The sequence below is a fragment of the Nocardiopsis sp. iso_237 genome (assembly GCF_056173345.1).
This window is the reverse complement of record NZ_CM149669.1, coordinates 5,945,387-6,001,457: the sequence shown is the minus strand read 5'-3', so window position 1 is coordinate 6,001,457 and position 56,071 is coordinate 5,945,387. Positions and strand designations below refer to the sequence as shown.

The window sequence follows — 56,071 nt, the reverse complement described above, 5'->3', positions numbered from 1 at the left end:
CCATCGACGACGTCGAACAGGTCCTGCGGCACGCCCGTGAACTGCGCGCGAGGGTCGTCGCGAAGATCTCCGAGCCCGTGGCCGCCGACGTCCCCGACCCGGTCCCGGGGCTGCGCGCCGCCCTCATGGAGATGGACGTCCTGCGCTCCCGGAGCGACTGGCGGGAACTCGGCGCCCGCCTGGGCCGGGTCCAGCACGCCGTGCACGAGGCCAGCGACGCCGCCCACGGGTGCGAGGCGAACCTGTCGGAGCTCTTCGCGCGCCGGGCCGAGCTCCGGGGCCGCCTGGACTCCTACCGGGCCCGCGCGGTCCGCCTCGGCCTGGCCGAGCACGAACGGCTCACCGGACTCCACGGACGCGCGCACGGGGAACTGTGGAAGGCCCCCTGTGACCTGAGGGAGGCCACCAGGGCACTCAACGCCTACCAGAGGTCGCTCGGCGAACTCTCGGGAGACGAGACCCCGGAGGACAGAACCACACCCGGCGTCGGAGCGTCTGACGCCGAGACTGATGGTGGTGTGACCTAGATGACCATGTGCACTTCCCCCGACTGCGAGGGCCGGATCGAGGACGGCTTCTGCGTGGTGTGCGGCCTGGCTCCCGTGGACGTACGTGCGTCCTCCTCGCCCGACCCGTCGGCGCCCCGCCAGCCGGTGGGCGTCGCGCGGGGCCCCGCCGTCCGGACCCCGGACCCCCGGGACGAGCGGACCCAACCTTCCTTCGGGGCGCCCCACCGCGCGCCCGGCCCGCGGCGGCGCTCGGGTGGCTCCCGCGCGTCGTCCGGTCCCACCTCCGGACCCACGTCCGGGGCCTCCTCCTCGGGAGGTTCCTCACGGGGCTCCGGCAGCGACACCGTGCACTCCCACCCGATCGGCTCGGGTGACATCCGCCTGTCCGGCCGGTCCGGCCCGTCCGGCTCGGGAACCCTCGGAACGTCCGCCGCCGAGGGCGACGGCTCCGGCCGTGGTGCCCGGCGCGGCATGCTCGGCGCCGGTCTGATCCGGGTCCCCCTGGTCCCGGCGCACGACCCCTCCGAAGCGATCATGACCAACCCGGTCGTGTCGGAGAAGAACCGGTTCTGCGGCAACTGCTCCGAGAGGGTCGGCCGGTCGCGCGGCGAGCAGCCGGGCCGCACCGAGGGGTTCTGCCGCCAGTGCGGCACCCACTTCTCCTTCACTCCCAAGCTGGTCGCGGGTGACGTGGTGGGCGGCCAGTACCGGGTGGTCGGCTGTCTGGCCCACGGCGGCCTCGGCTGGATCTACCTGGCCCGGGACCTCAACGTCAACAACCGCTGGGTGGTCCTCAAGGGCCTGCTCAACGCCGGTGACGCCGAGGCACACAAGGCGGCCGCGGCGGAGCGCGCGTTCCTCTCCGAGGTCGAGCACCCCAACATCGTCAAGATCATCAACTTCTCGCAGCATCCGGACCCGCGCACCGGCATCCCCGGCGGCCACATCGTCATGGAGTACGTGGGCGGCAAGTCCCTGCGGCAGCTGCTCGTCGAACGCCGGGAGAACGGATCCGCCGACGAGGTCCTCCCCCTGGGGCAGGTGATCGCCTACGGCCTGGAGTGTCTGCGGGCCCTCGGCTACCTGCACTCCAGGGGCCTGCTCTACTGCGACTTCAAGCCGGACAACGTCATCCAGAGCGAGGAGCTGATCAAGCTCATCGACCTCGGCGGCGTCCGGCGCATGGACGACACGCTCAGCCCCGTCTACACGACCCCCGGCTACCGGGTGCCCGAGGACGAGCTGCGCGGACCGGGCCCCACGGTGAGCGCCGACCTCTACTCGGTCGGCCGGGCCCTGGCGGTGCTCAGCTTCCACTTCAGCTTCATGCGCCAGTACCCGCACAGCATCCCGGCCCGGCACGAGGTGCCCCTGCTCCAGCGGTACGAGTCCTACGACCGCTTCCTGCGCCGGGCCACCGGCATCGACCCGGAGGCACGCTTCCACGACGCCGGGGACATGGCCGAACAGCTCACCGGTGTGCTCCGCGAGGTCCTGTCCGACGTCGAGGGCGCCCCGCACCCGGCGGCCTCGGTGCTCTTCGGCGGCGAGAGCTTCACCCTCGTCTCGGGCGTGGGGAGGCACGACGCCGACCGCATGCTGAGCCCGCCGCCGCCCGGCGAGTCCGCCAGGCTGCTGCCCGCCCCGCTCATCGACCAGGCCGACCCGGCCGCCCAGCTCCTGGGCAGCCTCGAGGGCATGTCCCCGGCCGAACTCATCCCGACCCTGCGGGCCGCCCGAGCCCCGAGCCCCGAGACACTGCTGAGGCTGGTCCGGGCCCTGATCACGGTCGGCTGGCACAACGAGGCCCTGGACACGCTCCAGCAGTTCAGCACGGCGGCCCCCGGCGACTGGCGGACCATGTGGTACCTCGCCGTCACCGAGCTGAGCATGGGCGGTTTCGAGGGAGCCAGGGGCCACTTCGACGAGCTCTACGACCACCTCCCCGGGGAGGTGGCGCCCAAGCTCGGCCTGGCGCTGGCATGCGAGCGGACCGGGGACCTGGAGACCGCCGCCCGCCAGTACTCCACGGTGTGGTCCACCGACCACTCGTACGTGAGCGCCGCCTTCGGCCTGGCCAGGGTCAGGCTGGCCCAGGGCGACCGGGCCGCCGCCATCCGGGTCCTGGACGCCGTGCCCGAACTGTCCAGCCTGTACGTGCACGCGCAGACCGCGCTCATCGCCACGCTCGCCACGGGGGCCACCGACGGCACCGACCACGTGCGCGCGGGGGAACGGCTCGACCGGATCGGGTTGGACAGCGAGTCCGCCGACCGGCTCGCCGCCCGCGTCCTGGAGGCGGCCCTGGGCTGGATCCGCGCGGGCGGCGCGGGCCCGGGGGACCAACCGCTCCTCGGCGGTGACTTCACCGAGGAGGGCGTCCGCGCCAACCTGGAGCGGCGGTACCGGGCCCTGGCCCAACGCTCCAGCCACCAGGCGGAACGCCACGAGCTGATCGACAGGGCGAACTCCCTCCGCCCCGTGACACTGCTGTGAGAAGTGAAGGAACGGCGATGACCAAGGTACGGACCTGCCCTGCCTGCGCCGACACGGTCTCGGAGGGCGACCTCTACTGTGAGGGCTGCGGGCGTACCCTCCCGGCCGACGTGCGCTCCGGAGCGGGGGAGGGGCGTACGCCCGACCGCGTCCCCACCGCGCCCCAGGCCAGCATGTCCGGGACGTTCCGCAGGGAGGTCTCCCCGGAGGACGAGACGGTGACGATCGAACGACCCGGCCTGGTCCCGTCGGAGGGAGCGCCGACCGCGCCGCAGGTGAGCCTGCACGGCGCGGTCCCCGAGAGGCCCGACTCCCTGACCACCCAGCCGGTGGTCCGGGCCTCCGTGTCCGCCGTACCGCCGCCCCCGCCGGGTACCGCCCGTGCCCGGCCGACGCCCGCGAAGGGCGGCGACCCGGTCGCCGCGGACGGCCCCGACCCGTGCGTGTGGTGCCCCGGTCGGGTGGTGGACGGGTACTGCGAGAAGTGCGGCTTCCTCCAGCCCACCGGTCGGGACCACGTCGAGGTGCGCACCCGGCGCGCCTTCGGGGTCAGTGACAGGGGACTGCGGCACAGACGCAACGAGGACGCGATGGCGATCCGGGTCGTCGAGGACGACGCCCCGCACGCCGCCGGGACCGTCGTGGCCGTGGTCTGCGACGGGGTCTCCAGCTCCCCCCGCTCCGACGAGGCGTCCCGGGTCACCGCGGAGACGGGCGCGACCGTGCTCGTCGAACGCGTGCGCCAGGGTGCCGACCCGCGTGAGGCCACCGCCACGGCGATGACCCGCGCGGCCGAGGCGGTGGCCGGGATCGCCGACTCTCCCAGCTCCGCACCGGCCTGCACCTTCGTGTCCGCCGTGGTCGACCCGCGCACCGGAGCGGTCACGGTCGGCTGGGTCGGTGACAGCCGCGCCTACTGGATCTCCGGCGGGCCCGCCTCCAGCGCCTCCGCCCTGCTCACCCGGGACGACTCCTGGAGCGAGGCGATGGTGCAGATGGGTGCCCTCTCCCGCGAGGAGGCCATGCGCTCGGCCAACGCCCACGCCCTCATCGCCTGGATGGGAGCGGACTCGGGGGAGATCGACGCGCACATCTCGACGGTCACCCCGACCGGCCCCGGCGCGATCCTGCTGTGCAGCGACGGCCTCTGGAACTACTACCCGGAGGCCCGGGACCTGGCCGAGGCGGTGCCGGGGGCGTCGGGCGCGCCGTGGGAGGCCTCCCGCTCCTACGTCAGCCTCGCGCTGAAGGCCGGAGGCAAGGACAACATCACCGTCGTCGTCATCCCCGTGCCCACCGACCAAGGGGGTCCCCGTGCCGAACGGGTCTGAACGCACCGCCGGGCCCGGGTTCCGCGTCGAGGTCGACCAGAACCCGTACCTCCCCCTGGGCGGCACCGAGGTGCACGCCGTGGTGAGCGTGGCCTCGAACAGCCCGGTGCGCGTGGGGGCGTCCGTGCGGGCCTCGGAGGTGATCATCGTCGACACCTCCGGCTCGATGTACGGCGAGAAGATCAACGCCGCCAAGCGGGCGGCGCGCGCGGCCGTCGAGACCCTGCGCGACGGGGTCCGCTTCGCCGTGGTCGCCGGGCACCGCGAGGCGGAGATGATCTACCCCGAGAGCGCCCGCCTGGCGGAGGCGGACGCCACGACCAGGGCGGAGGCCCTGGCGGCCGTGGGACGCCTGCGCGCGGACGGCGGAACGCGGATCGGCGCGTGGCTGCTCAGGGCGGCCGAGCTCTTCGACACCGCGGGCGACGGCATCAGGCACGCCATCCTGCTCACCGACGGCCAGAACAACGAGGTGCCCGACGTCTTCGAGCGGGTCCTCCGGCGGGTCGCGGGCAGCTTCGTGTGCGACTGCCGGGGCGTCGGCACCGACTGGAAGGTGGAGGAACTGCGCCGCGTCGACGCCGCGCTCCTCGGCGGCGGCCCCGGCATCGTGGCCGACCCCGCCGACCTGGAAGCCGACTTCCGGGCGATGGCCCAGGCCTCCATGGGCAAGGCGGTGGCCGACGTGGCGCTGCGCCTGTGGACCCCGCCGAACGCCGTGGTGCGCTACGTCAAGCAGGTCGCGCCCACCGTCCAGGACCTCACCCACCGCTCCGTGGAGCGGGTCGCGCGGTCCGGGGACTACCCCACCGGCTCCTGGGGGACGGAGAGCCGCGACTACCACGTGTGCGTGGAGGTGCCGCCGGGCGACCCCGGCCGCCAGCTGCGCGCGGGCTGGGTCCGGGTGGTGCTGCCCGGCGAGGGCGGCGCGCAGGACCAGGTCCTCGCCTCCGGGAACATCCTCGCCGAATGGACGTCGGACGAGGACCGGGCCACCGAGATCAACCCCCGGGTGGCCCACTACACGGGCCAGGTCGAACTGGCCCAGGCGATCCAGGACGGGCTCGACGCCCGTCGCGAGGGGGACGACGCGACCGCCACCACCAGGCTGGGCCGCGCCGTCGCACTCGCACACGAGTCGGGCAACGAGGAGACCGCGAGGCTCCTCGGCCGCGTGGTCGACGTCGTCGACGCGGCCACCGGAACGGTCCGGCTCAGGCCCAGTGTCGACAAGGTCGACGAGATGACCCTCGACACCAACTCGACCCGGACCGTACGGACCCGACCCCACCCGGGCGAACCGGGACCCGGCGGCGACCCCGGACCCGGGTAGGAGGGACCATGCCGCGTTGCCCATCAGGGCACCACTCCACGGCCGACGACTTCTGTGACACCTGCGGACTGCGCCTCCAGGCACCGTTCGCGCCGCCCCCCGCCAACCCCCCGACCGCGACCCCGCCCGTACCCCTCCGAACGCCCCCCAGGCCCCGGCCGACGACCCGGGGAGGCCCCTGCCCCGAGTGCGGCACCTCCCGGGCGGGCCGCTTCTGCGAGGAGTGCGGCTACGACTTCGCATCCCAGTCCGGGAGCCACCACCGGCCGGGCTCCGCGCCCGACGGCGCGGCCCCGGGCGCGCGCTGGCGTGCCGTCGTCGCGGCCGATCCCGCCTACTACCAGTACATGGTCAACCAGGGCGTGCTCGACCCGAGCCGGATCACCTTCCCCGCAGGGGGAAGGCCGCGCAGGGTGAGCCTCCAGGGCGACCGCGTGCACGTCGGACGGCGCAGTCAGTCCAGGGGGTTCACCCCCGAGATCGACCTGGGCGGGCCCGCGGGCGACCCCGCGATCTCCCACATCCACGCGATCCTGCTGGCTCGCCCCGGTGGCACCTGGTCGCTCCTCGACCCCGGGTCGACCAACGGGACCACCATCAACGGGACGGCCAACCCCATCCCCCACCACGTGGAGGTTCCCCTGAATGACAGCGACCGGATCTACGTCGGCGCATGGACCGTCATCATCATCCAGAAGGGGTGAACCCCGTTGATGCCCCCCGACCCCGAGCACGACCCCACGCCCGCACCGGCCCCCGGACGGCGGACCCGCGCCTGGTGGCCGCGCGTGCGCGCGTCGGCGCGGACCACCCCCGCCCGGGTGTGGGCCCTGACGCTGCTGTGCGTGGTCACCGTCGCGGGACTCTTCGGCTCCGCGACGGTGACCCTCAACCAGGCCCGTGACGGCCTGGCCGTCCTGGGCGAGGGCGCCGGACAACAGGCCCTGAACACCACGGGCCTCTACCTGAACCTGGCCGCCATGGACGCCAGCGTGGCGGACATGCTGCTCATGGGCACCGACCGCGACCTCGGTTCCGGGCGCGACGCCGCACAGCTTCGTTACGACCTCAACCGGGAGAGGGCCGACGAGGTCCTCCTGGAGGTGGTCTCCCTGACGAGGGGCGAGGACCCGCGTGAGGGGGCCGTCGAGGGGGAGGCGGGCGACGACGCGGGTGAGGGGGCCGCTGACAACGGCCAGAGGAACGTCCACGCGCTCCTCAGCAACCTCGGCGCCTACCACCAGGAGGTCGAGCGGGCGCTCCAGGCCAACGATGCTGCGGGGGCCCCGCCGGGCGAGGTGGATCCCGAAGCGCTCGCGGCGTACCGGGACGCCACCCGACTGATGCACACCGAACTGTTGCCCAAGGCCTTCAACCTGGGGCTGGAGTCGTCGGCGATCGTGCGCGAGAGCCACGAGGAGGGTCGGTTGGCGGTGACGTCCGGGCGCGCGTGGGTCGGCGCGGCCGGTGCGGTGACGGTGGGGTCGCTCCTGGCCCTCCAGCTCTACCTGCGGGTGCGCTTCCGTCGCCGGTTCAACGTCGCCCTGCTGGTGGCGACGGCCGGTGCGGTGATGCTGACCACCGGGGTCGTCCTGGCACTGGGTGGCAGCGAGAGGTATGAGGTGGCCGCCAAGGAGGACGGGTTGGACCCGGCCATGGCACTCTCCCGGGCCGGGGCGATCGCCACCGACATGCAGGCCGACCAGAGCCGGTACCTGATCGACGACGAGAGGGCCGACACCTACCAACAGGTGTACCTGGAACGGGCCCAGCAGGTGCTGTTCCGCAACGTCCGCACGTTGCCGAACTACTACGAGGCGGTCGGGGAGATCCCGGGCGCCTATCCGGCGTTGCCCGGGCCTCGCGGGCCGGACAAGGACGACCCGGAGGGAGACCCCGGCACCCTCGGCTACCTGGGGAGGAACGCCCAGGAGGCGCTGCTGGAGGGCGAGGAGGACTCCCTCGGGAGAGTGCTCACCACCTTCGTCGCGGTCCAGGAGGCGGACGAGCGCATGCGTGCGGCCGCCGCCGATGGTGACTCGGCGGGGGCCATCGGTATCCGCATGGAGGTGGCGGACACCGAGGACGGGCTGTTCCGCCAGCACGAGGACGCGTTGGACACCCTGGCCGAGACGCACAGGAACGAGTACGAGGAGGGCATCCGCAAGGGCCAGGCGCTCCTGTCCCCGTGGGTCTGGGGGCTGCCCCTCGGCGCCCTGGCGCTGTTCGCCCTGGTCGTGGCGGGGGTCCGACCCCGGTTGGCGGAGTACCGGTGAGCCCGGCGGGCGCGGAACCGTCCGTGCGCGAGGAAGCCCCCCGAGAGAGGAACGGGACCATGTGGTTGCGAGGAGGCCGGGGCAGGGCCGTGGCGGCTCTGTCCGGCGTGGCGATCCTGGCGCTGACCGCCTGCTCGGCGGCGGGGGGAGGGGAGACGACCGTGGACACCCTGCTCGACAAGGAGTCGATCACGATCGGGGTCAAGGCCGACCAGCCCGGGGTGGGGTTGGAGGACGGCGGTGAGTTCCGGGGGTTCGACGTGGACGTGGCGAACCACATCGCCGAGGAGCTGGAGATCAGCGACGTCGACTTCGTGCCCATCACCTCCGACGTGCGTGAGGAGAAACTGAGGAATGGGGAGGTGGACATGGTCGTGGCGACCTACTCCATCACCCCCGCGCGCAGTACCCAGGTGACCTTCGCGGGCCCCTACTACGTGGCCAAACAGGACATCCTGGTGCGCAAGGGGGACCGGCGTGTGCGGGGGGTGGCGGATCTGGAGGGGAAGGTGATCTGTCAGGGAGACGGCTCCAACTCCGCGATCCGGGTCCAGGAGGAGTTCGACGTCGCTGTCGAGGAGGTCAAGAAACCGAGGACCTACAGCGACTGCGTCGACCAGCTCAGGGACGGGGACATCGACGCGGTGTCCACGGACGACCTCATCCTCGCCGGGTTCCTGGACGAGGACCCCGACGCGTTCCAGTTCGTGAACAGCCCGTTCACCGAGGAGAGGTACGGGGTGGGCCTGCCCAAGGGCGACGTGGCGGGCTGCGAGGCCGTGAACAGGGCGATCGACGGGATGTTCCAGAGCGGCAAGGCCGAGGACAGCCTGGAGGCGTGGTTCGGTGACACCGACCTGGATCTGGTCATGTCCGTGCCCCAGTTCGAGGGCTGTGACAAGGAGGGCCCACGCCCGGAGGAGTGACGGGTGGGAGGGTTGCGCCGAGTGGCCCGAAGGGGGAGGTTTGCCGGATACTGAACCCCGTACGGGACTTTGGGGGCAGAGAAGAGGAGTTGTCCGTTGACCATCGTCGAGTTCCTGAACGCGCGCCTGGACGAGGACGAACGCGCGTCCAGGGCCGTTCCCGTGGGCTCACGCGGGCGGGAGCGGGCTCTGGCCGAGGTCGCGGCCAAACGCGGGATCGTCCGCGGCTACACCGAGGCGCACGACGCGAGCATGCGCATCGTCGACCCCTCCGCCCCGGCTCCGGTCGTCGGCGGCGACCCCTGGTCCGAGCTGCTGGCCTGGCGGCTCGCGGTGAAGTACCTGGCCTCCGTGTACCGGGGCCACCCCGCGTACGACCGGAGCTGGGAGGAGTAACCGCCTAGGCCGGACCGGGGAGGTCGAGGAGGCGTTCCACGGTCTGGACCAGGTCCCGGCCCTCGACGTCGGGGCGGGGGAAGACCGACGGGAAGCGCCCCTCCAGGTGCGCCGACCACCCCGTCACCAGTCCGGCCCGGCGGCCCCCGGCCGCGTCCCAGCCGTGCGCCGTGACCAGGCCCAGCCGGTCCGGGGGCACCCCGAGTTCACGGGCGGCCGCGAGGTAGGGCTCGCGGGCCGGTTTCCACGCCGACGGGCCCCCGACCCCGATGAGGGGTTCCAGCGGAAGCCCGGAGCGTTCCAGCAGCAGGCGGAGCCGTCCGCCGTCGCCGTGGCCGAGCACCGCCGTCCGGACACCCGCCCGGTGGGCGGCCTCCAGCGCCGACGCGGCCTCCGGGCGGGGTTCGAGGCGGGTGAGCCCGTCGATGATCACGTCCTCGGCGGCCGGGGCGATCTGGTGTCCGGTGATATCCCTCAGGGAGCCCCGGGCCACGTCCTCGAAGGTGCGTTCACCTCCCAGCAGGGACAGCGCGAACGCGTCCCGCAGCAGGTGGTCGCACCAGCGGGTCATGAGCACCCGGGGGATGCCCGCCTCACGGAAGCGCCACTCCAGCGGTCCGAGGGGGAAGAGGGTGTCGAGGGCGTCGAGGACCAGGGCGGCGGGACGGACGGGGACGTGCGCGTGAGGGGGCATACGGTGCGCTCCATCTCGGAGGGGGCGGGCGATCCGTATCTACCCCGTCGCCCGGTCCCAGAAGACGGCGTAGCCCGGGAACGCGTCCCGCAGCGGCCCCGCCGAGGACTCAGGGGGCCGCGTCGAGCCGCGGGATCTGCTCCGCCGCCCACGGGCTGATCGCCCAGGGCGTGCGTGCGGCCAGCGTGACCACGTCCGGCCAGGAGGCCCAGGTGAACTCCGCGACCTCGGCCGGGTCCGGCGACGGGGTGTCCTCGGTCCGGGCCCAGAAGACCGGGCAGAACTCGTTCTCCACGATCCCCTCGGCCGACACCGCGCGGTACCGGAAGTCCGGGAGTGCCTCGGTGACCTCGGTCAGCTCGATCCCCAGTTCCTGGCGGACCCTGCGGCGCACCGCCTCCTCCAGGGACTCCCCGGGGGCGGGGTGGCCGCAGCAGGCGTTGGTCCACACACCGGGCCAGGTGGTCTTGCCGAGGGCGCGGCGGGTGAGCAGCACCCGACCCTCCGGGTCCAGCACATAGCAGGAGAAGGCCAGGTGGAGCGGGGTGTCCTCAGTGTGGACGAGGGCCTTGTCGGCCACCCCCACCGGCTCGTGCGCCTCGTCCAGCAGGACCACGAACTCGCGCCCCGCGTCGTCCCCGGCGGACGTCTGCTGGCTCACGGATCTCCCCCTGCCCGCAGCGCCACCGGCGCCACGCGTCGATTCCCAGTGCTGGCTCACCTCCCATGGTCGCCGGTCCGGGGACCGGTTCGCACCGACCGTCCGGTCCCGGAGTGCGCATAGGGTTCCTGATGGCCCGGCAGGAGGCCACCAGGAACAGCGGCGGGATGCAGTGGTGACGGAAACGGTGACGCGGACCACGGTCGACGGGATCGACCCGGACAGGCTTCGGGTGTGCCTGGAGGTGTTGGCCGAGGCGGAGGGGCTGCCCGCCGACCACGACGACTCCATGGCCCTCCAACGGGGCACCGCCCGACTGTTCAAGGCGCTCAAGGAGCGGCGGCGCAAGGAGCGCAACGCCGCCCGCAGGGCCCACGACGAGGCCGTGTTCGCCGCCACCGCCACGGCCGCCCCGGACCGGATCGACGACGAGACCAACGGGCGCGCGCTCACCAGCCGCGCCCTGGCCTCCGGCGAGGACGGCGAGGCGGACGAGGGTCCGGCGGAGGTCGGCGGTGACGACGGGGGCCGACCCCTCGCCGGTGTGCTGCGCAAGGCCCGTCCCTGCTACGTCTGCAAGCAGAAGTACCAGGAGGTCGACGCCTTCTACCACCAGCTCTGCCCGGAGTGCGCCGTCTTCAACAGGCAGCGCCGCGAGGCCCGCACCGACCTGACCGGGCGGCGGGCCCTGCTCACCGGGGGCCGCGCCAAGATCGGCATGTACATCGCGCTGCGGCTGCTGCGCGACGGCGCCCACACCACCGTCACCACGCGCTTCCCCAACGACGCCGTGCGCCGCTTCGCCGCGATGCCCGACAGCGACCAGTGGCTGCACCGGCTGCGGGTGGTCGGCATCGACCTGCGCGACCCCGGCCAGGTGGTGCGGCTGGCCGACTCGGTGGCCGCACAGGGGCCGCTGGACATCCTGATCAACAACGCCGCGCAGACCGTGCGCCGCTCACCGGGCTCCTACGCCCCGCTGATCGCCGCCGAGGCCCAGCCGCTGACCGGGGAGGGCCTGCCCGAACCCCTGGTGCTCGGCGGGGTCCGCCCCCGTGAGCTGGAGGGCGCCACCGAGTCCGAGGTGGCCGAGGTCGCGCCGCACACGCTGACCCCCGAGATGCTCACGTCCCTGGCGCTGACCACCGGGGCGGCGCACCCGGACCGGGCGCACCAGGCCGGGGCGATCGACGCGGGCGGTCTCGTGCCGGACCTGGCTCCGGTCAACAGCTGGACCCAGCGGATCGGCGGGGTCGACCCCGTGGAGATGCTGGAGGTGCAGCTGTGCAACGTGAGCGCGCCCTTCCTGCTGGTGGACCGGCTGCGCCCGGCGATGGCCGCCTCCTCCGCGCGGCGCACGTACATCGTCAACGTGTCCGCGATGGAGGGCGTGTTCGGCCGCGGGTACAAGGGCCCCGGCCACCCGCACACCAACATGGCCAAGGCCTCGCTGAACATGCTCACCCGGACCAGTGCCCAGGAGATGCTGGAGACCGACGGCATCCTCATGACCAGCGTGGACACCGGGTGGATCACCGACGAGCGGCCGCACCCGGACCGGGTGCGGATCGCCGCCGAAGGGTTCCACGCGCCCCTCGACCTGGAGGACGGCGCGGCCCGCGTGTACGACCCCATCGTGCGGGGTGAGCTCGGGGAGGACCTGCACGGCTGCTTCCTCAAGGACTACCGGCCCTCGAACTGGTAGCCGCCCGCCGGGTCCGGCGCCTCAGGGCGTCAGGACCAGGCGGACCGGCGCGCCGATCCGCCTCTCCAGCCGGTCCACCGCCTGGGGCGCCTCCTCCAGGGTGAACGTCCCGCTGACGGAGCGGCTGAACTCCAGGCGGCCCGCCCGGACCAGGTCCACCAGCTGCACCACGTGCTCCGGTTCCGACCCGTAGTGGCCGAGGACCTGCTGGCGCAGGTAGCTGAACCGGGTGCCGTCCCGGACCTCCAGCGGCTTGTCGGTCAGCCCGACCAGGACCAGGCGCCCGTGCTCACCGAGGACCTGGACGGCCTGTTCGCGCACGATCGGGACCCCCGCGAAGTCGAAGGCGACGTCCAGTCCGCGCCCGTGGGTGAGCTGACCGATCCGGGTGAGGAAGTCCGGCGCCGTGGAGTCCAGCGCCACGTCCGCCCCGTAGTCCAGGGCACGGGCACGCGCGTGTTCGTCCGGGTCGGCGGCGATGATCGGCGCCGCGCCCACCATGCGCAGGAGCTGGACGGCGTGCGCGCCCAGCCCGCCCACGCCCCACACGGCCACGGCCTCGGCCGGACGCACGTCACCGGTGGCGGTGACGGCGGCCCAGGGCGTGGAGACGGCGTCTGGGATGATCGCGGCCTGCTCGAAGGGCAGCCCGTCCGGTAGGGGCACCAGGGTGGACTCGCCGGCCACCGCGTACTCGGCCCACCCGCCGTCGTAGTCCACGCCCCGGGTGAGCAGTCGGCCGTGCCGGTCGTACTCCCCGGCCTGGAGCGCCACCCGGTCCCCGACACCGACGTCGAACACCTCCGGGCCCAGTTCCTCGACCACCCCGGCCACCTCGTGGCCCAGGGTGACGGTGTCGCCCTTGAGGTGGAGGGGGGTCAGGGAGCCCTCGATGAGGTGGACGTCGGACAGGCACACGCCCGCCGCGCGGACCCGGACGAGGACCTGGCCGGGGCCCGGCGCGGGGCGGGGGACGTCGGTGACCGTGAGGGTCCGGTCGGTGATGTTTAGCCGGGCCGCGCGCATGGTGGCCATAGGTCGTTCCTCGCAGTCGTGTCGCAGGTGCCCATTTCCTCACCGATCATCACGGTTGGTGTGGGTGTGCCCTCGGGGGCGACACGGACCTCACGGGTCAGAACCCGCTCACTTTTTCGTCAAGCGGGCGGGGATCAGTCCATGAGCCCGCTCCGGTACGCCCAGGCGGCGACCTCCACCCGGTTGCGGGCACCGAGCTTCTCCTGGACGCGGGCCAGGTGCGTCTTGACCGTGCTCACCGTGACGTGCAGCTCCGCCGCCACCTCGGTGTTGGTGAGACCCCGCGCGACGGTCCGCACGATGTCCAGCTCACGCGCGGTCAGCCCGCCCCCGGTGTGGTCCCGCCGGGGTGCCCGGGCCGTCGCGAAGTGCTGGAGCAGGCGCACCGTGATCTGCGGAGAGACCATCGCGTCGCCCCGCGCGGCGGCCCGTACGGCCTCGATCAGCAGCACCGGGCCCGCGTCCTTGAGCAGGAACCCGACCGCGCCGCCGGTCAACGCGGCGTGTACGTACTCGTCGAGGTCGAAGGTGGTCACCACGACCACCCGGAGCGGGTCGGCCACCCCCGGCCCCGCCAGTCGACGGGTGGCCTCCAGCCCGTCGATCCCCGGCATCCGGATGTCCATGAGCACCACGTCCGGGCGCAGCTCCTCGGCGAGCCGGACCGCCGTGAGGCCGTCACCGGCCTCCCCGACCACCGTGATCCCGTCCTCGGCGTCGAGCATGTAGCGGAAACCCGTCCGGACCATCTGCTGGTCGTCGGCGAGCAGCACCCGAATCGTCGACCCCGTCGTCGCCCCTGTCGTCAACCCCGACCTTCCCCTCCGCGCTGGGCGGGGATGGTTCCCCGCACGGTCCAACCCTGCCCCACGCCGTCGGGTCCTGCGGACAATTCGCCACCGAGGAGGCGGGCGCGCTCGGCCATGCCCACCAGCCCGTGGCCGCCGCCCACCGGGATCCCGGCGCCCCGGCCGTCGTCCTGGACGCGCAGCTCCACCTCGCGGTCCTGGGCCGTCACCACCACGCTCACCCGGGTGGCGCCCCGGGCGTACCGCAGCGCGTTGGTCACCGACTCCTGGGCGATCCGCAGCACCGCCGTGCCGACCTCCGGAGGCAGGTCCGCGACCGGTCCGGACACGTGCACGGCCACCTCGGGCCGTCCGGGCGCGGCCGGGGCGGCGAGCGCGTCCAGCCCCTCGGCCGGTCCGGGGGCCAGCGGGGCCTCGCCCGGGTCCCGCAGGCGGGTGACCATTCCCCGCATGGACTCCAGGGCACGGGTGCCCGCCGCCTCGATCTCCGGCAGGGCCGCCCGCACCGCTCCCGGGTCGCGCTCCGCGATGTGCCGCAGGGCCTGTGTCTGCACCACGATCCCGGTGACCTCGTGGGCCACCACGTCGTGCAGGTCGCGGGCGATGGCCAGCCGCTCCGCCGCCCGGACCCGCTCCACGTCGGCCGTGCGCTCGGCCCGGCGCCAGCGCAGGTACAGGCCGGGGGCCAGCCCGGCCACCATCGCGAGCAGCGCGGTGGACGGGTCGAGGTTGAAGGGGTCCCTCAGGTAGTCGGAGTAGACGGCGACGAAGGTCAGGATCATGACCACGACGACCTGCCAGCCGCGACAGCGGTACGCGGCCAGGGCCAGGAGCACGAGCATGCCCACGGCCTCGGACATGATGATCGGGTAGCCGAACATCCCCTTGGGCAGCGGCCACAGCAGCACCGACACGACCGTCACGGCCACCGGCGCGACGACCCCGGCGGCCAGGGTGGCGCGCGGACCGGCCGAGGGGCGCGCGACCAGGGCGACGAGCAGCACGCAGAGTGCACCGGAGACGCAGCCCGCGAGGTCCATCGCGGAGGTCGGCGGCCCCATCCAGTCCGGGAGCGTCGGGATGCGCAGCGCCGACCGCAGGTCCATGAGCCACAGCACGAGCACCCCCGCCGGCAGGGCGAGCGCCACCAGGGAGCGAAGTGCCCGCGCACGACCGTCAGCGGTGGCCAAGGGCCTGGTCAGAGCGGAGAAGTGGTGCATGCTGACCAGGCTAGGGCGCGGCCCGGCGGCCGTACATCAGTCAAAGGGACGAAGCGGGGGCGGGGCCGGGGCGGGGATGGGCCAAAAGGCTGACCCCGGGCCCGTGGGGGTTCGGCCGTTCGGTCGATGCGCGGTGAGGGGCCGCCGGGGGACGCTGGTTCCGTGACCATGAGGGAGGAACCAGTGACCATCGCATCGACCCCGGCCGGGTCCCCGGCCACCGCACCGTCAGGGGGTGTGCCCGACGGCGGCCCCGCACGACGGGTCGCCTTCCTGGACGTCGCCCGCGCACTCGCGATGATCGGCGTGGTGGCCATGAACGTCACCGTCGTCGTCTTCCCCGCCGAGCGCTCCGGGGACGTCCAGCAGAGCACGCTCGCCTCGGTCGTCGACGGGGCGATGGGCCTGTTGATGTCCGGCAAGGCCCGCGCGCTGCTCATGGTGCTGCTGGGCGTCGGCGCCGTCCTGGCCTGGCGGGCCGCCACCCGTCGCGGGGGACGCCCGATGGCCCTCATGGCGCGGCGCTACGTGTTCCTGGGGCTGCTCTTCGGGGTGCCGCACGTGCTGGTGTTCTCCGGCGACATCCTCGTCCACTACTCGCTCGCCGCGCTGCTGCTCGCTCCGTTGATGCCGTTCCTGCTGGCCGGTTCGGGGAACCGGCCGCTGTGGTTCGCGGGGGCGCTGTTCGTCACGGCCCCGGTCATCGAGTACGGGCTGCGCTCGGTGTTGCCAGGCCACGAACTGGACATCCTGGTGACTCTCGTACCGCAGACCCTCGGGTTCTTCTGCGTGGGCGTCTGGCTGGCCCGCAGACCCGAACTCGACCCGGCGCACGCCGACGACCCCACCCGTCTCCCCACACGCATGATCTGGACGGGGCTGCTGGGACAGGCGCTCGGCCTGCTGGCCCTGTTCGGCTCCGACCTGTTCTTCCCCATGGAGTTCGACGCCGAGGGCATCCCCGTGATGAACGCGGACGGCATGCCGGTGATCCACCCCGGCTCCGACATGATGACCTCGTTCGGGGCGGCCCTCGGCGGACTGGGCGGGGCCCTGTTCTACCTGGGCCTGGTGTGGTGGTTGGTGCGGCGCGGCCGCACCGGCGCGCGCGCCCTGGGCGCCCTGGCCCCGCTGGGACGGATGACGCTCACCGTCTACCTGGGCAGCACCGCCGTGTTCCTGCTGACCATGAAGCCGTTCGAGGGCGGGATCCCGATCCTGGCGCAGTACGGGATCGCCGCCGCCTACTTCGCGGTGATGGTCCTGTTCGCCCGCTGGTGGCTGGGCCGCTTCAGGCTGGGGCCGCTGGAGTGGATCTGGCGCAGCCTGACCTACCTGCGCCCCATGCCGATGCGCCGCGCCCCGGAGACGGTCGCGTCCGCGCCCTCGCCGGTGACCGGCCCGCGGTACGCGCACCAGGGCGGAACCGCGCCCGTGCCGACCGGTCCCGTGGAGACGGTTCCGCGCACCACAGGGGCCACGTCCTCCGGTGGTTCCGGCACCCACGACGACACCGCCGACCCGGCCGGGGGCTCCACCCCCTGACCGGGAGCCGGGAGGCGACCCGCGGCGGACGTCCGTCCGCGGGGCCTCTCTCCGTCGGCCCGTGCCGGAGCACGTCCTCCGGTGCGGGCCCCCGGTCGTTCAGCCCCCGGTCGTTCAGCCCCCGGCCACCGAGGGCAGCAGGCGGACGTCCGATCCGTCGAGGACCACGGCGTCCAGGCCGCCCACGGAGCGGCACTCGTCCTGGTCCACGAACACGTTCACGTACCGGCGCAGGGCGCCCTGCTCGTCCCTGATCCGGCGATCCAGACCGGGGTGGATCGCGGCCAGCGCGTCCAGCACGCCGCGCAGCGCGGTTCCGTCCTCGACCTCCACGGGAACGTGGGTGGCGCCCTCGGCGTCGGCCCGCAGCACGCTGGTCAGGTGCACGGTCACCCGCATCTCACACCTCCGTGGCCCGCACGCACAGGACGTCGGGCAGGTGGGCGGTGACGAGGTGCCAGCGGTCGTCGTCATCGGTGGTCGCGTAGACGTCCCCGGAGCGGGTGCCGAAGTAGAAACCGGGCACCCGGGCCCCGTCCGTGCAGGCGGCGTCGCGCAGGACGATGCCGAAGTACGGCTCCTGGGGGAGGCCCTCGTTGATCGCCCGCCACGTCCGGCCGCCGTCGTCGGTGCGGTAGACGCCCAGCCGGTGCTCCGCCGGGAGGTGGACCTCCTGGCTGATCACCGGGAAGTTCAGCGCGGTGTCCGGGGTGTGCGGGTGGGCGACGATCGCGAAGCCGAAGTCGGTGGGCAGACCCTCCTCGATCCGGCTCCACCCGTCTGCCGCGGGGTCGGCGCTGCGGTAGACGCCGTGGTGGTTCTGCGCGTAGAACGAGCCGTCCGGGGCGGCGGCGACCTTGTGCACGCACTGGCCGTACTCGGGCTCCTCGTCCGGGAGGAACCCGGCGGAGATACCCCGGTTGGTCGGCGTCCAACTCGCCCCGTCGTCCTCGGTCTGGTAGACACCCCCCGTGGACATGGCCACGGTGATCGCCTCGGGCGACTGTCGGCCCACACCGAGAGTGCCGGGCAGGACCGTGTGGATGGCGGCCCCGCCGGCGCCGGGCATCCAGTTGACCCGGTGCGGGTGGTCCCACAGCGCGCGGACCAGCTCGAAGCTGTCACCTCCGTCCGAGGACCTGAACAGGGCGTGCGGCTCGACCCCGGCGAACACGGTGTCGGGGTCGGCGCCGAAGGCGAACTGCCAGGCACGGGTCAGTGAACCGTCCGTGTCCTCGGGGAACGCGATGGGCGGGGCCGGGGGCTCGGTCCAGGTGGCGCCGAGGTCGTCGCTGTGCCAGACGCTCGGACCGAAGTGCCAGCTCTCCGTACCGGCGAGCAGGCGTCCGGTGTGCGGGTTGATCCCGACCGTGTAGACGGGACTCATCCCGGCGTCGTTGGCCTCGTCGAGCCGGTGCGGTCCGGTCACGTCCCATGCGCGCCGATCCTCGCTCCGGGCCGTGAACAGTCCTTTGCGCGTGCCGATGACCAGGAGATATGCCATGACGAACTCCAAGATGTGAGCCAGGTCTCCACTCTGGCACAGGGGTGCGGCGAACGCCGGGAGCCACGGGGGCGAGGGTGCGGGGAGTGTCAAGGAGGCGTCAGGAGAGGGTTCCGGACGTCTCGGGAAGTGAATAGTTAGGAACCCGAACGATTTACCGTGGGTGGAGAATTCGACCCTCGGGGAAATGGTGGCCCTGTTGGAGGGATAACTTCCGTGAGGAGGGAACCCTTTCCGGGCAAGGGTTCTGCGGCGAGTGGAAGGCGGTTGTCGGTACCAGATCACTTTGCAATAAACTCCCGGGCTACCGGTGTTCGCTCCGAGGCTTCCCCCCCAGGCCCCGGAACGCCGGTCACATCCCGTCATCCAGCCCGGAAGACATCCCGCTCCTTCGGTCTCTCGGTCCGTTTCGGGACCACCGTCCCAATGGCCGGTCCCGCGTACCATCGAGAACCGGGTTCCCACTCGATAGGGTCGCCTCATGCACCACCCCCCGGACACGCTCCACGCTCGCAAACGCCGTAAGGCGAGGGCCACGATCGTGTCAGCAGCCTTCCAACTCTTCGCCGAACACGGATTCGACAACGTGACGGTCGCGGCCATCGCGGAACGCGCCGAGGTCGGCCGCACGACCTTCTTCCGGTACTTCGGCGACAAACAGCAGGTGCTGTTCGCGGATGACGGAGCCGAGGTGGACCGCATGTGCTCCTACGTGCGGGAACGCGCGGACCTGAAGCCGGGGACCGGCCTCGCGGACGCGCTCGCCCTGCTCCGTGAGGCCGCGGACGCCAGTGGACCCACCTCCTTGTCTCCCGCGCACTCCGCCGTGCTCGTGCGGCTCCTCAGGGAGAGCATCGATCTCAGATCCCGCTACCTGCTCACTCGGCAGCAGCGGGCGCTCCGCCTGGCCGCCGCACTGACCGAGGCGGGCGCGGCGGAGAACGTGGCCGTTCTGGCCGCCCACACCGCCATGGCCTGCGACCTCACGGCGATGCGGCTCGCGGAGAGTCCCGAGGCCTACCCCGCCCACGTGGACGAGGCCCACGGGATGCTCCGCACCCTCGGGGTGTCCGGGGACTGACCGGATCGGGGCGCGACCCTCCTGCCCCGATCCCGCGCTCACCGGTCGTGCTCGCGCACCAGACCGACGAGCCCGCGGCCGAAGAGCACCACCACCGTCAGACTGACCGCGCCCACCAGTGCGTAGGGGACACGGAGCGCGTCAGCCTGGCCCAGGGTGGGTGCCAGGGCGGCCACCAGGACACCGCCCGCCGCCATGCCCACGGCGCTCATGCCCCAGCTGACCGTGCGCATGGCGGCGTTCACGCGTCCGAGCAGGTGGTCCGGGGTGAGGCGCTGGCGGAGGGAGGTCATCGCGACCCCGTAACCCAGGACCAGGCCCCCACTGAGGAAGTACACCCCGGCGACCACGGGGGTGAGCGGGAACAGGGCCACCACGAGGTACAGGAGCCCGCTCCCGGCCAGGCAGAGCGTCGGCAGGGTTCCGTGCGGCAGGACCGGGCGCAGTCGGGAGACCACCTGTCCGCCGACCACCCCGCCGGTCGCGGCGAAGGCCATGAGCAGGCCGAACCCGGCCGCGCCCAGTTCCAGGACGTCCCGGACGAACAGCACCTGGGTGGAGAGCAGCGTGGCGTAGGCGGTGTTCACGAACACCGCGATGATCGCCACCGCGCGCAGCAGCGGCTGGTTCCACAGCGCCTTGACACCCTCGACCACGTCGCCCCACACGCCGCGCTGCGCCCGCCTGACGGGGGTCGCGGGGGTGGTCGCGCGGACCCGGAGGAGCGCCGCCACCGACACCAGCAGCGCGGCGGCGTTGAACAGGAACGGGGCGAACAGGCCGAGGGACAGCACGAACCCGCCCAGCGGGCGCCCCGCGAACTCCTGCGCCACGATCGCCCCGGACCTGACGTGCCCGTTGGCGCGCTCCAGGCTCTCCTTGGGGACCAGCGCGGTCACCGTGGTCTCGGCGGCGGTGTCGTGACAGACCTCCAGGGCGCCGAAGCAGAACGCGAAGGCCGCGAGCAGGGGGATCGAGGCCCACCCGGAGGACACCACCAGGGCCAGCAGCGCCCAGAGCAGCAGCCGCAGCGCGTTGGCGGAGACCATCAGCGTGAACCGGGGCAGGCGGTCCACGAGCACCCCGGCGGGCAGCGCGAGGAGGAGCCAGGGGAGTCGGCCCGCGGTGGCGACGGCGGCCACCAGCGCGGCGTTGTCGGGGGCCAGGGAGGAGGCCAGCCACGGTACGGCGATCATCGCCACGCCGTCGCTCAGGTTCGAGGCCAGGGACGCGGACCAGAAGGCCCGGAAGCGTCCGCCGAGCGGCGCGTTCGACGCCCGGGCCGTGGAGTCGGACACGGGGGGACCACCGACTTTCCCGAGCCGGTGTCTCGGGCGATTCCCGAGCGGGGCACCGGCACACGGCTTCACGCTAACGGCCGCCGGGCCCCGAGACGTGTCGCGTGGGGGGCTGGATTTAGTAGGACGTCCAACTATATGGTGAGGGTGCCGAGAGCGGGGAAGCTGGTGCGAATCCAGCGCGGTCCCGCCACTGTGACCGGGGCGAACACCCGGAAGTCAGGCCACCGCTCGCGGCCCGAGATTCGTGTGGTCCACGAGGATGGAGCGAACACGCATGGTCAGCGAGCTGACGCATTTCGTGCATGGCAGGAACGTCCCGGGCCGGAGCGGCCGCTTCGGTGACGTCCACGACCCCAGCAGCGGCCGGATCCAGGCGAGGGTCCCCCTGGCGGACCGGGCGGAGACCGAGGCGGTCATCGCGGACGCCGAGGAGGCACAGGTCGCATGGGGCTCCTGGAGCCCCCAGCGCAGGGCACGGGTCCTGCTCAGGTTCCTCCAGCTGGTCGAGCCCGAGCGCGAGTCGATCGCCCGCGCCCTGTCCGCCGAACACGGCAAGACCGTGGCCGACGCCCACGGCGACCTCCAGCGCGGCCTGGAGGTGGTGGAGTTCGCGGCGGGGATCCCGCACCTGCTCAAGGGCGAGTTCTCCGACAACGCCGGGGCCGGGATCGACGTCCACTCCCTGCGCCAGCCGCTGGGCGTGGTCGCGGGGATCACCCCGTTCAACTTCCCCGCGATGATCCCGCTCTGGAAGGCCGCGCCCGCGCTGGCCTGCGGGAACGCCTTCATTCTCAAGCCCTCGGAACGCGACCCCTCGGTCCCGCTCCGGCTGGCCGAGCTCTTCCTGGAGGCCGGGCTGCCCCCGGGCGTGCTCAACGTGGTCAACGGCGGCAAGGAGACGGTGGACACCCTGCTCACCGACCCCCGCGTGGCCGCCGTGGGCTTCGTCGGCTCCACCCCGATCGCGGAGTACGTCTACTCGACCGCCACCGCGCACGGCAAGCGCGCCCAGTGCTTCGGCGGGGCCAAGAACCACATGGTCGTCATGCCCGACGCCGACCTGGACCAGGTGGCCGACGCCCTGATCGGCGCCGGGTACGGATCCGCGGGCGAGCGCTGCATGGCCATCTCCGTCGCGGTCCCCGTGGGCGAGGAGACCGCCGACGCCCTCGTCGCCAAGCTGACCGAACGCATCGCCGGGCTGACCGTGGGCGCCTCGGACGACCCCGACGCCGACTTCGGACCGCTGGTGTCCAGGGACGCCCTGGACCGCGTCGACGCCTACGTGGCCCTGGGCGTGGAGGAGGGCGCCGAACTGGTGGTCGACGGCCGTGGTCTCAAGGTCAGGGGCCACGAGGACGGCTTCTTCACCGGGGCCTCCCTGTTCGACCGCGTCACCCCGGACATGCGCGTCTACCAGGAGGAGATCTTCGGCCCCGTGCTGTGCGTGGTGCGCGCGGCCGACTACGAGGAGGCCCTGCGCCTGCCCAGCGAGCACGAGTACGGCAACGGCGTCTCCGTCTTCACCCGGGACGGCGACACCGCCCGCGACTTCTCGCAGCGCGTCAACACCGGCATGGTCGGCGTCAACGTGCCCATCCCGGTGCCCGTCGCCTACCACACGTTCGGCGGCTGGAAGAGGTCCGGCTTCGGTGACCTCAACCAGCACGGACCCGACTCGATCCGCTTCTACACCCGCACCAAGACCGTCACCTCGCGCTGGCCCTCCGGGGTCAAGGAGGGCGCGGAGTTCACGATCCCGGTCGTCCGGTGACCGCCGCGATCACCGACGAACAGCGCGCGCTGGCCGAGACCGCGCGCGGGTTCGCGGACGAACACCTCGCACCGTTCGCCGTCGGCTGGGACCAGACCAAGCACTTCCCGGTCGACGTGCTCCGCAAGGCCGCCGAACTCGGCATGGGCGGCCTCTACGTCTCCGAGGACACCGGCGGCACCGGCCTGACCAGGCTCGACGGCGCCCTGGTCTTCGAGGCCCTGGCCACCGGCTGCCCGTCCGTGGCCGGGTACCTGTCCATCCACAACATGGTCGCCTGGATGGTCGACCGCTACGGCGACACCGACCAGCGCGCCCGCTGGCTGCCCGGCCTGTGCTCCATGGAGTCCCTGGGCAGCTACTGCCTCACCGAACCCGGCGCCGGTTCGGACGCCGCCGCGCTCAGCACCCGGGCGGTCCGCGACGGGGACTCCTACGTCCTCACCGGGTCCAAGCAGTTCATCTCCGGCGCGGGCGTCTCCGAGGTGTACGTGGTGATGGCGCGGACCGGAGGCGACGGCGCGGCCGGGATCTCCGCGTTCGTCGTGCACCGCGACGACCCGGGGGTGTCGTTCGGCGCCGACGAGGCCAAGATGGGCTGGAACGCCCAGCCCACCCGCCAGGTGCTCATGGACGGGGTCCGGCTGCCCGCCGACCGCCTCCTGGGAGCCGAGGGCGACGGCTTCCGCATCGCGATGAACGGGCTCAACGGCGGCCGCCTCGGTATCGCCGCCTGCTCGCTCGGCGGCGCCCTGGCCGCACTGGAGCGCAGCACCGCCTACCTGGGGAGCCGTGAGGCCTTCGGCGCCCCGCTGATCAACGCGCAGGCGCTCCGGTTCCGGCTCGCGGAGATGGCCACCGACCTGGAGGCCGCCCGCTCCCTGCTGTGGCGGGCTGCGGGCGCCCTGGACGAGGGGGACCCCGAGGCCGCGCACCTGTGCGCGATGGCCAAGCGGTTCGCCACCGAGGCCGGGTACACCGTCGCGGACCAGGCCCTCCAGCTCCACGGGGGGTACGGCTACCTCACGGAGTACGGCATTGAGAAGATCGTGCGCGACCTGCGGGTGCACCGAATCCTGGAAGGGACCAACGAGATCATGAGCCTCATCATCGCTCGACGACTCACCGGGGCCGCCTGATGACCGGCGAAGACGACGCCACGGTGCTGCTGCGGGTGGAGGGCGCGCTCGCCCGCGCCACGCTCAACCGGCCGCGCGCCATCAACGCCCTGGACCACGCGATGGTCCGCACGTTCGCGGACGCCCTCACCTCCTGGGAGAAGGACGAGGGCGTGGCGGTGGTGCTGCTCGACGGCGCCGGGGAGCGCGGTCTGTGCGCGGGCGGCGACATCCGCGCCATCCGGGCCAGCGCGGTGAACGGCGACAGCCAGGCCGCCGACTTCTGGCGGGACGAGTACCACCTCAACGCGCAGATCGCCCGCTACCCCAAGCCCTACGTGGCCCTCATGGACGGCGTGGTCATGGGCGGCGGCGTGGGGGTCTCCGCGCACGGCGGGGTCCGCGTGGTCACCGAACGCTCCAAGGTGGGCATGCCGGAGACCACCATCGGGTTCGTGCCCGACGTCGGCGGCACCTTCCTGCTGTCGCGGGCGCCCGGCGAGACCGGCACCCACCTCGCGCTCACCGGGACGCCGATCGGCGCGGCGGACGCGGTGTACACCGGGATGGCCGACCACTACGTGCCCTCCGAGCGCCTGCCCGACCTCGTGGCCGCGCTCTCGGAGGCGGGAACGGAGGCCGACGTCACCGAGGCCGTGGGCCGCTTCGCGGAGATCGTCCCGGCCGCGCCCCTGGAGGCCCTGCGCGGGTGGATCGACGCCTGCTACTCCGCCGACACCGCCGAGGAGATCGTGGCGCGGTTGCGCGCGCACGGCGACCCGGAGGCGGCGAGGGCGGCCGACACCATCGGGGCCAAGTCCCCGACCGCCGTGAAGACCACCCTGGCCGCGCTGCGCCGGGCCCGCGGCCTCGCCACCCTGGAGGAGGTCCTGGAACAGGAGTACCGGGTGTCCACGGCCGCGCTGACCTGGCCCGACCTCGCGGAGGGCATCCGCGCCCAGGTGATCGACAAGGACCGTGACCCGCGCTGGTCCCCGGCCACGCTGGCGGAGGTCACCGACGCCGACGTCGACCGCGCCTTCGCGCCCGCCCCGGACGGACCGGTCGGCCTCGCCGAACCGGCCGCCACGACCGACGGGGGTGCGCGGTGACCGCGATCGCCTTCGTCGGACTCGGCAACATGGGCGGGCCGATGGCCGCCAACCTCGTCGCCGCCGGGCACGACGTCACCGGGTACGACCTGGTGCCCGAAGCACTGGAGCGGGCCGCCGGGGCCGGGGTCCGGGTGGCCGCGTCCGCCGCCGAGGCCGTGGCCGGGGCCGACGTCGTCATCACCATGCTGCCGAGCGGCCGCCACCTGCTCGCCGCCTACCGGGGCGGCGATCCGGAGGACGGCCTGCTGGCCGCCGCCCGCCCCGGAACGCTCTTCCTGGACTGCTCCACGGTGGACGTGGCCGACGCGCGCACGGCCAACGCCGCGGCCGTCGAGGCCGGGCACCGGGCCATGGACGCCCCCGTCTCCGGGGGCGTGGCGGGGGCCGAGGGCGGGACGCTCACCTTCATGGTCGGCGCGGAGGAGGCCGACCTCGCCACGGCGCGGCCGCTGCTGGACGTGATGGGCGGCCGTGCCGTGCACTGCGGCGGCCCGGGCGGCGGCCAGGCGGCGAAGATCTGCAACAACATGGTGCTGGGCGCGTCGATGCTCGCCGTGAGCGAGGCGTTCGTGCTGGGCGAGCGGCTGGGCCTGACCCACCAGGCGCTGTACGACGTGATGTCCACGGCCTCCGGGCAGTGCTGGTCGCTCACCTCGTACTGCCCGGTCCCGGGTCCGGTGCCGACCAGTCCGGCCAACAACGACTACCGGCCGGGGTTCGCGGCCGCGCTGATGGCGAAGGATCTCGGGCTGGCGGCCAACGCGCTGGAGGAGACCGGGGTGGAGGCGCTGATCGGCGGCCGGGCCGCCGAGGTCTACCGGGCCTTCGTGGACGGCCTGGACGGGGAGCCCCGGGACTTCTCCGCGATCGTGGAGTCGGTGCGCGAGCGCTCCGGCCGGGCGGAGCCCGTCACCGAGTGAGTCCGACGCGGCCCGGGTGACCCGAAGGGGGCGCCCGGGCCGCCCGCGTCCGCCCGCCGCCCGAGTGCGCCCGCGTCCGCCCGCGCACCGGTCTAAGGGAGGAACCACCGCGCTCCGGGAGGCGTCTGACGGAGAGTCGGACTTCCGGGACGCAAGGGTTCCGGAAGGTCACCACAGCACGGAGCCGAATCCCCCATGAACCCCAAACCCGGCGCGCTCACGGCCGTCCAGGTCATCCTCTTCATCATGTCCGCCATCGCGGGCCTCGCCCTCCTGCTGGCCATGGTGGGGGTGAGCGCCGTGAGCTCGGGGGAACTGGAGCGGGCCACCGGGGTGAGCCCCGGGGCCTTCTGGCTCCTGATGCTCGTCGCCCTCGCGACGACCGTCTTCTACGTCTACGTGGCCTCCACCATCGGCCGGGGCGGGTACCGCACCCGGACCCTGGTGCGCGTGGTGGTGGGGGTCGGCGTCACCTCCGCACTGGTCAACATGCTGACCGGGGAGAGCGGGCTCGTCGGCCTCGTGCTCATGGTCGTCGTCCTCATCCTCAACGAGGGCGAGTCCGCCAAGCGCTGGTACGAGGAGACCGAGAACCCGCAGCCGTACCGGAGCAGCTGAGCGGGACGCCCCTCCCGGCGGCGTCCCCTGGCGGTCGATCCCGTGTGAGTGACGTCCGAGCCGGTCGTTAGGCTCCTGAGCTGGCGAGGACGGGCCCGCTCCGGGGCCCGCCGCCCTCTCACCAGGAAGTCCCCCATGAGTACGAGCCGTATGCCCCTGGCACTCAGAGCCCTGCGCAACATCCTGTGGATCATGGTCGTCCTCGGAGGACTGGGGATCGTCCTCGGTCTGGTCGGGTTCTCGGTCATGACGGAGGAGGAGATCCACCGGGAGGCGGGGGTGGGCCGGTCCGCCGCGATCGCGCTCATGCTGCCGAGTGCCGTCATCCTCCTCATCGAGGCGTACGTGGCGGCGTCCCTGAGCCGGGGAGGCCGGGCCCAGCGGTGGTGTGTGCGCGTGCTGGCGGTGCTGACCCTGCTCCCCGGGCTCCTGGGCCTGCTCTTCCTCGATGTCACCGGACTGTTCGAGATCGCGGTCGGCCTCCTGTACCTGGCGCTCAACGAGAGCCGGTCGGCCCGGAGCTGGTACCGGTCCAGGGCGACGGCCGCGGCACCGGAGGCGGTTCCTCCGGGGACGGCCGCGGACGCGGCCTCCCCCGCGGGAGGCCCTCCGGTCCCCGACGCCTCCGGCCCGACCCCCTGACAGGAGTGCGCGCCCCGGCCACCCGGCCTCCCATCAGACCGGGTGTCCGGGGCGCGCGCCTGTGGGGCCGCCTCGGCGGCTTCCTAGAACGGCGTCAGGGTGATCTCCAGCCCCGAGGGGCCGTGGTCCTGGATGTAGGACGCGAAGTCCTCGACGTCGTCGAAGGCGAACCCGTACGCCTTGCCGTCCTCCGTGTGCTCGTGGAAGGTCCCGGCGTAGCGGTTGGCGATGTCGGCCAGGTAGAACTCGGCCGGGTCGTTGGTGGGCTGGGCGGCGTGGTCGAGCAGGGTGGCGCGGTTGAGCGCCGCCCCCACGATCGCCGCCACGGGGCCGGTGATCCCGTCGTTGGGCGCGGCCAGGGCGCCGTCGCAGAAGAACACGTCCCGGGTACTGGGCCGGGCGATGGGGGAGACCCCGCCGTCGAACAGCAGCTCGTCGCCCTGCACCCGACCGGTGAAGGTCCCGGCGTTGGTGGTGACGCTCAGGTCGGTGCCCGCGTAGTGCGACCACACCTGGTCCACGTACGGGTCGAAGTAGTCGCCGGGGAAGATCCCCGCGTCGAGCCCGTGCCCGGGGGCGATGATCCGGTGGCCGTCGTAGACCAGCGGCGAGAAGTCCGGATCGGCGGCGAGGGTCTCGAAGATCGCGTCGCGTCCGCCGGGCAGCAGGAAGCCGGTGCTCTGGTCCTCGTTCCCGGTGAGGCGGATACCGATCGGCACGCTGAACTGGTCCACCATCGAGGTGTTGCAGAACATGCCGTCCTCGTTGTGGGTGAACTCCACCGAGTCGTGCAGGACGTCGAAGCCGTGGTCGTCCTCGACCCAGCCGGCGGGGAGCTGGAGGGCCGGGTTGCCGTTCCCGTCCTCGACGATCCGGATGCCGAGCTTGCCGCCCATGGCGAAGTAGATCCGGCCGGACATGTACGGGAGCGTCATGTCCGAGAGGGCGCCCAGGGGGATCGAGTAGTCCGTGTAGCCGTCGTCGGTGTTGTCGTCCACGCTGACGGGGTGGGGCGTGCCGTTGGCGTCCACCCGGCAGTGGACGTCGTCGACGAGGTCGGTGCCGACGACGTACACGAGGACCTCGTCGTCCCCGAAGCGGCCGCTGTTGTTGGTCACGCTCACCGGGAGCGCTCCCAGGTTGGCCGTGTTCGAGACGGGGGTGATGCTCTGGGGCCTGGTGGCGCAACCGGTAGCGCCGAGCAGGGGAGCCCCGGCGGCGATCGAGGCGCCGCCCAGGAAGAGCCTGCGGTTGATCATGTGCGAACTCCTCAGTAGCGGGTGTGAAGAGGTGCGCACCATGGAGCCAGCCCGGGGGTACCCGCGTCAACGGGGTCAGCGACGGGGATTCGCGTGGCGACCGCGTTACCCGTGGTGACGAAGGTGCGTGTGGCATAGATCACATGGGTCGGCCCGGGGTCAGCTCCATCAGGGCGACCCCCCTGTGCCGGTGGCTCCCCGCCACGCACAGCCCCGCCCTCTCGGCCAGGGCCGCCAGTTCGTCGGTGCCCCGTTCCCGGCCCTGGAAGAAGGCCAGCATCCGCAGGTCCAGCTCGCTCACCACGTCCTCGGCGGCGTGCTCGGCCACCAGCACCGTTCCCGTCGGACCGGCCGCCTCCGCGCACCGCCGCAGGATGGTCTCGGCCGACGCGTCGTCCCAGTCGTGCAGGATCCAGCCCAGTACGAAGGCGTCGCCGGTCACCGGCAGCGGATCGAAGAAACTGCCCGCGACGGCGTCGGCGCGGTCGGCCAGACCGGCCTCCCGGAAGTTCGCGCGCGCCGCCGCCACCGGACCGGGCAGGTCCACCACGGTCCCGCGCGGCCGGGGAAAGCGCTCCAACAGGGTGAGCAGCAGTGAGCCGTTGCCGCCGCCCACGTCCACGACGTGGTCCAGCGCCTGCCACTCGTACATCTCCGCGATGGTCTCGGAGTGGTTGACCATCCGGCCGCTCATGAGCTCGTCGAAGGAGCGGGAGAGCTCCGGGTCGGCGGACAGGTCCTCCCAGAAACCGGCGCCGCCGAAGCGCAGGGAGTAGGCGCTCCGGCCGGTGCGCAGCGCCTCGGCCAGTTCGGACAGACAGAGGTCGGCGCGCCCGTGCGCCCCGTCCCCGGCGAACCAGGGGAGCCGGGAGTACGGGTGGTCCGTCCGCAGGCACGCACCCACGGCGGTGAGCGCGAACCGGTCGCCCTCCAGGGTGAACAGGCCCTCCCCGGCCAGGTACCGGAGCACCCTCGCCAGGCCGTCCGGGTCCGCCCCGACCGCCGTGCCGAGCTCGGCCGCCGTGCGCGGCCCCTCGGCCAGGTGGTCCGCGACCCTCAGGGTGGCCACGGCCCGGATCGCCATCGGTGTGACCGGGCTGGCCAGCGACCAGAGCCGCGCGGACGCCTCCCTGGCCCCGTCGGTGTGTTCCCCACGCTCTGCGCTCATCCGGCACGCTCCAGTCCTCGGGCCGCGGTCTCCCTCGGACACTACCCAGGAAGGGGCTCCCCCATGGGCGGAATCCTCCCCATAACGGTGATCCTGAGGCGCTGGCTGAGGTTTGCCGCAGGCGGACCGGAGGGCTGGCCGCATACCGGTCGGCGGCGCGGATTCCTAGCGTCGGAGCATGAACTCCCCACGCGCGCACACCGAGCGGCCCCTTCGGGAGGCCGTGGTCTTCGTCCTGCTCGCCCTCGGGCTGGCCTGGCTCGTCTTCACCCCGCTCCTCCTGGACGGCACCCCGCCGAGCGACCCCGCCTTCGGTGTCGCCTCGCAGATCCTCATGTTCACCCCGGCGGTCGCGGCGCTGCTGCTGACCTTCCTCCTCCGGCGTCCGGAGCGCCCCTGGCGGTCGCTGGGCCTGACCCCCCTGCGCCCGGTCCGCCGGGTCGGCGGGTACACGCTGCTGGCCTTCGCCGTGTTCGCGTTCCTGCCCGCGGTGAGCCTGCTGACGGCCGCGGCGTTCGGGGTGGTCCGGCTCGACCTGGAGAACTTCTCCGGGCTCCGCGAGGAGCTGGCCGTGCTGGTGCCCGGGACCGTCCTCCCCGACACCGGCTTCCCCCTGGACGCCTACCTGGTGGCCCTGGGCTCCGTCGTGATCGCGTCCCCGCTGGTCCTGCTGATGTGCTTCGGTGAGGAACTCGGCTGGAGGGGGTACCTCCTGCCGCGCCTGACGCCGCTGGGGGTGTGGCCCGCGCTCCTGGTCAGCGGGCTGGTCCACGCCCTCTGGCACGGCCCGCAGCTGTTCCTCCACGGTGTGACGGGCGGCTTCGGGCTCGCGGAGATCCTGTCGTTCCTCGCCGCCGTCGTCCTGCTTGGGATCATCCTCGGCTGGCTCCGGCTGGCGTCCGCGTCGGTGTGGCCCGCCGTGGTCGGGCACTGGGCCAACAACGCCTTCCTGATGGTCGTCCCCCTCACCCTGACGCACGCCGACGGCTCCGCCGACCCCGCCCTCTACCCCGGGGGCAACGGCGGTCTGATCGGTCTGGCCGTCACGGCGGCGGCCGCCCTCGGCGTCACCCTGCTGTTGCGCGGACGCGTCACGGGGCGGTGACACCACCGGCCCGGCCCCGAGGGAGACCGGGCCGGGCCGACGGTGTCGCGGCGGGTGGTCAGCCCGCCAGGCGCTGGGCGGGCAGCGGCACCGGGCGGCGCTCACGACCCGTGTAGCTGCTCAACGGACGGATGAGCGCGTTGGCCTCCTGCTGCTCCAGGATGTGCGCGGTCCACCCGGTGATCCGGGCCATCACGAACAGCGGCGTGAACGTCGGGACCTCGAACCCCATCAGGTGGTAGGCGGGGCCCGCCGGGTAGTCCAGGTTCGGGTGGATGCCCTTGCGGTCCGCCATCGCCGCCTCCAGGGACGCGTACAGCTCCATGAGTCCGTCGGCGCCCTTGAGCGCGGCCATCCGGTCCAGCGCCGCGCGCATGGTCGGCACCCGGGAGTCCCCGTGCTTGTACACGCGGTGCCCGAAGCCCATGATCTTCCGCTTCTCGGCCAGGGCGGTGTCCAGCCAGTCGGAGGCGCGGTCGGCCGAACCGATCTCCTGGAGCATGTGCATGACGGCCTCGTTCGCGCCCCCGTGCAGGGAACCCTTCAGGGCGCCGATCGCGGCCGTCACGGAGCTGTAGATGTCCGACAGCGTCGAGGTCACCACCCGGGCGGTGAACGTGGAGGCGTTGAAGCTGTGCTCGGCGTAGAGGATCATCGACACCTCGAAGCAGCGCACCACCTCGGTCTCCGGCACCTCCCCGAAGCACATGTGGAAGAAGTTCTCGGCGTAGTCCAGGCCCGGGTCCGGCTGGATCGGGTCCAGGCCCTGACGGCGCCGGTGGTCGGCGGCGACCACCGTGGGCAGTCTGGCCAGCATGGCCTCGGCCTTGACCCGGTTGGCCTCGACCGAGTTGTCGTCCTCGGTGGGGTCGTCGGCGCCCAGGTAGCTGATGGCGGTGCGCAGCACGTCCATGGGGTGCGCGGTCTCGGGGAGGCGGCGCAGCAGGTCCAGGGTGTGCCGGTCCAGGGCGCGGTTGGCCCGCTCCCGGGCGGTGAACTCGCGCAGCTGGCCCGACGTGGGCAGCTCCCCGTGCCAGAGCAGGTACGCGACCTCCTCGAACGTGCACGAGGCGGCCAGGTCCTGCACCGGGTAGCCCCGGTAGGTCAGCGAGTTGGAGGCCTCGTCGACCATGGAGATCTCGGTGGTGTCGACCACCACCCCGGCCAGTCCCTTGCGGATCGCCGTGTCGGTCATGCTCACCACATCCGTTCAGATCGTGAAGTTGTAGACGTCTTCGTCGAAGGCGTTGTACGAGGCGTAGTCGATGAGTTCGTAGAGTCGGCGGCGGGTCTGCATGCGGTCCACGACCCCTGCCTGCGTGCCCTCGTCACGGAGGACGCGCAGCCCGTCCTCCACGGCGCCCATGGCCAGGCGCAGGCTGGTGACCGGGTAGATCACCATGTCCATGCCGAGGGACTCCAGCTGCTCCACGGTGAGCAGCTCGCTCTTGCCGAACTCGGTCATGTTGGCCAGCAGCGGCACGTCCACCGCCCTGCGGAAGGCCTCGAAGTCCGCCGGGCCCCGCATCGCCTCGGGGAAGACCATGTCGGCCCCGGCGTCCACGTACGCCTTCGCCCGCTCGATCGCGGCGTCCAGACCCTCCACGGCGGCCGCGTCGGTGCGCGCGCAGATCACGAAGTCCTCGTCGCGGCGGGCGCTCACCGCGGCGCGCACCCGGCGCACCATCGTGCCGGTGTCGGTCACCGACTTGCCGTCCAGGTGCCCGCAGCGCTTGGGGTTGACCTGGTCCTCCAGGTGGCACCCGGCCAGCCCGGCGTCCTCCAGGGACCGCACGGTGCGGGCGGCGTTCATCGGTTCCCCGAAGCCCGTGTCGGCGTCGATGATCGTCGGCAGGTCCGTCACCCGCGCGATCTGGCCTCCGCGTCCGGCCACCTCCGTCAGGGTGGTCAGGCCGATGTCCGGCAGGGCGAGGTCGGCGGCGATCACCGCCCCGGAGACGTACACGCCGTCGAAGCCGAGCTCCCGGACGAGGACGGCGGTGAGCGGGTTCATCGCGCCGGGCACCCGCAGGAGCCGGTCGGACGCGAGCCCCTCCCGAAGGAGCCGCCGCTTGGCGCCGGGTGACGCGGTGGAGTGCGACATCAGAAGATCCCCTTGGAGGTCGGCAGGTCGCCGGGCGCGGTGGCGGGGTCCTCCACGAAGGACAGCTGGCGCACCTCGTCGGCGGTGAGCTCGGGCAGGCGCTCGACCAGCCCCAGGAAGCGGTCCTGCTCGGCGCCGGAGACGACCCCCTCGGCGAGGGCGCGGAACTTGGCGACGTAGTCCGGGCGGGTGAAGGGGCGGGCACCGAGCGGGTGGGCGTCGGCCATCGCGATCTCGTCCTCGATCACGGATCCGTCCGCCATCTCCACCACCACACGGCCGCCGAACGCCTTCTCCTTCGGGTCCGTCGCGTGGTAGCGGCGGGTCCACTCCGGGTCCTCGACCGTGCTGATCCTGTGCCACAGCTCCACCGTGTCCGGACGCTGTGCGCGCTCGGGGGCGTAGGAGCGCTCGTGGTGCCACTCGCCGTCCTGGAGGGCGACGGCGAAGATGTAGGGGATGGAGTGGTCCAGGGTCTCCCGGCTGGCCCGGGGGTCCATCTTCTGCGGGTCGCCGGATCCGGTGCCGATCACGTGGTGCGTGTGGTGGCTGGTGTGGATCGTGATCGAGCGGACCCGCGAGGTGTCCCCAACCTTCGGGCCCAGCCGCCGGGCCAGGTCGATCAGGGCCTGGCTCTGGTACTCGGCCGAGTGCTCCTTGGTGTAGGTGTCCAGGATGCCGCGCTTCGCCTCGCCCGGGCCCGGCAGCTCCACGACGTACTCGACGCCCGGACCGCCCAACAGGTAGGCGACGAACCCGTCCTCGCCCTCGTAGGCGGGGGAGGGGGCGCCCTCGCCCCGCATGGCGCGGTCCACGGACTCCACGGCCATCTTCCCGGCGAACGCGGGCGCGTACGCCTTCCAGCTGGAGATCTCGCCCTTGCGCGACTGCCGCGTGGTGGTGGTGACGTGCAGGGCCTGCTGGACCGCCTGGTAGACCGTCTCGGTGTCGAGATCCAGGAGGGTGCCGATCCCGGCCGCCGCCGACGGGCCCAGGTGGGCGATGTGGTCGATCCTGTGCTCGTGCAGGCAGATGCCCTTCACGAGCGCGACCTGGATCTCGTACCCGGTGGCGATGCCCCGCACCAGGTCACGGCCGTCCCGGCCCAGGTGCTGGGCGACGGCGAGGACCGGCGGGATGTTGTCGCCGGGGTGCGAGTAGTCGGCGGCCAGGAAGGTGTCGTGGAAGTCGAGCTCCCGGACGGCCACGCCGTTGGCCCAGGCGGCCCACTCGGGGGAGACCCGCGTGGACTGCGGGGTGCCCATGATCGCCGCGCCGGGGTTCAGCGGGTGCCGGGTGGCCTGCGCCCGGGCGCTGCGGACGGGGCGGCGGCGCAGTGAGGCGGCGGCCACGGCGGCGTTGTCGATGATCCGGTTGCCGATCATCTCCACCACGGCGGGCTCGACCCTGACCGGGTCGGTCGCCACGGACGCGATCCGGTGGGCCAGCTGCTCCTCCTTGGCGGGCCCTTCGGAGCTCCGGTGGACCCGGACGCGGTGCTGCACCATGTTCATCCCCTCGACGCGGTATCTGTGCAGCCGAGGTTCGCACGGAGGAAAAGCCTGGTGGAAGGCCCGAAACCTGCTGAGTCGTGCCAACCCGAAAGCGTGATTCCGCTAAGGGTGCGAAGGTCGTCGGGAAGCGGATCGCCAGTTTGCTAGTTTGCCCTCAGACTTCCCTCAGATTCCCTCTCCGTTGGGTACCGTTGCGTGCATGCACCGCACACTGCACTTGGCCGTCACCGTGACGCCCGACCACGAGGCCGGTGGCTACGTGGCCCGCGCGGTGGACGTCGAGGTCGCCTCCCAAGGTGAGACGGAGCAGGAGGCCTTGGACGCTCTCACCGAGGCTCTGGAGCTGTACTTCGAGGACGACGAGGACGCCGTTCGGCAATTGGCGGAAACCCCCACCAGGGTCACGGAGATCGACGTACGCTTGCCCGCGTGAGCCCTTCCCACATCCCGATCTCCTCCGGCGCCAAGGTGGTGGCCGCGCTCCGGAGAATCGGTTTCGAGCACGTCCGGACCAAGGGCGACCACGCGAAGCTCAGGAAGGGCTCCAGAGTGGTGATCGTCCCGCTGCACAAGGAACTCAAGCGCGGGACCACGGTGTCCGTCCTCAAACAGGCGGGTCTCACCCCGGACGAACTCCGTGACCTCCTCTGAGCGGTCCGCTCGCCAACGACGGCCCCGGGCGGGCGCGAAGCCTGGATGCGCACAGATATCGAGCCGGTGACCCCTGTCGGGCTCCTCGCACACAAGTGGCCCGCGTGCTGAGGCCCGCTAAGGCCTCCCGACGTTCCCGCTAAGTCTGCTAACGCCTGGTGAGACGCCTTCGGGTTAGCCTGGCGGGGACGGAAGGGGCCATCGTGCGCAAGGTCTTCGCGGGTCCGCGGCTGCGCAGGCTGCGGCAGGAGCACTCGCTCAAGCAGTCCGAGCTCGCCCGTGAGCTGGGCATCTCCGCCGGTTACCTGAACCAGATGGAACACAACCAGCGCCCGCTGAGCGTTCCCGTCCTACTGAGGATCACCGAGGCGTTCGGGGTCGATCCCAGCTTCTTCGCGACCAGTGACACCTCGCGGCTGATCGCCGAGCTCCGGGAGGCCCTGACCGACGTCCCCACCGGGGACCAGGTGAGCCCGGACGAACTCGACGAGCTGGCCTCGGGCATGCCCTCCGTCGCCCGGGTCCTGGTGGACCTGCACCGCAGGTACCGGGACGTCTCCGGGCAGGCCGCCGCCCTGGCGGAGGGCCGGGACGACGGGGGGGCCTCCGTGGCTCCCATGGCCTACGAGCAGGTCCGCGACTTCTTCTACGAGCGCCAGAACTACGTGGGGGAGCTCGACGAACGCGCCGAGGAGCTCGCCGGGCGGCAGGGCGTCGAACCGGGACGCGCCCACGTCGTCCTCGCGCGTCTGCTGGAGGAGCGCCACGGCGTCAGGGTGGAGAGCGAGGCCCCCGGCAACGAGGGCGCTCGCAACCGGGTCTTCGACACCGAGCGGCGGGTCCTCACCCTGGCCGCACACCTGCGCCCCGGCCAGCGCGCCTTCCAGCTCGCGACCCAGCTGGCCTTCCTCGAACACGGGCCCCTCCTGGACGAGCTCGCCCGGGGAGAGGAGCTCACCACCGAGCAGGCGGTCCGGCTGGCGAGGATCGGCCTGGCCAACTACTTCGCGGGCGCGTTCATCCTCCCCTACCGCGAGTTCCAGGCGGCGGCGGAGGCCGAACGCCACGACATCGAACTCCTCGCGGACCGCTTCGGTGTGGGCTTCGAGACCGTCTGCCACCGCCTCTCGACACTTCAGCGCCCCCGGCGGCGGGGCGTGCCCTTCTCGTTCGTGCGCGTGGACCGGGCGGGCAACATGTCCAAGCGCCAGTCCGCCACCGGCTTCCACTTCTCCCGCTCGGGCGGCACCTGCCCGCTGTGGAACGTCTACGCCGCCTTCTCCGCCCCGGGCGTCATCCAACGGCAGATCGCGCAGATGCCCGACGGCCGCTCCTACTTCTGGGTCGCGCGCACGGTGACCAGGGGATACGGCGGTTACGGGGCCGCCCGCAAGACCTTCGCGGTCGGGCTGGGCTGCGAACTCCGGCACGCGAACCGGCTCGTGTACTCGACCGGACTGGACCTGGCCGACCCGGGCTCGGCCACCCCGATCGGCCTGGGCTGCAAGGTCTGCGAACGCCCCGCCTGCCCGCAGCGCGCGTTCCCCCCGGCCGGTCGCTCCCTGTTGGTCAACGAGAACTCCAGCACGGTCTCGCCCTACCCGGTCGCGGACCATTCGGACAGGGCCGGGCTCGACCCTCGCTGACGCTCAGGGGCAGGTCTCGTACTCCACGGAGGTCGTTCCGGCCGGGGCGTCGTAGCACTGGCTGACCGGCGGCATTCCGGAGACCCCGGGCACGTGGTCGGGGTCTCCGAAGGTGAGTGGGCCGCGCTCGGGGGCGCCGGGGAAGGTGAGGACCAGCTCGTCATCAATGGAGAGCCCCCCGGGGTTCTCCTCCGGGTGAATCGGGCCATCGGGGGTGGGGATCGTGAACAGCTCGGGGATGGGCGGCGTGTGGCCCTCGATGAGGTTCGCGACGAGCAGGGTGAAGCGCACCCCCTCGGGGACCTCCTCGACGGAGACCACGGAGAGGTGGAAGAGCGTTTGGTGGGAGTCGGGGGTGGCCTGGAAGGTCGGCATGCCGTTCGACGAGTTGATCACCTCGGCCAGCCACTCGGCGTTGGTGTCGAAGGGCGTCGGTTCCGGCATGACCCACTCCGGGGCGGGTTCTTCGGCGACCCCACCACCCGAGCCCTCCTCGCCCGTGCCTTTTCCTGATCTCTGACCCGTCCCCTCCGCCGCGGTCCCCTCGGAGCTGTCCTCGTCATGGGAGAGGACGCGGGCAGCCAGGACCCCGCCGCCCACCGCGCCGAGAAGAAGAACCGCAGCGCTGCCGATCACCAGGGACTTGGGCATCCGGCGCGGTGGAGCGGGCGGCCGTACGGCCGGTACTCCTCGCCACTCCTGGTCCAGCAGGGAGTCCACGGCGTCGGCCAGGTCGGCCTCATCCGGGGGAGAAACCCGCCCGCTCCCGGGTGCCCCGCTCTGGGCCGCGGTGCCGCCGGTTGGCAGCGATTGCCCCAGGACGACCACGGCGTGGGCGGCCTGGGCCGCTGTGGGGCGCTGTTGGGGATCAGGGTTGAGGGCGGCCGTCACCAGCGGCAGCAGGGCTTCGGGCACGCCGGTCAGGTCCGGGGGCCGGTTGAGGACCCGGTGGGCGAGGGAGTCCGTGGAACCCGAGCCGAAGGGCGCGCGGCCGGTGGCGGCGTAGGCGACCAGGGCACCCCAGGCGAAGAGATCGGCGGGCGGGGCCGCAGACGCTCCACGCAGCACCTCCGGGGCGATCCAACCCGGGGTGCCGATCAGGCCGCCAGTACGGGTCAGGGCGGTCTCGTCGACGGCGCGGGCGATGCCGAAGTCCAGCACCCTGGGACCGTCCGGGGCGAGCATGACGTTTCCGGGCTTGAGGTCGCGGTGCACGATCCCCGCTGTGTGAACGGCGTGCAGGGCCTCGGCGACCCCGGCGCCCAGCCCGAGGAGCAGGTTCGGTGGGAGCGGTCCGTGCTGCTTGACGTACACGGACAGGGACAGCCCGGGCACGAACTCGGTGGCCAGCCAGGGGCCGTCCCCGTCGCGGCCGGAGCCGAGGAACTCCGGTACGGATCGGCTGCGGACCCGGCGCAGGAGTCGGATCTCGCGGATGAAGCGGGCGTGGAAGTCCGGGTCCTCGGTGAGCTCCTCACGGATGACCTTGATCGCCGTGTAGCTGCGGGTGCGACTCCCGGGACGTAGACCCGCGTACACGGTGCCCATGCCGCCGGTGCCGACCCGGCCGACGATCCGGAAGCCGCCGAGCGTCTCGGGATCGTCCGGCCGCAGGGGGGCGAACCCGGTGCGTGGGTCGTGGCCGCTGTGTTCACTCACTCGGGGGCTCCTCCCAGCAGGGCACGAACTCGTCGTCGGTCATGTCGACCGGTGGGTAGGGGTGCCAGTTCATGTAGCAGGCATAGGCACCTCGGACGGTGTCCTCCTCGCCGCCATGGGCGGTGGGGGAGGGCAGGTAGGCGAGCAGTCCGCTGTCGGGGGCCTCCGGGAAGCGCACCTCGAACTCGGCGCTGGGCGCGGCCGGGCTGACGGTGATCTGGACGTCGTCGGGGTCGGCGCGGTGGGCGGGGCGGCCGTCGGCGGTGGGGTCGTCGGGGAGCGGGTCCAGTCCTTCGCCGACCTCCAGGAGAGTGAAGTCGCCCGAGCCCAGGGTGAACTCCCCGCTGTCCGCCACGTACTCGACCTCACCGAACACCATGACTCCGCTCTGCGCGGCGGTGTCCGAGTAGACCGTCTGGACCCGGACAGAAGCTATGGCGTACTCGGTGCGCTCGACCCCCTCGGGCAGAACCGGGCCGACCCCGTCGAAGCCCGGAGCGACGCCGAGATCACCGGAGCCGTCCGCGTGCACGGTGAACACCCCGTTCCCGGCCATCTCCACCGCTATCCCAGCGCCAGGGTCCGTGGTGGTGGTCTCGGTGCCCTCGCCGGAACCCGTATCGGTGCCCGAATCCGAGGCTTCCCCAGCGTCGCCACCGTCCGCGCCGAAGCGCTCGCCCAGGAACCAGCCGCCACCGGCCACCAGCAGCACGGCAAGGACGGCCGCCGTGGGCATCAGCCAGCGCCGTCCGCCGGATTTCCGTTTGCGCTCACCCGTTCGCGTCGGAGTCCGACTGGAATCCGGCGGCGGGGTGACCAGGGTGGGCGGCGGCGGGGCCTCCCAGCCGTCCCTGAGTATCTGGGTGACCAGGGCGGTGGCCTCCTCGGCCACAGCCGCACCGCCGACCCGGGTCAGTTCCGTCCCGATCAGCTCCGACAGCGCCTGTTCCACGGTCGGCCGCCGGGTGTGATCGCTCCCGGTCGCGGCGCTGACCAGCGGCATCAGGTCCTCGGACACCCCGTCGAGGTCCGGCCGGGCCTCCAGGACCCGTACCGCCACGGACTCGGCGGAACCGGTCCCGAACGGATTCCTGCCCGTGGCGGCGAAGGCCACCAGGGCACCCCAGGCGAAGACGTCGGCGGCCGGGCCGGGCCGGCCGCCCCGCAGCAGCTCCGGGGCCACCCACCCGGGCGTGCCGAACAGCCCTCCGGTGCGGGTGATGGCGGTCTCGTCCAGCGCCCGGGCGATGCCGAAGTCCAGGACCTTGGGTCCGTCCGCCGCGAGGACGACGTTGCCGGGCTTGAGGTCGCGGTGCACGATCCCGGCCGCGTGGATGGCCCGCAACGCCTCGGCCACCCCGGTGGCGAAGGCCCGCAAGTGGCCTCCGACCAGCGGACCGTGATCACGCACGTGCTGGCGCAGGGTGGGTCCGGCGACGTACTCGGTGACCAGCCAGGGCTGCCCGGAGCCGGTGTCGCTGGCCAGGAAGCGCGGCACGCAGGGACTGGAGACCCGTCGCACGAGGTCGGCCTCGCGGCGGAACCGGGCCCGGAAGTCGGGGTCGGCGGCCAGGTCGCCGTGGACGAGCTTGATCGCCACGAGGGCACCGGAGGGGTCGCGACCGGCGTAGACGGCGCCCATGCCGCCCGCACCGAGGCGACCCACGGTCCGGTAGTCGCCCACGGAGTGGGGGTCGCGTGGGCGGAGGGGTTGAAAGGGCGGTTCGGAAGGGGGCACATGCGCTCCCGAGGAGCTGGTGGCTGGGATTCGGGGCGGCGGGCGCGCACCGAGCTTGGCCACTATGACCCCGCCCGCCCCGTTCCGGTTCCGACGGTTCGCTCGCCGGGACTGGACGGGCCGGGTGCACCGAGCGCGCCGACTGGCTCAGGGACCGATGATCCTCGCGGTCAGACCCCGGGTGGGCGGTGACCCTGGACCCAGGCCTGGTGGGCCCGGACCTGGTGCTCGCGGACCAGCCGGTTCCGGTGCTCGCCGCGCCGCACCGCGACCGTGATCACGGCGACCAGCGACACGACGAAGCCGAGGAACCCGGACAGCATCAGGATCCCGAACCCGGCCAGCATCCGGTCGTCGTAGGCGACGGCGACGTCGGTGTCCGCGACCACGTACTCCAGGTTCGGCGGCCCCTGGCAGGTCAGGACGTACTCGCCCGGAGCGTTGAACGAGATGGACCGGACCAGCCGCCAGTCCCCGTGGCTGTACCCGACGACCTTCTCGGTGAACCTCGGGGCTCCGGCGCCCTCCAGGCCACAGAAGATCGTGTCGCCGTCCTCGTAGGGGGCGGTCGAGTACAGACCCAGGGACCCGGTCTGCTCCTCCGTGACCTCGAACGTGACCGTGTCGGAGCCCCGGACCACCTCGCTGGCGTGCTCCGGGGGCAGATCGTGGGAGAACCCCGTCACGATGGCGGTCACCCCCACGACGATCCCGAGCGGCAGGGCGAGGGCGCCGATCACCAGCCAGCGGCGGCGCGGACGGATGTCCTTCGCGGGGATCTCGATCCGGGGCGGGGGCGGGGCGTACCGGGGGTGGAACACGGGCGCCCCCAGGGGCGCGCCCGTGGCCGCCGCGTGCTCGCGCTGGGCCCGTTCCCCGCGCTGACGGGCGATCCGGCTGGACCGGATGACGAGCACGGTCACGCAGGTGACCAACGAGACCAGGAAGGCCAGCATCGGCGTGAGGACACCGCCGACGACCAGCCCCGGTGAGGCGTCGGGGTTGTCGCTCAGCAGAAGGATGCTGACCAGCAGGCTCACCGGGAAGAGCGCACCCGTCCAGTACCAGTGCCGGGAGGGACTCACGCCCGGCGCCGGTTCCCCGTCCCTCGGCGGTCCGGGGGCGGCCGCGGGTGGCCGGGGCGGCAGGTGGTGCGGGGGCGGCGGGGGCGCTGCGCCCTGCGGGGACCCGGGCAGCCGCAGGTCGGGGGCGACGGGCGGCGGCGTCTCGGGGGTCGCACCGGCCTCCGGGGTGGGGCCGGTCTCGGGGGTGGGGCCGGTCTCCGGGGTGGGGCCGGTCTCGGGGGTGGGGCCGGTCTCGGGGGTGGGGCCGGTCTCCGGGGTGGGGCCGGTCTCCGGGGTGGGGCCGGTCTCCGGGGTGGGGCCGGTCTCGGGGGTGGGGCCGGTCTCGGGGGTCGACATGTGGGGGCCTCGTGCTCTCGCGGTCAGTTCCGGTGTGGGGGCTGCTCGGAGGCCACGGCCGACCCGTGGAGCAGCACCGGGGCGAGGGCCGGGGCACCGGACCGCCGGTGGCCGCGTCCGCCGGGGGTCCGGTGCGCGGGTGGAACGGGGAACGGGTGCGGATGCTGAGGGGGATGGGTCATACACGCAGTGTCCCAGAAACCCGTGACAGAGGATGATTCGTGGGGATCGCGGCCCCCGGGAAGGGGCGCGTTCGGGCACGGACGTGGCGTGAGCGGGACAACTCGCCAGCAGTTCCGCCCGCAACCCTTGTCAGGACCCGTCCGCGCGGATTGACTCAGGGCCCGGGCCGGACACCCGCCGGGTCCAGCCGTCGCGACGAAGGGACACGCCGATGTCCGGGGCATGGAACGCGTGGTCATGGGAGACCGACCCCGACGCCCTGCGCCGGGACGTGGCCGTCGCGCACGAACGCTTCACCTGTTCCGGTCGGCTCAGCGGACGGGTCCGGCCGGTGGTGGGGGAGTCCTGGCGGCGCAGCGCCCTGCACGGGGTGGACCCCGACCGCAGCCTGCCTCGCCTCGAACTCACCGGCCCCGCCCTGCACGCCCACCGTGGCGCCCACCCGCTCGCCGCGGCCATGCCCCTGCTCCGGCGACTCCTCCTGGACACCGCGCCCGGGCCGCAGATCGTGGCGGTCGGTGACGCCTCCGGCCGCCTGCTGTGGGTGGAGGGCGACCACCACCTGCGCGGCAGGGCCGAGGCCATGCACTTCGTCGAGGGCGCCGACTGGCGTGAGAGCTCGGTCGGCACCAACGCGCCCGGCGTGGCCCTCACCCTCGACCACGAGGTGCAGGTCTTCGCCAGCGAACACTTCAGCCGGGGCGTCCAGCGCTGGAGCTGTTCGGCGGCGCCGCTGCACGACCCCGACACGGGAGCGCTGATCGGCGTCCTCGACCTCACCGGAGCGGACCCCCTCGCCTCCCCGCAGGCCCTGGCCCTGGTCAGGGCGGCCGCCACGGCCGCCGAGATGGAGATCCGCGCGCAGCGGGCCAGCGGGTTGCTCCCGGCGCCCCGTGCGTCCGGAGACCCCGGTCAGGCCCGCCTGCGCGTCCTCGGCCGCGACCACGGACTGTTCGAGGCGGACGGCCAGACCGTCGAGCTCAGCACCCGCCACTCCGAGATCCTGCTGCTCCTCGCCCGCCACCCGCGCGGCCTGACCGGCGACGCCCTCGGTGCCCTGCTGCACGAACGGGACGCCGCCCCGGTCACCGTCCGGGCGGAGATGTCCCGGCTGCGCCGCCTGCTGGGATCGGGGCTGCTGGCCTCACGTCCCTACCGGCTGTGCCGCCCGCTCACCACCGACCTCGACGAGGTCCGCCGCCACCTGGCCGAGGGCGCCTGCCGCCGGGCCGTCCACCTCTACGAGGGGCCGGTGCTGCCCCGGTCCGAGGCGCCCGGGGTGGCGGAGGCCCGGGAGGAGCTCCAGGCCGAGGTGTGCGAGGTGCTTGCCACCGGGGCCGACCCCCAGGCGCTCCTGACCTGGTCGGAGCGGCCCGAGGGGCGTGAGGACCCCCGTGTCCTGACGGCGGCCCTGCGTGCCGTGGACCCCCACTCGCCCCGCCACGCGGCGCTGCGGGGGCGGCTCCGCAGGCTCGGCGCCTGACCGCGCAACGTGGTCGCAACCTGCCGGTCACTAGCGTCACTGCTCCCGGGCGCCCGGCGCCCGCGCAGCGACACGAGGAGGCAGAGCGCCATGGTGATCTACGCACCCCCCGGCGAGTCCGGCGGCGTCGTCGAGTACGCGCCCCGCTACGAGAACTGGATCGGCGGTGAGTGGGTCCGGCCGGTCCGGGGCCGCTACTTCGAGAACCCCAGCCCGGTCACCGGCCGCACCTTCACCGAGGTCGCCCGTAGCGGGGCCGAGGACGTCGAACTCGCCCTCGACGCCGCCCACGGGGCCGCGCCCGCCTGGGGTCGCACCCCGGCGGGCGAACGGGCGTTGGTCCTCAACCGGATCGCGGACCGGATGGAGGAGAACCTGGAGCGGCTCGCGGTGGCCGAGAGCTGGGAGAACGGCAAACCGGTCCGCGAGTGCCTGGCCGCCGACATCCCCCTCGCCATCGACCACTTCCGGTACTTCGCCGGGGCCATCCGCGCGCAGGAGGGCCACAGCTCCCAGATCGACGCGGACACCGTCGCCTACCACTTCCAGGAGCCGCTGGGCGTGGTCGCCCAGATCATCCCGTGGAACTTCCCGATCCTCATGGCGGTCTGGAAGCTCGCACCGGCCCTGGCTGCGGGTAACGCCGTGGTCCTCAAGCCCGCCGAGCAGACCCCGGCGTCCGTCCTCGTGCTCGTCGACCTGATCGCGGACCTCCTCCCGCCCGGGGTGGTCAACATCGTCAACGGGTTCGGGGTCGAGGCGGGCAAGCCGCTGGCCGCCAACCACCGGGTCCGCAAGGTCGCCTTCACCGGTGAGACCACCACAGGCCGCCTGATCATGCAGTACGCCTCCGAGAACCTCATCCCGGTCACCCTGGAGCTGGGCGGCAAGAGCCCGAACGTCTTCTTCGCCGACGTGGCCGCCGAACGCGACGCCTTCTACGACAAGGCGCTGGAGGGCTTCACCATGTTCGCCCTCAACCAGGGGGAGGTGTGCACCTGCCCGTCGCGTGCCCTGGTGCAGGGTTCCGTCTACGACGGCTTCATGGCCGACGCCCTGGAGCGGGTCGGCCGGATCCGGCAGGGCAACCCCCTGGACACCGAGACCATGCTCGGAGCCCAGGCCAGCAACGACCAGCTGGAGAAGATCCTGTCCTACGTCGACATCGGTCGGCGGGAGGGCGCGCGCGTGCTCGCCGGAGGCGGCCGGGCCGAGATGGAGGGCGACCTCGCGGGCGGCTACTACGTCAGCCCGACGGTGTTCGAGGGCCAGAACAGCATGCGGATCTTCCAGGAGGAGATCTTCGGCCCCGTGGTGGCGGTGACGCGCTTCGACGACTACGCCGACGCCGTCAAGACGGCCAACGACACCCTGTACGGGCTCGGCGCGGGCGTGTGGTCCCGGGACGGCAACACCGCCTACCGGGCCGGCCGGGACATCCAGGCCGGGCGCGTGTGGGTGAACAACTACCACGCCTACCCCGCGCACGCCGCGTTCGGCGGGTACAAGCAGTCCGGGATCGGCCGCGAGAACCACAAGATGATGCTCGACCACTACCAGCAGACCAAGAACCTGCTGGTCAGCTACTCGGAGCAGGCTCAGGGGTTCTTCTGATGGGCGACTGTCCGGAGGCGGCGGGTGTCGAGCGGGTCGCCGTCACCGAGGACGCGGCCGCCCTGCTCCGGGAGCTCGCCGCCGACCACGGGCCGCTGATGTTCCACCAGTCCGGCGGCTGCTGCGACGGCAGCTCCCCGATGTGCTATCCGGTGGGGGAGTTCCGGACCGGCGCCTCCGACGTGCGCCTGGGCGACCTCGACGCCGGACTGCCGGACCCCGTGCCGGTGTGGATGTCGCGGTCCCAGTTCGAGCTGTGGAGCCACACGCACCTGACCATCGACGTCGTCCCCGGGCGCGGCTCCGGCTTCTCCCTGGAGGCGCCGACCGGCCACCGGTTCCTGATCAGGTCGCGTCTGATGACCGACGGTGAGGCGGAGCCCCCGGAGTGAGGCCGGGCCCCCGCCACGGGAACGGCCGGGGCCGGAGGAACACCGTTCCCCCGGCCCCGGCCGCGCTCTCGTCTCCCCGCTACGAGGTGCTTCCGCCGCTCATCCGCGCCTCCTCGGCCCGGCGCTTGGCGTCCAGGCGGTCGGCCAGTTCGTCGGTGACCACGAGGTCCTCGCGGATGCGGCCGGTGCGGTACCCCACGCGGGCGGCGATGTGACCGGCGACCGGGACGGTGACCACCTGGAAGAGGCCCACCAGGATGAGCGTGCCGACGCTGAAGGTACCGGTCTCCTCCTGCGGGACCAGGCGCAGGGCGATCCCCACCAGCACCAGCAGCAGGCCCAGGACCTGCGGCTTGGCGGCGGCGTGCATGCGGGAGAGCAGGTCGGGGAACCGGATCAGACCCACGGCCGCGACCAGGGACAGCATGGCCCCGGCCAGGATGCACAGGATCGCGATCCAGTCCAGGACGTTGACGAGCTGGTCACTCACCGTTCTCCCCTTCCCCCTTGGTGCCCGGGTGGATGGTGTCCTCCGGGCGGACGTGCTCCTCGGGGCGCCGGGCCACGAACTTGGAGATGCTGATCGACCCGACGAAGCCCAGCAGCGACAGCACCAGCAGGATCGGCAGGATCGTGGGGTCCCGGAAGAACGCCGCGTAGGCGCCCAGCCCGGTCAGGGCCGAGGCCAGCAGGACGTCCACGGACAGCGCCCGGTCGAGGATGCTCGGCCCCAGCAGGAGCCGGGCGGTGCACAGCAGCGCGGCCACCCCGAGCAGGACGGCGACGATGACCCACAGCGCGCTCACGTGTTCCCCTTCCCGGCGGCCAGGGCGGCCTCCAGATCGGCGATGTTCTCCCGGGTGCCGAGCGCCCGCACGATGCGCTCCTCCAGGTCGAGGATGTCCGCCTTGGCCTTCTCCGCCTCGGCCTCGCTCTCCGCGCCCAGCACGTGCACGTACAGGACGTGCTCCGGCTGCGCGACCTCGACGATCACACTGCCGGGGATCACCGACACGGTGATGGAGGTGCACACCAGCATCAGGTCGGAGTCGGTGCGCAGGCGCACGGACACCACCGAGCTCCGCACCGGCGGGCCCGGGCGGAACACCTGGGTCGTCACCTGGAAGCTGGCGACGACCATCTTCCCCAGGACGTAGAAGAACATCCGCACGCCCTGCACCGGCCAGAACCGGAACCCCGGCACGATCGGCGGCAGCGGGAAGACGAGCATGACCGCCACGGACACCACGAAGCCGAGGAGCGCGATCCCCAACGACTCCGTGCGGAGCTGGAAGCCGTCGAAGAGCAGCATCCAGACCACGGTCATCCCGAGGGCGACCGGGACCTGCACCTTTCCCAGGCGGTGCCGGATCGCCCGGGCGCCCTGCTTCTTCCTGGTCTTCAGATCGTTCACTGTGAACCTCCGGCTCCGAGGACCGCCTCGATGTAGGGCGTCTGCGCGATCAGCTCGACCGCGGCCTCGGAGGAGTAGGCGATGAGCGGACCGGCGAACACGGTCATGGCCAGCCCGAACGCGACCAGCGCGATGGTGGCGCCGACCATGCTCTTGGGCAGGACCACCGAGGTCACCACGGGGGCGGTCGCGGTGGTGGTGTCACCGAGCCGGGACGACGGGCCGACCGCCTCGCCGGACGGGCCGAGCGCCGCCGTCGAGGTGTCGTCGGCCTCGGAGTCGTCCAGCACGGTGCCGGGCTCGGCCACCATGCCCTCGGCCGGGGTCCGCCAGAACGCGTAGTTCCAGACCCGGGCGATGACGTACAGGGTGAGCAGGCTCGTCAGGACCGACGCGCCGACCAGCGTGTAGGCCAGCGGGGTGCCCGACTCCACACCGGCCTGGATGAGGCCGATCTTGCCGAGGAAACCGGACAGCGGCGGGATGCCGCCCAGGTTCATCGCCGGGATGAAGAAGAGGATGGCGAGCATCGGCGCGATCTTGGCCAGGCCGCCGAGGTGGTCCAGGGAGGTGGACCCGCCCCTGCGCTCGATCAGCCCCGTCACCAGGAACAGCGTGGTCTGCACGGTGATGTGGTGCGCGATGTAGAACACCGCGCCCGCCATACCGAGCTCGCTGCCCAACGCCACACCGAACACCATGTACCCGATGTGGCTGATCAGGGTGAACGAGAGCAGACGCTTGATGTCCGTCTGCGCCACGGCGCCCAGGATGCCCATGATCATCGTGGCCAGCGCCACCCACATGAGCATCTCGTTGAGCTGTGTGCCGTGGAACATCAGGGTCTCCGCCCGGATGATCGCGTACACGCCGACCTTGGTCAGCAGGCCCGCGAACACGGCCGTGACCGGTGCTGGCGCGGTCGGGTAGGAGTCGGGCAGCCAGGCCGCCAGCGGGAACACCGCCGCCTTGATGCCGAAGGCCATCACGAGGATGACCTCCAGGACCAGGGCCAGTTCCGTGGAGATCTCCGGGATGCGCTCGCCCAGCTGGGCCATGTTCACCGTGCCGGTCGCGCCGAAGATCAGCGCGATGGCGATGAGGAACAGCACCGAGGAGACCAGCGAGACCACCACGTAGATGGCGCCCGCCCGCATCCGCGACTGCGTGCCGCCGAGGGTCAGGAGCACGTAGCTGGCGGTCAGCAGGATCTCGAAGCCGACGTACAGGTTGAAGAGGTCACCGGCGAGGAAGGCGTTGGAGACACCGGCCACCAGGATCAGGTAGGTCGGCTGGTACACCGACAGCGGTGCCACCTCGGCCTTGCCCGCCATCCCCTGGCCGATGGAGTAGACGAGGACGGCGAGCGTGATCGCCGCCGACACCGTCACCATCAGCGCGGACAGCCGGTCGGCCACCAGCGTGATGCCGATCGGCGTCTCCCAGCCGCCCACCTGGACGGCCTGCGGGCCGAACATGTCGGCGCCCACCATCAGCGCGGCGCCGATCGCCAGCACCAGCGCCAGGGTGATGACGCTCAGCCACTGCTGGACCCGGGGCCAGCGGATACCGAGGGCCAGCTTGACCCCGGCCGCGAAGAGCGGCAGTACCACCGGCAGGGGAATGAGGTAGTGGAGGATTCCGGCGAAGTAGTCCCATCCCATGGTCAGTCGTTCCCTTGCAGATCGCTGTCCTCCGCGCGAGCCAGGCGTTCCCGCTCGGCGCGCATGGTCTGGCTGGCCTGGCGCCGCTGCGAACGGATGCGGCGGCGCAGTTCACGCCACAGCTCGCGTTCGGCGGCGCGGTCGGCGCGCCGGTGCTCACGCAGGCGCTTGCGGCCCAGCCGGATACGACCGCGCAGCTCCGTGACCTGGTTGACCATGCTCTGCTGACGGTCGGTCAGGCGGCGCACGGTCTCCTCGGAGCGTTCGTCGCCCTGGCCGTCCTCGGCCTCGACCTCGAACCGGGCCAGCTCGGCCTGGGCCGCCGCGATCTCTGCCTTGATGCGGGCCTGTTCGGCCAGCTCCTGGGCGTCGGCCGCGGCGATGGTCGCCTGGAGTTCGGCGCGCTGGCGGCGGATGTCCGCCCGCAGCCGTCGGCGCTCCTGGAGGAAGCGCTGCCGCACGGCGCGGCGGCCCTCGCCCTGCACGATCCGGAGGTCCTCGGCGTCGTCCTGGACCTCGTCGTTGCCCTCCAGCTGCCAGCTCCGGTAGGCCAGCGCCAGCAGGAACGCCGTGATGCCGAGGGTGATGACGATCGCGGTCAGGATCATCGCCTGGGGCAGCGGATCGGTCATCTCGTCGTTGGTCGGCGTGAACCACAGGACCGGCGGGCCGCCGGCCTGCCCGGCCATGGCCAGGATCATCAGGTTGACGCCGTTGCTCATCACGATGAAGCCCAGCAGCACACGGGTGAGGCTGCGCTCCAGCAGGAGCACGACACCGACCGCGACGAGGACGCCGATGACGATGACGAGGGTCAGACTGGGTGACTCGCTCACGAGGTGACCTCCTCTGCACGGGCGGCGGCTCCGGGCGCGGAACCCTCCTCGGCGTGTGCGGCGTCCCGTTCGATCTGTTCGTCGATACGGGCTCCGAGGCTGCGCAGGATGTCCAGGATCAGGCCGATCACCAGCAGGTACACGCCGATGTCGAAGAACAGCGAGACCGTGATGTGCGGGCTGCCCAGGATGCCGAGGTTGACGTACCAGTCGTTCCCGGCGAGCACGTCGCCGCCGAAGATCGCGCCGCCGATCGCCACACCGGTGGCGAGGGCCAGCCCGGCGCCGATCAGGGCGCCCGGCTGCACCCACGCGGTGGCGTACAGCTCGAACCTTCCGCCCGCGAGGTAGCGGACGATGAACGCCAGGCCCGCCACGATGCCGCCGGCGAAACCGCCGCCGATGTCGGTGTGGCCGGTGAGCATCAGGTACAGCGAGATGATCATGATCACCGGGAAGAGGAAGCGCGAGACCACCTCGAAGATCAGTGACCGGCGTTCGGTCGGCAGGCTGTCGGCGCCCGGCAGCCAGGTGCGGTTCCACTGCGGCTTCACGTGCATGTTCTGCGGTGCGACCCGGAGGTCGCCCAGGTCCACGCGCCCGTGCCCGTTGGTGGGCTCGGGGGGCTGGGTGACGGACAGGGCCATCACGCCGCCCGGGGCCTTGCGGGGCTGGGCCCGGCGCCGGACGAACATCAGGCTGGCGACACCGGCGGCCGCGGCGGCGAGCACCGAGATCTCACCCATGGTGTCCCAGGCACGGACGTCCACCAGCAGCACCGAGATGATGTTGTAGCCGCCCGCCTCCTTCGCCGCGGCGGGGTAGCCCTCGGAGATCGAGGGCTCCAGCCGTCCGGCCAGCGCGAACCAGGTCATGGTGGCCACCATGAGGCCCGTCGCCAGACCGATGATCATGTTCCAGATCCGGCGGCCCTTGAGGGCCGGTGCCGAGAAGTGGGACGGGAAGCGGCGCAGCACCAGGACGAAGACCACCAGGCTGACGGTCTCGACCAGGAACTGGGTGAGCGCGATGTCCGGCGCGCCCTGGAGGAAGTACAGCGCGGCCACGCCGTACCCGCCGATCCCCACAAGGATCACCGCGAACAGGCGGCGCCGCACGAACAGGATGAGCAGGCAGGTGATGACGATGATCAGGGCCGGGATGATCTGGACCGGGGTGTCCCAGAGCCGGAGCTCCGGCTGGGGGCCGTCCCAGATCCTGCCGGTGATCATCGGGATCCCGGCCGCCACGACCAGGACGATCAGGATGGTGCCGAGGTAGACCGGGAGCGAACCGCGCTGGGTGCTGCCGGTGACCTGGAGGGCCAGGTTCTCCAGCCCGGCGAGCATCCGCCGGTAGTTGCGCTCGGGGTTGACGAAGGCCAGACGGGTGCCCAGCCACACCACCCGGTTACGGAAGGAGAAGAGGACCAGACCGCCGACCACGCAGATGGCGGACATCAGGAGCGGAAGCTCCCAGCCGTGCCACAGGGCCAGGTAGGTCTGGTAGGTCTCGTGCTCCCCCTGCGGGACCGTGTCGGCGTAGACCGCGAAGAGGGGGTCGGTCCAGTAGGAGAGGAGGCCGCCGAACAGGCTCAGCGCAGCCAGGACCACGGCCGGGGCGAGGAAGAGCGCGCCAGGGGCGTGGACCGGGGTGGGCTGGACGCCCTCCTTGTCGAAGAAGGAGCCCCACAGGAAGCGGAGGCTGTAGGCGACCGTGAGGGTCGAGCCCAGGACGAGCCCGGTCAGGACCACGGTGTCCAGGGTGCCGCCGTGGGTGTAGGCGCCGAAGGCCAGTTCCTTGGCCACGAAGCCCGCGGTGGGAGGCAGACCGGCCATGGAGGCCAGGGCCACGACCGAGACCCAGTAGGTGGTGGGCATGGAGCGGCGCAGGCCGGACAGTTCGCGCAGGTCCCGTGTGCCGGTGCTGTGGTCGATGATGCCGACCACGAGGAACAGCGGGGCCTTGAACAGCGAGTGCGCGACCAGCATCGCGATACCGGCGAGGGCCGCGGCGCGGGTTCCCGTGCCCAGCAGGGCGATGAGGAAGCCGAGCTGGCTGATGGTGCCGTAGGCCAGGACGAGCTTGAGGTCGTACTGGCGCAGCGCCTTCCAGCCGCCGAAGACCATGGTGGCCACGCCGAAGAACAGGGCCATGCCCTGCCAGACGGCGACGTCGCCGAAGGCCGGGGTGAGGCGGGCGACCAGGTAGACGCCGGCCTTGACCATCGCCGCGGCGTGCAGGTAGCCGGAGACCGGCGTGGGCGCCTGCATGGCGGCGGGCAGCCACAGGCTGAAGGGGAACAGCGCCGACTTGGACATGGCGCCGATCATGATCAGCACCAGGGCCGAGGTGACCACGGTGTCCGCGGGGGGCGGGTCCGCGACGATCTCGGAGATCACGTAGGTCCCGGCCGTCTCGCCGAGCATGATCATGCCGACGAGCATCGCCAGACCGCCGAAGGTGGTGACGGTCAGGGCCGTCATCGCCGCCCGGCGGCTCTCCTTCATCTCGGCGTTGTGGCCGACGAGGAGGTAGGAGAAGACCGTGGTCAGCTCCCAGTAGATGAAGAGCTGGATGAGGTCGTCGGCCAGCACGAGGCCGAGCATGGCCCCGGCGAAGGCGACGAACACACCGGCGAAGCGCCCGAGACCGGGCTCGGAGTCGTTGAAGTAACGCGCGCAGTAGATCAGGATCAGCGTGCCCACGCCCGCGGCGATGAGCGTCATGACCAGGCCGAGGGCGTCCATGTGGAGGCCGAGCCGGAGCGAGAACTGGGGTGCCCACGCGACGGACTCGGAGAGGCTCTCGCCGTTGAGCACGGCGGGGAGCTGGAAGAGGGCCCACACGGTGGCCAGACCCGGGACGATCGCGAGCGCGTAGAAGCCGTTACGGCCCCAGAGGCGCACCAGTAACGGTGCGACCGCAGCTGTGATGAAATGCGCGACCAGCACTGTTGTCAATGCGCCCCTCCCGGACCGGTCCGGGCCCACCCGGGTGTTCGGGCGGACGTCCACACCCCCGCAGCAGACAACTCCGCCACAACCGGATCGGTGGACGGGGTGTCGTTACCGTTTTGAGGGGGCATGGATTAACTTGAACTTGCGTGCGCTAGCTATTTAATAGCTAGACTACACAAACGTCAAACCTCCGCGCGGGTCGAGGACCCGCGTCACTGCCCAGCCTGCGAGGACCGTTTCGTGCCCGACGAGACCCCCGAGCCCTGTTCTGATCAGCAGGAATCACTCGAGCCCAACGCCGCCGAACTCGAGGAGTTCCAGCGTGTGTGGACCGAACTGATCAACGCCGCGCTCCATGCCCGCTCGCGGGGCGGACACGGGCATCGGGGTGCCGAAGAACTCACCCTGACACAGTCGTTGCTGATGGAAGCGGTGCGCGGCATGGACAACCCGAGTGTCGGTGCTGTTGCTCACATCGTCGGCGTGTCGTCCCCGTCGGCCACCCGGATGATCCAACAGCTCGAACGCAAGGGAATGATGGTCCGGCGCCGTTCGGAGCGTGACGAACGCAGCACCGTGGTGGCCATCACCGAGGAGGGCGAACGGGTGCTGGCCGAACGGCGCAAGTACATGGAGCGCAAACAGCGCCAGGTCTTCGACGCGATAAGGCCCTCCCTGCGCCCGATGGTCCTCGACGTCCTGCGTGACCTGCGTGAGGCCATAGACGACACCTGAGTCGCCCCCGCTCTGCCCGTGGCAGATCTGCCCCGGGCCGAAAGTGTGGAGGTCAGAGCCCTCCCCGGCCCAGGCTGGGAGGACCGGCGGGAACGGACGAGTGTCCGTTCCCCGGACGCCGGACCGAGGAGGGCCCATGCCGATCCACCAACAACTCGTCGCGGAGCACGCGCCGACCGGGAGCTTCGACGACCAGCTCGCGGCGCGGCTGCTGGGCAACCGCGTCGTTCTCCTGGGAACGCAGGTCGACGAGGAGAGCGCCAACCGTGTCTGCGCCCAGCTGCTCCTGCTCGCGGACGAGGACCCGCACCGGGACATCACCCTGGCGATCAACAGCCCCGGGGGTGTGGTCTCCGCCGGGCTCGCCATCTACGACACGATGAACTTCGTCCCCAACGACGTGTCCACCCTCGTCATGGGGTTCGCCGCGAGCATGGGCCAGTTCCTCGCCTGCACCGGCGCCTCCGGCAAGCGGTACAGCCTGCCGCACGCGCGGATCATGATGCACCAGCCGTCCGGCGGTCTGGGCGGCACGGCGGCGGACATCGCCATCCAGGCGGAGAACCTCGCGCACACCAAGCGGACGATGATCGAGCTGATCGCGCGGCACAGCGGTCAGAGCGAGGAGACCATCACCGCCGACCAGCACCGGGACGCCTGGTTCACCGCCGAGGAGGCGCGCGACTACGGGTTCGTCGACCACGTGGTGGAGTCGATCGACCAGATGGAGGGCGTGATGCGCCTGGGTCGGGGCTCGACCGGCTTCGGAGCGCGGGGGGCCACCCGATGAGCGGGCGCTACACGGTACCGATGGTCGTCGAGCGGACCCCCAACGGAGAGCGTTCGTTCGACGTGTTCAGCAGGCTGCTGTCCGAGCGCATCGTCTTCCTGGGCACGCCGCTCGACGACGACGTGGCCAACGTGGTCATGGCGCAGATGCTCCACCTGGACTACGAGAGCCCTGACCTGGACATCCAGCTGTACATCAACTCACCGGGCGGCTCGAACACCGCGCTGACGGCCGTCTACGACACGATGAGCTTCGTCCGCGCGGACGTGGCCACGGTCTGCATGGGACAGGCCGCCTCCGCCGCGGCCGTGCTGCTCGCCGCCGGGGCCCCGGGCAAACGGGCGGCGCTGGAGCACGCCCGGGTCCTGCTGCACCAGCCGTCCACGGAGGGTCGGGGCGAGGCCGCCGACCTGGAGATCCAGGCCGCCGAGATCCTGCGGGTCCGGTCCCAGGTGGAGGAGATCCTGTCGCGGCACACCGGCCAGACCCAGGAGCGGCTGCGGGCCGACACCGACCGGGACAAGATCTTCACCGCGTGGCAGGCCCGGGAGTACGGCCTGGTGGACGAGGTCATCACCACCCGCGACCTGGCGCAGGTCGCTGCCTGAGTGAGCGCGGCCCCGGGTGCGCCCGGGGCCGTTCGCGGCTCGGACGCGGTGGTCAGGCCGCGAGCGACACCACGCCGGTCCGGCGGCCCGGCGCGGGCGTCTGGACGCGCATGCCCCCGAGCGTCGACCGGTTCCGGACGACCATGCCCGAACCCGTGCCGATGCTGTCGACGACGCGGGGCGACGCGGGCTGGGTGACGGCCCCGTACCGGGCGAGGAGGGTGCGCCGGTGGAGCTCACCGAGGACGTCGATGATGCTCAGGCCCAGTGAGCGGTAGATCGCGGCGAGGACCTCGGAGGAGGCCTCCTTGCGGCCGCGTTCGACCTCCGACAGGTAGGGCAGGGAGACCTGGGCGTCCTCGGCCACCTCGCGCAGGGTGCGGCCCTGCTCCACCCGGGTACGGCGCAGCAGGTCACCGATGAGGTCGCGCATCAGGGGCTCCGCGGGACGCGCCCGGGAGCGGTCGCCCTCGCGGGCCTCGTCCAGCGCGCGCAGGACGCCTTCGGACATCGGTGCCTCCCGTGTTGCCGTGTCCCGACCCTGCGAGCCTACGCCGCGCGAGCGCCGGAGCGGGAGGGGTCGCGGTGGCCTTCTGCGGACGGCAGAACCCCGGCGAAGCGGACTCCGCCCCGGGAGACGGGGGTCCCGGGCTCCGGTTCCCGGTGCGGCTCCTCCGGCCGAATTCCGAGGTGACCGGGTTCCCCGTGCCAGAGAGGGCCCTTGGTCCCGATGGGCTTGGGCAGGCCGTTCTGATGCACGTGCGAAGGAATGTGATTTCGCCTTTTCCTCTTTCCTGTGCAGTCTCTCCGAGAATGGTATCGCTCTGGCGAAGCGATGCCTACGCCACTGTTCCCACTCCTGGTCTCCTGTGTGTTTCTGCTGGTCAGGTGGCTCCTGTTGTAGATGTCCGAATCCATAATCCTGGAAATCCATAATTGCGGATGGCACTATGGTAGGGAGTTGGGTGGTGACAGGTTGGACATACAGCTTCTGGCCCAGAGTCCGCGGATACTGGTGGCGAACCGACCAGTGGAAACCGGAACCCCCAAGGAGAGCCTGATCCTCTCGATCCTGGCGGAATCCGCCGACCGGATCGTCTCCGCATCGACCCTGATCGAGTCCGTGTGGGGCCGGAACCCTCCCGAGACCGTGCGAGGAAGCCTGCATTCACACGTCAGCAGGGTGCGCCGCCGCCTGCGTGAGGCCGACGCGGACGCCACCATCGTCCAACGGGCCCACGGCTACCGGTTACGGACGGCCCGCGAGAACGTCGACTGGCACCGGGCGAGGGGATGGGCCGAGCAGGCGGGGCGGTTGACCCGTCAGGGCCGTCGCGCCGAGGCCGTCGAACTCCTGGACCGGGGCCTGGCGCTGTGGCGGGGCGAACCCCTCGCCGGGCTCGACGGCGCCTGGGCCGAGGGCGCGCGCCACCGCATGGCGGCCGACCGGGCACGGCTCCTCGCCCAGTGGTCCGAGTGCCAGCTCGAACTCGGAGCGTTCGACGAGGTCCTGGCGCGCTTGGAGGACCATCCCCCCGAGGAGAGGTTCGTCTACCTCCGCATGCGGGCACTGGCGGCCACGGGTCGTACCGCCGAGGCGATCAGCGAGTACAACGAGCTGCGCGACCGTCGCAGGCGTGAGGAGGGCGTGGAGCCCAACCGGGCGACCAGCGCCCTCTTCCAACAGTTGGTCGAGGGCGGGGAGGGCACCGCCTCCGCGCCCCCCGGAGACGGGCGACCGTTCCGGCGGAACGACCGGCCGGAGGTTCGGGACACCCTGCGTGCGGCCGCCCCGCTCTTCGTGGGCCGTGGCGAGGAGACGGACCTCCTGGTGGGGCGCGCCAGGGCGGCGGGGAGTTCGACGGTCGTGCAGGTGATCTCGGGCATGGGCGGGGTCGGGAAGACCTCCCTCGCCGCGCACGTGGCCCATCTGCTCAGGGACGAGTTCGACGTCCGGCTCCAGATCGAACTGCGCGGTGTCACCTCACAGCAGGCGCTGTTCAGCCTCTTGCTGATGACGGGGGTCCCGGGTGAGCGCATCCCCCGTGAGCCGGAGGCGCGCCTGGCCCTGTGGCACGAGCGGCTGATGGGCCGACGCGTCCTGTTGCTCCTGGACGA

At 72.2% G+C, this 56,071-nt stretch carries 52 protein-coding genes and 1 riboswitch (2 of these 53 cut by a window edge); of the genes, 28 read left to right on the top strand and 24 right to left on the bottom strand.

Translation table 11 applies throughout. The features are described 5' to 3' along the window. From AC0VYM_RS27000 to AC0VYM_RS26965, 8 genes are all read left to right on the top strand, one after another. Positions 1–527: the 3' end of a hypothetical protein gene (locus AC0VYM_RS27000; protein ID WP_475456768.1), read on the top strand. Its footprint begins 727 nt before the window's first position; the window shows 527 of its 1,254 coding nt (coding positions 728–1,254); its start codon lies off the left edge, out of view; it ends in the stop codon at positions 525–527. Then, entirely contained in the window at positions 528–3,005 is a 2,478-nt protein-coding gene (locus AC0VYM_RS26995) for a serine/threonine-protein kinase (protein WP_475456766.1), read from the top strand. It begins immediately after the preceding gene. A gap of 17 nt (positions 3,006–3,022) precedes the next feature. After that, positions 3,023–4,336, top strand: a complete 1,314-nt coding sequence (locus AC0VYM_RS26990; protein ID WP_475456764.1) for a PP2C family protein-serine/threonine phosphatase — start codon at positions 3,023–3,025, stop codon at positions 4,334–4,336. Continuing rightward, on the top strand, positions 4,320–5,669 hold the full coding sequence (locus AC0VYM_RS26985) for a vWA domain-containing protein (protein WP_475456762.1): 1,350 nt from the start codon (positions 4,320–4,322) through the stop codon (positions 5,667–5,669). Before AC0VYM_RS26990 ends, AC0VYM_RS26985 begins: the two co-directional genes overlap by 17 nt. 8 nt (positions 5,670–5,677) lie before the next feature. After that, positions 5,678–6,373, top strand: a complete 696-nt coding sequence (locus tag AC0VYM_RS26980) for an FHA domain-containing protein (protein ID WP_475456760.1) — start codon at positions 5,678–5,680, stop codon at positions 6,371–6,373. 9 nt (positions 6,374–6,382) lie between these two features. Next, on the top strand, positions 6,383–7,945 hold the full coding sequence (locus AC0VYM_RS26975; RefSeq protein ID WP_475456758.1) for a hypothetical protein: 1,563 nt from the start codon (positions 6,383–6,385) through the stop codon (positions 7,943–7,945). Positions 7,946–8,004: 59 nt separating this feature from the next. Beyond that, entirely contained in the window at positions 8,005–8,871 is an 867-nt protein-coding gene (locus AC0VYM_RS26970; protein WP_475456756.1) for a glutamate ABC transporter substrate-binding protein, read from the top strand. A 96-nt stretch (positions 8,872–8,967) separates the two neighbouring features. Further along, the gene (locus tag AC0VYM_RS26965; protein WP_475456754.1) at positions 8,968–9,267 is read left to right on the top strand and encodes a DUF6221 family protein; all 300 of its coding nucleotides are present in this window, start codon (positions 8,968–8,970) and stop codon (positions 9,265–9,267) included. A 4-nt stretch (positions 9,268–9,271) separates the two neighbouring features. On the opposite strand, the gene AC0VYM_RS26960 is transcribed toward AC0VYM_RS26965, so the two are convergent. Continuing rightward, positions 9,272–9,961, bottom strand: a complete 690-nt coding sequence (locus AC0VYM_RS26960; protein WP_475456752.1) for an HAD family hydrolase — start codon at positions 9,959–9,961, stop codon at positions 9,272–9,274. Between the two features lie 109 nt (positions 9,962–10,070). Next, positions 10,071–10,622, bottom strand: a complete 552-nt coding sequence (gene idi / locus AC0VYM_RS26955) for an isopentenyl-diphosphate Delta-isomerase (RefSeq protein ID WP_475456750.1) — start codon at positions 10,620–10,622, stop codon at positions 10,071–10,073. 175 nt (positions 10,623–10,797) lie between these two features. On the opposite strand from idi, the gene AC0VYM_RS26950 reads away from it, so the two are divergent. Further along, a complete protein-coding gene (locus tag AC0VYM_RS26950) occupies positions 10,798–12,327 on the top strand; it encodes an SDR family NAD(P)-dependent oxidoreductase (RefSeq protein ID WP_475456748.1) in 1,530 nt (509 codons plus the stop codon). A 21-nt stretch (positions 12,328–12,348) separates the two neighbouring features. Here the strand turns inward: AC0VYM_RS26950 and AC0VYM_RS26945 are convergent, their stop codons facing one another. The 3 genes from AC0VYM_RS26945 to AC0VYM_RS26935 all read right to left on the bottom strand — a co-directional run bounded on the left by AC0VYM_RS26945 (position 12,349) and on the right by AC0VYM_RS26935 (position 15,391). Beyond that, complete coding sequence (locus tag AC0VYM_RS26945; RefSeq protein ID WP_475456746.1) at positions 12,349–13,362, bottom strand: zinc-binding dehydrogenase; 1,014 nt, start codon at positions 13,360–13,362, stop codon at positions 12,349–12,351. Between the two features lie 134 nt (positions 13,363–13,496). Next, positions 13,497–14,171, bottom strand: a complete 675-nt coding sequence (locus AC0VYM_RS26940; protein WP_475456744.1) for a response regulator — start codon at positions 14,169–14,171, stop codon at positions 13,497–13,499. Next, positions 14,168–15,391, bottom strand: a complete 1,224-nt coding sequence (locus tag AC0VYM_RS26935; RefSeq protein ID WP_475456742.1) for a sensor histidine kinase — start codon at positions 15,389–15,391, stop codon at positions 14,168–14,170. The genes AC0VYM_RS26940 and AC0VYM_RS26935 overlap by 4 nt, the downstream gene beginning before the upstream one ends. A gap of 297 nt (positions 15,392–15,688) precedes the next feature. Here AC0VYM_RS26935 and AC0VYM_RS26930 point away from each other — a divergent pair, with 297 nt between their 5' ends. Further along, complete coding sequence (locus AC0VYM_RS26930) at positions 15,689–16,936, top strand: DUF418 domain-containing protein (protein WP_475463261.1); 1,248 nt, start codon at positions 15,689–15,691, stop codon at positions 16,934–16,936. Positions 16,937–17,050: 114 nt separating this feature from the next. On the opposite strand, the gene AC0VYM_RS26925 is transcribed toward AC0VYM_RS26930, so the two are convergent. Together AC0VYM_RS26925 and AC0VYM_RS26920 are read right to left on the bottom strand one after the other, a co-directional pair. Further along, a complete protein-coding gene (locus tag AC0VYM_RS26925; RefSeq protein ID WP_475456740.1) occupies positions 17,051–17,335 on the bottom strand; it encodes a MoaD/ThiS family protein in 285 nt (94 codons plus the stop codon). A 1-nt stretch (position 17,336) separates the two neighbouring features. Next, the gene (locus AC0VYM_RS26920) at positions 17,337–18,440 is read right to left on the bottom strand and encodes a WD40/YVTN/BNR-like repeat-containing protein (protein WP_475456738.1); all 1,104 of its coding nucleotides are present in this window, start codon (positions 18,438–18,440) and stop codon (positions 17,337–17,339) included. A 481-nt stretch (positions 18,441–18,921) separates the two neighbouring features. On the opposite strand from AC0VYM_RS26920, the gene AC0VYM_RS26915 reads away from it, so the two are divergent. After that, the gene (locus tag AC0VYM_RS26915) at positions 18,922–19,521 is read left to right on the top strand and encodes a TetR/AcrR family transcriptional regulator (protein ID WP_475456736.1); all 600 of its coding nucleotides are present in this window, start codon (positions 18,922–18,924) and stop codon (positions 19,519–19,521) included. 38 nt (positions 19,522–19,559) lie between these two features. On the opposite strand, the gene AC0VYM_RS26910 is transcribed toward AC0VYM_RS26915, so the two are convergent. Further along, positions 19,560–20,819, bottom strand: coding sequence for an MFS transporter (locus AC0VYM_RS26910; RefSeq protein WP_475456734.1), 1,260 nt, complete (start codon positions 20,817–20,819; stop codon positions 19,560–19,562). A gap of 132 nt (positions 20,820–20,951) precedes the next feature. Next, positions 20,952–21,098: riboswitch (adenosylcobalamin (AdoCbl) riboswitch) on the top strand. On the opposite strand from AC0VYM_RS26910, the gene AC0VYM_RS26905 reads away from it, so the two are divergent. The 6 genes from AC0VYM_RS26905 to AC0VYM_RS26880 all read left to right on the top strand — a co-directional run bounded on the left by AC0VYM_RS26905 (position 21,097) and on the right by AC0VYM_RS26880 (position 27,009). Continuing rightward, on the top strand, positions 21,097–22,596 hold the full coding sequence (locus AC0VYM_RS26905; RefSeq protein WP_475456732.1) for a CoA-acylating methylmalonate-semialdehyde dehydrogenase: 1,500 nt from the start codon (positions 21,097–21,099) through the stop codon (positions 22,594–22,596). Its footprint overlaps the riboswitch before it by 2 nt. Further along, a complete protein-coding gene (locus AC0VYM_RS26900) occupies positions 22,593–23,735 on the top strand; it encodes an acyl-CoA dehydrogenase family protein (RefSeq protein WP_475456730.1) in 1,143 nt (380 codons plus the stop codon). Before AC0VYM_RS26905 ends, AC0VYM_RS26900 begins: the two co-directional genes overlap by 4 nt. Continuing rightward, positions 23,735–24,826, top strand: a complete 1,092-nt coding sequence (locus AC0VYM_RS26895; RefSeq protein ID WP_475456728.1) for an enoyl-CoA hydratase/isomerase family protein — start codon at positions 23,735–23,737, stop codon at positions 24,824–24,826. The genes AC0VYM_RS26900 and AC0VYM_RS26895 overlap by 1 nt, the downstream gene beginning before the upstream one ends. Then, positions 24,823–25,749, top strand: a complete 927-nt coding sequence (gene mmsB / locus AC0VYM_RS26890; protein ID WP_475456726.1) for a 3-hydroxyisobutyrate dehydrogenase — start codon at positions 24,823–24,825, stop codon at positions 25,747–25,749. The genes AC0VYM_RS26895 and mmsB overlap by 4 nt, the downstream gene beginning before the upstream one ends. Before the next feature lie 195 nt (positions 25,750–25,944). Continuing rightward, complete coding sequence (locus AC0VYM_RS26885) at positions 25,945–26,367, top strand: hypothetical protein (protein WP_475456724.1); 423 nt, start codon at positions 25,945–25,947, stop codon at positions 26,365–26,367. A 135-nt stretch (positions 26,368–26,502) separates the two neighbouring features. Beyond that, positions 26,503–27,009 (top strand): hypothetical protein, encoded by a 507-nt coding sequence (locus AC0VYM_RS26880; protein WP_475456722.1) that lies wholly within the window; start codon positions 26,503–26,505, stop codon positions 27,007–27,009. Positions 27,010–27,092: 83 nt separating this feature from the next. On the opposite strand, the gene AC0VYM_RS26875 is transcribed toward AC0VYM_RS26880, so the two are convergent. Then, positions 27,093–28,268, bottom strand: coding sequence for a beta-1,3-glucanase family protein (locus AC0VYM_RS26875; RefSeq protein ID WP_475456720.1), 1,176 nt, complete (start codon positions 28,266–28,268; stop codon positions 27,093–27,095). Positions 28,269–28,407: 139 nt separating this feature from the next. Next, positions 28,408–29,436 (bottom strand): methyltransferase, encoded by a 1,029-nt coding sequence (locus AC0VYM_RS26870; protein ID WP_475456718.1) that lies wholly within the window; start codon positions 29,434–29,436, stop codon positions 28,408–28,410. Positions 29,437–29,614: 178 nt separating this feature from the next. Between AC0VYM_RS26870 and AC0VYM_RS26865 the strand changes: the two genes are divergently transcribed. Further along, positions 29,615–30,541, top strand: coding sequence for a lysostaphin resistance A-like protein (locus AC0VYM_RS26865; RefSeq protein ID WP_475456716.1), 927 nt, complete (start codon positions 29,615–29,617; stop codon positions 30,539–30,541). Between the two features lie 58 nt (positions 30,542–30,599). Here the strand turns inward: AC0VYM_RS26865 and AC0VYM_RS26860 are convergent, their stop codons facing one another. Genes AC0VYM_RS26860 through AC0VYM_RS26850 form a run of 3 tightly spaced genes read right to left on the bottom strand, consistent with a single transcriptional unit; the run spans position 30,600 to position 34,153 of the window. Continuing rightward, positions 30,600–31,736: a bifunctional 2-methylcitrate synthase/citrate synthase gene (locus AC0VYM_RS26860; protein WP_475456714.1), complete on the bottom strand. Its 1,137-nt coding sequence runs from the start codon at positions 31,734–31,736 to the stop codon at positions 30,600–30,602. 15 nt (positions 31,737–31,751) lie between these two features. Next, positions 31,752–32,645, bottom strand: coding sequence for a methylisocitrate lyase (gene prpB / locus AC0VYM_RS26855; protein ID WP_475456712.1), 894 nt, complete (start codon positions 32,643–32,645; stop codon positions 31,752–31,754). Next, on the bottom strand, positions 32,645–34,153 hold the full coding sequence (locus tag AC0VYM_RS26850; protein ID WP_475456710.1) for an MmgE/PrpD family protein: 1,509 nt from the start codon (positions 34,151–34,153) through the stop codon (positions 32,645–32,647). Before AC0VYM_RS26850 ends, prpB begins: the two co-directional genes overlap by 1 nt. Positions 34,154–34,358: 205 nt before the next feature. On the opposite strand from AC0VYM_RS26850, the gene AC0VYM_RS26845 reads away from it, so the two are divergent. The 3 genes from AC0VYM_RS26845 (at position 34,359) to AC0VYM_RS26835 (ending at position 36,456) form a co-directional block, all read left to right on the top strand. Further along, positions 34,359–34,592: a type II toxin-antitoxin system HicB family antitoxin gene (locus tag AC0VYM_RS26845; protein ID WP_475456708.1), complete on the top strand. Its 234-nt coding sequence runs from the start codon at positions 34,359–34,361 to the stop codon at positions 34,590–34,592. Further along, positions 34,589–34,810 (top strand): type II toxin-antitoxin system HicA family toxin, encoded by a 222-nt coding sequence (locus tag AC0VYM_RS26840; protein ID WP_110049586.1) that lies wholly within the window; start codon positions 34,589–34,591, stop codon positions 34,808–34,810. The genes AC0VYM_RS26845 and AC0VYM_RS26840 overlap by 4 nt, the downstream gene beginning before the upstream one ends. A gap of 203 nt (positions 34,811–35,013) precedes the next feature. Continuing rightward, positions 35,014–36,456, top strand: coding sequence for a short-chain fatty acyl-CoA regulator family protein (locus AC0VYM_RS26835; protein ID WP_475456706.1), 1,443 nt, complete (start codon positions 35,014–35,016; stop codon positions 36,454–36,456). A 3-nt stretch (positions 36,457–36,459) separates the two neighbouring features. Here the strand turns inward: AC0VYM_RS26835 and AC0VYM_RS26830 are convergent, their stop codons facing one another. The 4 genes from AC0VYM_RS26830 to AC0VYM_RS26815 form a co-directional block, all read right to left on the bottom strand. Further along, positions 36,460–38,115 (bottom strand): serine/threonine-protein kinase, encoded by a 1,656-nt coding sequence (locus AC0VYM_RS26830; protein ID WP_475456704.1) that lies wholly within the window; start codon positions 38,113–38,115, stop codon positions 36,460–36,462. Then, a complete protein-coding gene (locus AC0VYM_RS26825; RefSeq protein ID WP_475456702.1) occupies positions 38,108–39,799 on the bottom strand; it encodes a serine/threonine-protein kinase in 1,692 nt (563 codons plus the stop codon). The genes AC0VYM_RS26830 and AC0VYM_RS26825 overlap by 8 nt, the downstream gene beginning before the upstream one ends. Before the next feature lie 224 nt (positions 39,800–40,023). Then, positions 40,024–41,274, bottom strand: a complete 1,251-nt coding sequence (locus AC0VYM_RS26820; RefSeq protein ID WP_475456700.1) for a hypothetical protein — start codon at positions 41,272–41,274, stop codon at positions 40,024–40,026. Between the two features lie 23 nt (positions 41,275–41,297). Beyond that, on the bottom strand, positions 41,298–41,456 hold the full coding sequence (locus AC0VYM_RS26815) for a hypothetical protein (RefSeq protein WP_475456698.1): 159 nt from the start codon (positions 41,454–41,456) through the stop codon (positions 41,298–41,300). A 212-nt stretch (positions 41,457–41,668) separates the two neighbouring features. Between AC0VYM_RS26815 and AC0VYM_RS26810 the strand changes: the two genes are divergently transcribed. The 3 genes from AC0VYM_RS26810 to AC0VYM_RS26800 all read left to right on the top strand — a co-directional run bounded on the left by AC0VYM_RS26810 (position 41,669) and on the right by AC0VYM_RS26800 (position 44,946). Then, complete coding sequence (locus tag AC0VYM_RS26810) at positions 41,669–42,940, top strand: GAF domain-containing protein (protein ID WP_475456696.1); 1,272 nt, start codon at positions 41,669–41,671, stop codon at positions 42,938–42,940. A gap of 90 nt (positions 42,941–43,030) precedes the next feature. Further along, complete coding sequence (exaC, locus tag AC0VYM_RS26805; RefSeq protein WP_475456694.1) at positions 43,031–44,554, top strand: acetaldehyde dehydrogenase ExaC; 1,524 nt, start codon at positions 43,031–43,033, stop codon at positions 44,552–44,554. Beyond that, entirely contained in the window at positions 44,554–44,946 is a 393-nt protein-coding gene (locus AC0VYM_RS26800) for a DUF779 domain-containing protein (protein ID WP_475456692.1), read from the top strand. The genes exaC and AC0VYM_RS26800 overlap by 1 nt, the downstream gene beginning before the upstream one ends. Positions 44,947–45,025: 79 nt before the next feature. Here the strand turns inward: AC0VYM_RS26800 and mnhG are convergent, their stop codons facing one another. The 6 genes from mnhG to AC0VYM_RS26770 are packed head-to-tail and all read right to left on the bottom strand — an operon-like array spanning position 45,026 to position 51,814. Continuing rightward, positions 45,026–45,436 (bottom strand): monovalent cation/H(+) antiporter subunit G, encoded by a 411-nt coding sequence (mnhG, locus tag AC0VYM_RS26795; RefSeq protein WP_475456690.1) that lies wholly within the window; start codon positions 45,434–45,436, stop codon positions 45,026–45,028. Continuing rightward, positions 45,429–45,752, bottom strand: coding sequence for a monovalent cation/H+ antiporter complex subunit F (locus AC0VYM_RS26790; RefSeq protein ID WP_475456688.1), 324 nt, complete (start codon positions 45,750–45,752; stop codon positions 45,429–45,431). Before AC0VYM_RS26790 ends, mnhG begins: the two co-directional genes overlap by 8 nt. Beyond that, positions 45,749–46,360, bottom strand: coding sequence for a Na+/H+ antiporter subunit E (locus AC0VYM_RS26785; protein WP_475456686.1), 612 nt, complete (start codon positions 46,358–46,360; stop codon positions 45,749–45,751). Before AC0VYM_RS26785 ends, AC0VYM_RS26790 begins: the two co-directional genes overlap by 4 nt. Continuing rightward, on the bottom strand, positions 46,357–48,024 hold the full coding sequence (locus AC0VYM_RS26780; protein ID WP_475456684.1) for a Na+/H+ antiporter subunit D: 1,668 nt from the start codon (positions 48,022–48,024) through the stop codon (positions 46,357–46,359). Before AC0VYM_RS26780 ends, AC0VYM_RS26785 begins: the two co-directional genes overlap by 4 nt. 2 nt (positions 48,025–48,026) lie before the next feature. Next, on the bottom strand, positions 48,027–48,860 hold the full coding sequence (locus tag AC0VYM_RS26775) for a Na(+)/H(+) antiporter subunit C (RefSeq protein WP_017542826.1): 834 nt from the start codon (positions 48,858–48,860) through the stop codon (positions 48,027–48,029). Next, complete coding sequence (locus AC0VYM_RS26770) at positions 48,857–51,814, bottom strand: Na+/H+ antiporter subunit A (protein WP_475463259.1); 2,958 nt, start codon at positions 51,812–51,814, stop codon at positions 48,857–48,859. The genes AC0VYM_RS26775 and AC0VYM_RS26770 overlap by 4 nt, the downstream gene beginning before the upstream one ends. Before the next feature lie 246 nt (positions 51,815–52,060). Here AC0VYM_RS26770 and AC0VYM_RS26765 point away from each other — a divergent pair, with 246 nt between their 5' ends. From AC0VYM_RS26765 to AC0VYM_RS26755, 3 genes are all read left to right on the top strand, one after another. Further along, entirely contained in the window at positions 52,061–52,555 is a 495-nt protein-coding gene (locus AC0VYM_RS26765; RefSeq protein WP_475456682.1) for a MarR family winged helix-turn-helix transcriptional regulator, read from the top strand. Between the two features lie 136 nt (positions 52,556–52,691). Then, complete coding sequence (locus AC0VYM_RS26760; protein ID WP_475456680.1) at positions 52,692–53,345, top strand: ClpP family protease; 654 nt, start codon at positions 52,692–52,694, stop codon at positions 53,343–53,345. Next, entirely contained in the window at positions 53,342–53,953 is a 612-nt protein-coding gene (locus tag AC0VYM_RS26755) for an ATP-dependent Clp protease proteolytic subunit (protein WP_475456678.1), read from the top strand. Before AC0VYM_RS26760 ends, AC0VYM_RS26755 begins: the two co-directional genes overlap by 4 nt. A gap of 52 nt (positions 53,954–54,005) precedes the next feature. Here AC0VYM_RS26755 and AC0VYM_RS26750 read toward each other — a convergent pair whose 3' ends face one another. Next, complete coding sequence (locus AC0VYM_RS26750; RefSeq protein ID WP_475456676.1) at positions 54,006–54,464, bottom strand: helix-turn-helix domain-containing protein; 459 nt, start codon at positions 54,462–54,464, stop codon at positions 54,006–54,008. Positions 54,465–54,968: 504 nt separating this feature from the next. Here AC0VYM_RS26750 and AC0VYM_RS26745 point away from each other — a divergent pair. Further along, a protein-coding gene (locus AC0VYM_RS26745; RefSeq protein WP_475456674.1) for an AfsR/SARP family transcriptional regulator crosses the window boundary here: on the top strand, positions 54,969–56,071 show its beginning. The gene runs 1,963 nt beyond the window's last position; only the first 1,103 of its 3,066 coding nucleotides appear in the window; it begins with the start codon at positions 54,969–54,971; its stop codon lies off the right edge, out of view.

Coding starts and splice junctions, on each gene's coding strand:
- AC0VYM_RS26860 (WP_475456714.1), bottom strand. CDS start 31,736: ATGACCGACACGGCGATCCGCAAGGGACTGGCCGGGGTGGTGGTCGAC.
- AC0VYM_RS26920 (WP_475456738.1), bottom strand. CDS start 18,440: ATGGCATATCTCCTGGTCATCGGCACGCGCAAAGGACTGTTCACGGCC.
- AC0VYM_RS26970 (WP_475456756.1), top strand. CDS start 8,005: ATGTGGTTGCGAGGAGGCCGGGGCAGGGCCGTGGCGGCTCTGTCCGGC.
- AC0VYM_RS26960 (WP_475456752.1), bottom strand. CDS start 9,961: ATGCCCCCTCACGCGCACGTCCCCGTCCGTCCCGCCGCCCTGGTCCTC.
- AC0VYM_RS26820 (WP_475456700.1), bottom strand. CDS start 41,274: ATGTCGACCCCCGAGACCGGCCCCACCCCCGAGACCGGCCCCACCCCG.
- AC0VYM_RS26760 (WP_475456680.1), top strand. CDS start 52,692: ATGCCGATCCACCAACAACTCGTCGCGGAGCACGCGCCGACCGGGAGC.
- AC0VYM_RS26875 (WP_475456720.1), bottom strand. CDS start 28,268: ATGATCAACCGCAGGCTCTTCCTGGGCGGCGCCTCGATCGCCGCCGGG.
- AC0VYM_RS26930 (WP_475463261.1), top strand. CDS start 15,689: ATGATCGGCGTGGTGGCCATGAACGTCACCGTCGTCGTCTTCCCCGCC.
- AC0VYM_RS26980 (WP_475456760.1), top strand. CDS start 5,678: ATGCCGCGTTGCCCATCAGGGCACCACTCCACGGCCGACGACTTCTGT.
- AC0VYM_RS26750 (WP_475456676.1), bottom strand. CDS start 54,464: ATGTCCGAAGGCGTCCTGCGCGCGCTGGACGAGGCCCGCGAGGGCGAC.
- AC0VYM_RS26925 (WP_475456740.1), bottom strand. CDS start 17,335: ATGCGGGTGACCGTGCACCTGACCAGCGTGCTGCGGGCCGACGCCGAG.
- AC0VYM_RS26850 (WP_475456710.1), bottom strand. CDS start 34,153: ATGGTGCAGCACCGCGTCCGGGTCCACCGGAGCTCCGAAGGGCCCGCC.
- AC0VYM_RS26880 (WP_475456722.1), top strand. CDS start 26,503: ATGAGTACGAGCCGTATGCCCCTGGCACTCAGAGCCCTGCGCAACATC.
- AC0VYM_RS26845 (WP_475456708.1), top strand. CDS start 34,359: ATGCACCGCACACTGCACTTGGCCGTCACCGTGACGCCCGACCACGAG.
- AC0VYM_RS26870 (WP_475456718.1), bottom strand. CDS start 29,436: ATGAGCGCAGAGCGTGGGGAACACACCGACGGGGCCAGGGAGGCGTCC.
- AC0VYM_RS26975 (WP_475456758.1), top strand. CDS start 6,383: ATGCCCCCCGACCCCGAGCACGACCCCACGCCCGCACCGGCCCCCGGA.
- exaC (WP_475456694.1), top strand. CDS start 43,031: ATGGTGATCTACGCACCCCCCGGCGAGTCCGGCGGCGTCGTCGAGTAC.
- AC0VYM_RS26990 (WP_475456764.1), top strand. CDS start 3,023: ATGACCAAGGTACGGACCTGCCCTGCCTGCGCCGACACGGTCTCGGAG.
- AC0VYM_RS26865 (WP_475456716.1), top strand. CDS start 29,615: ATGAACTCCCCACGCGCGCACACCGAGCGGCCCCTTCGGGAGGCCGTG.
- AC0VYM_RS26995 (WP_475456766.1), top strand. CDS start 528: ATGACCATGTGCACTTCCCCCGACTGCGAGGGCCGGATCGAGGACGGC.
- AC0VYM_RS26885 (WP_475456724.1), top strand. CDS start 25,945: ATGAACCCCAAACCCGGCGCGCTCACGGCCGTCCAGGTCATCCTCTTC.
- AC0VYM_RS26780 (WP_475456684.1), bottom strand. CDS start 48,024: ATGGGATGGGACTACTTCGCCGGAATCCTCCACTACCTCATTCCCCTG.
- AC0VYM_RS26945 (WP_475456746.1), bottom strand. CDS start 13,362: ATGGCCACCATGCGCGCGGCCCGGCTAAACATCACCGACCGGACCCTC.
- AC0VYM_RS26905 (WP_475456732.1), top strand. CDS start 21,097: ATGGTCAGCGAGCTGACGCATTTCGTGCATGGCAGGAACGTCCCGGGC.
- AC0VYM_RS26755 (WP_475456678.1), top strand. CDS start 53,342: ATGAGCGGGCGCTACACGGTACCGATGGTCGTCGAGCGGACCCCCAAC.
- prpB (WP_475456712.1), bottom strand. CDS start 32,645: ATGTCGCACTCCACCGCGTCACCCGGCGCCAAGCGGCGGCTCCTTCGG.
- AC0VYM_RS26815 (WP_475456698.1), bottom strand. CDS start 41,456: ATGACCCATCCCCCTCAGCATCCGCACCCGTTCCCCGTTCCACCCGCG.
- AC0VYM_RS26810 (WP_475456696.1), top strand. CDS start 41,669: ATGTCCGGGGCATGGAACGCGTGGTCATGGGAGACCGACCCCGACGCC.
- AC0VYM_RS26800 (WP_475456692.1), top strand. CDS start 44,554: ATGGGCGACTGTCCGGAGGCGGCGGGTGTCGAGCGGGTCGCCGTCACC.
- AC0VYM_RS26895 (WP_475456728.1), top strand. CDS start 23,735: ATGACCGGCGAAGACGACGCCACGGTGCTGCTGCGGGTGGAGGGCGCG.
- AC0VYM_RS26935 (WP_475456742.1), bottom strand. CDS start 15,391: ATGCACCACTTCTCCGCTCTGACCAGGCCCTTGGCCACCGCTGACGGT.
- AC0VYM_RS26915 (WP_475456736.1), top strand. CDS start 18,922: ATGCACCACCCCCCGGACACGCTCCACGCTCGCAAACGCCGTAAGGCG.